The sequence below is a fragment of the Leptospira alstonii serovar Sichuan str. 79601 genome (assembly GCF_000347175.1).
Taxonomy (GTDB): Bacteria; Spirochaetota; Leptospiria; order Leptospirales; family Leptospiraceae; genus Leptospira; species Leptospira alstonii.
In genome coordinates, this window is sequence record NZ_ANIK01000053.1 from 1 (window position 1) to 42,460 (window position 42,460).

Annotated in this window: 46 protein-coding genes and 2 pseudogenes; 31 read left to right on the forward strand and 17 right to left on the reverse strand. The window is 43.1% G+C overall.

The window, feature by feature from the left end; translation table 11 throughout:
• The first annotated feature begins 568 nt into the window (after window positions 1–568).
• The gene (locus LEP1GSC194_RS11515) at window positions 569–1,651 is read left to right on the forward strand and encodes an LIC10774 family surface protein (protein ID WP_020773775.1); all 1,083 of its coding nucleotides are present in this window, start codon (window positions 569–571) and stop codon (window positions 1,649–1,651) included.
• 29 nt (window positions 1,652–1,680) lie between these two features.
• Here LEP1GSC194_RS11515 and LEP1GSC194_RS11520 read toward each other — a convergent pair whose 3' ends face one another.
• Window positions 1,681–2,421, reverse strand: a complete 741-nt coding sequence (locus tag LEP1GSC194_RS11520; protein WP_020773787.1) for an O-methyltransferase — start codon at window positions 2,419–2,421, stop codon at window positions 1,681–1,683.
• Window positions 2,418–3,602: an acyl-CoA dehydrogenase family protein gene (locus tag LEP1GSC194_RS11525; protein ID WP_020773767.1), complete on the reverse strand. Its 1,185-nt coding sequence runs from the start codon at window positions 3,600–3,602 to the stop codon at window positions 2,418–2,420. The genes LEP1GSC194_RS11520 and LEP1GSC194_RS11525 overlap by 4 nt, the downstream gene beginning before the upstream one ends.
• 79 nt (window positions 3,603–3,681) lie before the next feature.
• Between LEP1GSC194_RS11525 and LEP1GSC194_RS11530 the strand changes: the two genes are divergently transcribed.
• From LEP1GSC194_RS11530 to trpS, 6 genes are all read left to right on the forward strand, one after another.
• Window positions 3,682–4,062: an LIC10362 family protein gene (locus tag LEP1GSC194_RS11530; protein WP_020773772.1), complete on the forward strand. Its 381-nt coding sequence runs from the start codon at window positions 3,682–3,684 to the stop codon at window positions 4,060–4,062.
• A 90-nt stretch (window positions 4,063–4,152) separates the two neighbouring features.
• Window positions 4,153–4,914 (forward strand): electron transfer flavoprotein subunit beta/FixA family protein, encoded by a 762-nt coding sequence (locus tag LEP1GSC194_RS11535; RefSeq protein ID WP_020773769.1) that lies wholly within the window; start codon window positions 4,153–4,155, stop codon window positions 4,912–4,914.
• An 11-nt stretch (window positions 4,915–4,925) separates the two neighbouring features.
• Complete coding sequence (locus LEP1GSC194_RS11540) at window positions 4,926–5,885, forward strand: electron transfer flavoprotein subunit alpha/FixB family protein (protein WP_020773773.1); 960 nt, start codon at window positions 4,926–4,928, stop codon at window positions 5,883–5,885.
• A gap of 197 nt (window positions 5,886–6,082) precedes the next feature.
• On the forward strand, window positions 6,083–6,676 hold the full coding sequence (locus tag LEP1GSC194_RS11545; protein WP_020773774.1) for a LolA family protein: 594 nt from the start codon (window positions 6,083–6,085) through the stop codon (window positions 6,674–6,676).
• Window positions 6,677–6,682: 6 nt separating this feature from the next.
• Window positions 6,683–8,494 carry a hypothetical protein gene (locus LEP1GSC194_RS11550; RefSeq protein ID WP_020773770.1) on the forward strand — a complete coding sequence of 604 codons (1,812 nt, stop codon included), beginning with the start codon at window positions 6,683–6,685 and terminating at the stop codon, window positions 8,492–8,494.
• The gene (trpS, locus tag LEP1GSC194_RS11555) at window positions 8,491–9,459 is read left to right on the forward strand and encodes a tryptophan--tRNA ligase (protein WP_020773765.1); all 969 of its coding nucleotides are present in this window, start codon (window positions 8,491–8,493) and stop codon (window positions 9,457–9,459) included. The genes LEP1GSC194_RS11550 and trpS overlap by 4 nt, the downstream gene beginning before the upstream one ends.
• A 10-nt stretch (window positions 9,460–9,469) precedes the next feature.
• Here trpS and LEP1GSC194_RS11560 read toward each other — a convergent pair whose 3' ends face one another.
• Window positions 9,470–10,630, reverse strand: a complete 1,161-nt coding sequence (locus tag LEP1GSC194_RS11560) for an LptF/LptG family permease (protein ID WP_020773785.1) — start codon at window positions 10,628–10,630, stop codon at window positions 9,470–9,472.
• Window positions 10,631–10,841: 211 nt separating this feature from the next.
• On the opposite strand from LEP1GSC194_RS11560, the gene LEP1GSC194_RS11565 reads away from it, so the two are divergent.
• Window positions 10,842–11,315 (forward strand): HEAT repeat domain-containing protein, encoded by a 474-nt coding sequence (locus LEP1GSC194_RS11565; RefSeq protein WP_017808775.1) that lies wholly within the window; start codon window positions 10,842–10,844, stop codon window positions 11,313–11,315.
• 197 nt (window positions 11,316–11,512) lie between these two features.
• Here the strand turns inward: LEP1GSC194_RS11565 and LEP1GSC194_RS20865 are convergent, their stop codons facing one another.
• Window positions 11,513–11,926 carry a DUF1761 domain-containing protein gene (locus tag LEP1GSC194_RS20865; RefSeq protein WP_020773763.1) on the reverse strand — a complete coding sequence of 138 codons (414 nt, stop codon included), beginning with the start codon at window positions 11,924–11,926 and terminating at the stop codon, window positions 11,513–11,515.
• A gap of 357 nt (window positions 11,927–12,283) precedes the next feature.
• Between LEP1GSC194_RS20865 and LEP1GSC194_RS11575 the strand changes: the two genes are divergently transcribed.
• The gene (locus LEP1GSC194_RS11575) at window positions 12,284–12,829 is read left to right on the forward strand and encodes a YbhB/YbcL family Raf kinase inhibitor-like protein (protein ID WP_020773760.1); all 546 of its coding nucleotides are present in this window, start codon (window positions 12,284–12,286) and stop codon (window positions 12,827–12,829) included.
• Window positions 12,830–13,218: 389 nt separating this feature from the next.
• Entirely contained in the window at window positions 13,219–14,559 is a 1,341-nt protein-coding gene (locus tag LEP1GSC194_RS11580; RefSeq protein WP_020773757.1) for a PQQ-binding-like beta-propeller repeat protein, read from the forward strand.
• Between the two features lie 295 nt (window positions 14,560–14,854).
• On the opposite strand, the gene LEP1GSC194_RS11585 is transcribed toward LEP1GSC194_RS11580, so the two are convergent.
• Window positions 14,855–16,306 (reverse strand): SBBP repeat beta-propeller lipoprotein, LipL53 family, encoded by a 1,452-nt coding sequence (locus LEP1GSC194_RS11585; protein WP_020773786.1) that lies wholly within the window; start codon window positions 16,304–16,306, stop codon window positions 14,855–14,857.
• Window positions 16,307–16,483: 177 nt separating this feature from the next.
• Here LEP1GSC194_RS11585 and LEP1GSC194_RS11590 point away from each other — a divergent pair, with 177 nt between their 5' ends.
• From LEP1GSC194_RS11590 to LEP1GSC194_RS21400, 3 genes are all read left to right on the forward strand, one after another.
• The gene (locus LEP1GSC194_RS11590) at window positions 16,484–17,497 is read left to right on the forward strand and encodes a DUF2804 domain-containing protein (RefSeq protein ID WP_020773766.1); all 1,014 of its coding nucleotides are present in this window, start codon (window positions 16,484–16,486) and stop codon (window positions 17,495–17,497) included.
• The gene (locus LEP1GSC194_RS11595) at window positions 17,491–17,868 is read left to right on the forward strand and encodes a DUF952 domain-containing protein (RefSeq protein WP_020773781.1); all 378 of its coding nucleotides are present in this window, start codon (window positions 17,491–17,493) and stop codon (window positions 17,866–17,868) included. Before LEP1GSC194_RS11590 ends, LEP1GSC194_RS11595 begins: the two co-directional genes overlap by 7 nt.
• Window positions 17,869–17,962: 94 nt before the next feature.
• The gene (locus LEP1GSC194_RS21400) at window positions 17,963–18,532 is read left to right on the forward strand and encodes a DNA-3-methyladenine glycosylase I (RefSeq protein ID WP_081605089.1); all 570 of its coding nucleotides are present in this window, start codon (window positions 17,963–17,965) and stop codon (window positions 18,530–18,532) included.
• Here LEP1GSC194_RS21400 and LEP1GSC194_RS23450 read toward each other — a convergent pair.
• A pseudogene (locus LEP1GSC194_RS23450) lies at window positions 18,485–19,513 on the reverse strand (adenylate/guanylate cyclase domain-containing protein); the annotation flags it as partial. The gene LEP1GSC194_RS21400 and the pseudogene LEP1GSC194_RS23450 sit on opposite strands and share 48 nt — an antisense overlap.
• 879 nt (window positions 19,514–20,392) lie before the next feature.
• On the opposite strand from LEP1GSC194_RS23450, the gene LEP1GSC194_RS11605 reads away from it, so the two are divergent.
• Window positions 20,393–21,568, forward strand: coding sequence for a lipoprotein LipL36 (locus LEP1GSC194_RS11605; RefSeq protein ID WP_020773784.1), 1,176 nt, complete (start codon window positions 20,393–20,395; stop codon window positions 21,566–21,568).
• Window positions 21,569–21,679: 111 nt separating this feature from the next.
• On the opposite strand, the gene lsa25.6 is transcribed toward LEP1GSC194_RS11605, so the two are convergent.
• The 4 genes from lsa25.6 to LEP1GSC194_RS11625 form a co-directional block, all read right to left on the reverse strand.
• The gene (gene lsa25.6 / locus LEP1GSC194_RS11610; RefSeq protein ID WP_020773782.1) at window positions 21,680–22,399 is read right to left on the reverse strand and encodes an adhesin Lsa25.6; all 720 of its coding nucleotides are present in this window, start codon (window positions 22,397–22,399) and stop codon (window positions 21,680–21,682) included.
• A gap of 407 nt (window positions 22,400–22,806) precedes the next feature.
• On the reverse strand, window positions 22,807–23,538 hold the full coding sequence (locus LEP1GSC194_RS11615; RefSeq protein ID WP_020773759.1) for a PPK2 family polyphosphate kinase: 732 nt from the start codon (window positions 23,536–23,538) through the stop codon (window positions 22,807–22,809).
• An 18-nt stretch (window positions 23,539–23,556) separates the two neighbouring features.
• Window positions 23,557–24,243, reverse strand: coding sequence for a TetR/AcrR family transcriptional regulator (locus LEP1GSC194_RS11620; protein ID WP_020773764.1), 687 nt, complete (start codon window positions 24,241–24,243; stop codon window positions 23,557–23,559).
• Window positions 24,244–24,252: 9 nt separating this feature from the next.
• Window positions 24,253–25,080: an ankyrin repeat domain-containing protein gene (locus LEP1GSC194_RS11625; protein ID WP_020773761.1), complete on the reverse strand. Its 828-nt coding sequence runs from the start codon at window positions 25,078–25,080 to the stop codon at window positions 24,253–24,255.
• A 320-nt stretch (window positions 25,081–25,400) separates the two neighbouring features.
• On the opposite strand from LEP1GSC194_RS11625, the gene LEP1GSC194_RS11630 reads away from it, so the two are divergent.
• The 3 genes from LEP1GSC194_RS11630 to LEP1GSC194_RS11640 are packed head-to-tail and all read left to right on the forward strand — an operon-like array spanning window position 25,401 to window position 26,813.
• Window positions 25,401–25,751, forward strand: a complete 351-nt coding sequence (locus LEP1GSC194_RS11630; RefSeq protein ID WP_020773788.1) for a PadR family transcriptional regulator — start codon at window positions 25,401–25,403, stop codon at window positions 25,749–25,751.
• A 2-nt stretch (window positions 25,752–25,753) separates the two neighbouring features.
• Complete coding sequence (locus LEP1GSC194_RS11635; protein ID WP_020773762.1) at window positions 25,754–26,260, forward strand: hypothetical protein; 507 nt, start codon at window positions 25,754–25,756, stop codon at window positions 26,258–26,260.
• 7 nt (window positions 26,261–26,267) lie between these two features.
• Window positions 26,268–26,813, forward strand: coding sequence for a GyrI-like domain-containing protein (locus LEP1GSC194_RS11640; RefSeq protein WP_020773771.1), 546 nt, complete (start codon window positions 26,268–26,270; stop codon window positions 26,811–26,813).
• 67 nt (window positions 26,814–26,880) lie between these two features.
• On the opposite strand, the pseudogene LEP1GSC194_RS23600 reads toward LEP1GSC194_RS11640, so the two are convergent.
• A pseudogene (locus tag LEP1GSC194_RS23600) lies at window positions 26,881–27,098 on the reverse strand (transposase); the annotation flags it as partial.
• Window positions 27,099–27,254: 156 nt separating this feature from the next.
• On the opposite strand from LEP1GSC194_RS23600, the gene LEP1GSC194_RS11645 reads away from it, so the two are divergent.
• From LEP1GSC194_RS11645 to LEP1GSC194_RS11655, 3 genes are read left to right on the forward strand one after another with little or no spacing between them, the layout of a single operon-like run.
• Entirely contained in the window at window positions 27,255–28,175 is a 921-nt protein-coding gene (locus LEP1GSC194_RS11645; protein WP_020773778.1) for a tetratricopeptide repeat protein, read from the forward strand.
• Complete coding sequence (dprA, locus tag LEP1GSC194_RS11650; protein ID WP_020773783.1) at window positions 28,172–29,188, forward strand: DNA-processing protein DprA; 1,017 nt, start codon at window positions 28,172–28,174, stop codon at window positions 29,186–29,188. The genes LEP1GSC194_RS11645 and dprA overlap by 4 nt, the downstream gene beginning before the upstream one ends.
• Window positions 29,112–30,623 (forward strand): HTTM domain-containing protein, encoded by a 1,512-nt coding sequence (locus LEP1GSC194_RS11655; RefSeq protein WP_036042522.1) that lies wholly within the window; start codon window positions 29,112–29,114, stop codon window positions 30,621–30,623. Before dprA ends, LEP1GSC194_RS11655 begins: the two co-directional genes overlap by 77 nt.
• Window positions 30,624–30,850: 227 nt before the next feature.
• Here the strand turns inward: LEP1GSC194_RS11655 and ygiD are convergent, their stop codons facing one another.
• Entirely contained in the window at window positions 30,851–31,624 is a 774-nt protein-coding gene (gene ygiD, locus LEP1GSC194_RS11660; RefSeq protein ID WP_017809900.1) for a 4,5-DOPA-extradiol-dioxygenase, read from the reverse strand.
• Window positions 31,625–32,266: 642 nt separating this feature from the next.
• Between ygiD and LEP1GSC194_RS11665 the strand changes: the two genes are divergently transcribed.
• From LEP1GSC194_RS11665 to kdsB, 6 genes are read left to right on the forward strand one after another with little or no spacing between them, the layout of a single operon-like run.
• Window positions 32,267–33,367 (forward strand): glycosyltransferase, encoded by a 1,101-nt coding sequence (locus LEP1GSC194_RS11665; protein WP_020773789.1) that lies wholly within the window; start codon window positions 32,267–32,269, stop codon window positions 33,365–33,367.
• 4 nt (window positions 33,368–33,371) lie between these two features.
• Window positions 33,372–33,596, forward strand: a complete 225-nt coding sequence (locus LEP1GSC194_RS11670) for a flagellar FlbD family protein (protein WP_003001538.1) — start codon at window positions 33,372–33,374, stop codon at window positions 33,594–33,596.
• A gap of 6 nt (window positions 33,597–33,602) precedes the next feature.
• Entirely contained in the window at window positions 33,603–34,385 is a 783-nt protein-coding gene (locus LEP1GSC194_RS11675) for a motility protein A (RefSeq protein ID WP_017810132.1), read from the forward strand.
• 12 nt (window positions 34,386–34,397) lie between these two features.
• Window positions 34,398–35,225: a flagellar motor protein MotB gene (gene motB / locus LEP1GSC194_RS11680; protein ID WP_003001525.1), complete on the forward strand. Its 828-nt coding sequence runs from the start codon at window positions 34,398–34,400 to the stop codon at window positions 35,223–35,225.
• Between the two features lie 40 nt (window positions 35,226–35,265).
• On the forward strand, window positions 35,266–35,790 hold the full coding sequence (locus LEP1GSC194_RS11685) for a flagellar basal body-associated FliL family protein (RefSeq protein ID WP_017810130.1): 525 nt from the start codon (window positions 35,266–35,268) through the stop codon (window positions 35,788–35,790).
• Window positions 35,790–36,530, forward strand: a complete 741-nt coding sequence (kdsB, locus tag LEP1GSC194_RS11690) for a 3-deoxy-manno-octulosonate cytidylyltransferase (RefSeq protein WP_017810129.1) — start codon at window positions 35,790–35,792, stop codon at window positions 36,528–36,530. Before LEP1GSC194_RS11685 ends, kdsB begins: the two co-directional genes overlap by 1 nt.
• Here kdsB and LEP1GSC194_RS11695 read toward each other — a convergent pair.
• The 5 genes from LEP1GSC194_RS11695 to LEP1GSC194_RS11715 form a co-directional block, all read right to left on the reverse strand.
• Complete coding sequence (locus tag LEP1GSC194_RS11695; RefSeq protein WP_017810128.1) at window positions 36,523–36,861, reverse strand: STAS domain-containing protein; 339 nt, start codon at window positions 36,859–36,861, stop codon at window positions 36,523–36,525. The genes kdsB and LEP1GSC194_RS11695 overlap by 8 nt on opposite strands.
• A 50-nt stretch (window positions 36,862–36,911) precedes the next feature.
• A complete protein-coding gene (locus tag LEP1GSC194_RS11700) occupies window positions 36,912–37,118 on the reverse strand; it encodes a hypothetical protein (RefSeq protein ID WP_017810127.1) in 207 nt (68 codons plus the stop codon).
• Window positions 37,119–37,284: 166 nt separating this feature from the next.
• On the reverse strand, window positions 37,285–37,704 hold the full coding sequence (locus LEP1GSC194_RS11705) for a c-type cytochrome (RefSeq protein WP_017810125.1): 420 nt from the start codon (window positions 37,702–37,704) through the stop codon (window positions 37,285–37,287).
• 164 nt (window positions 37,705–37,868) lie between these two features.
• Window positions 37,869–38,231, reverse strand: a complete 363-nt coding sequence (locus LEP1GSC194_RS11710; protein WP_017810124.1) for a Zn-ribbon domain-containing OB-fold protein — start codon at window positions 38,229–38,231, stop codon at window positions 37,869–37,871.
• Between the two features lie 209 nt (window positions 38,232–38,440).
• Complete coding sequence (locus LEP1GSC194_RS11715) at window positions 38,441–39,208, reverse strand: beta-ketoacyl-ACP reductase (protein ID WP_017810123.1); 768 nt, start codon at window positions 39,206–39,208, stop codon at window positions 38,441–38,443.
• 161 nt (window positions 39,209–39,369) lie between these two features.
• On the opposite strand from LEP1GSC194_RS11715, the gene LEP1GSC194_RS11720 reads away from it, so the two are divergent.
• The 5 genes from LEP1GSC194_RS11720 to LEP1GSC194_RS11730 all read left to right on the forward strand — a co-directional run.
• Window positions 39,370–40,077 (forward strand): alpha/beta hydrolase, encoded by a 708-nt coding sequence (locus tag LEP1GSC194_RS11720; protein WP_017810122.1) that lies wholly within the window; start codon window positions 39,370–39,372, stop codon window positions 40,075–40,077.
• Complete coding sequence (locus LEP1GSC194_RS11725) at window positions 40,074–40,748, forward strand: hypothetical protein (RefSeq protein WP_017810121.1); 675 nt, start codon at window positions 40,074–40,076, stop codon at window positions 40,746–40,748. The genes LEP1GSC194_RS11720 and LEP1GSC194_RS11725 overlap by 4 nt, the downstream gene beginning before the upstream one ends.
• Window positions 40,749–41,054: 306 nt before the next feature.
• Complete coding sequence (locus LEP1GSC194_RS23605) at window positions 41,055–41,270, forward strand: transposase (RefSeq protein ID WP_408605333.1); 216 nt, start codon at window positions 41,055–41,057, stop codon at window positions 41,268–41,270.
• Complete coding sequence (locus tag LEP1GSC194_RS22665; RefSeq protein ID WP_020773780.1) at window positions 41,200–41,448, forward strand: hypothetical protein; 249 nt, start codon at window positions 41,200–41,202, stop codon at window positions 41,446–41,448. Before LEP1GSC194_RS23605 ends, LEP1GSC194_RS22665 begins: the two co-directional genes overlap by 71 nt.
• A gap of 688 nt (window positions 41,449–42,136) precedes the next feature.
• Window positions 42,137–42,460: DUF1561 family protein (locus LEP1GSC194_RS11730; RefSeq protein ID WP_020773777.1), on the forward strand; the 324-nt coding region annotated here is incomplete at its 3' end.

A 42,460-nucleotide genomic window follows, 5' to 3' on the forward strand; every position in this document is an offset into this window, starting at 1 on the left:
GCTCCCGATGTATAGATTATCCTGCGGTATCCAACCCGCGAATATCAGTCTGATCAATCGTCGCGAATGCTTTTCTCTAACGAGTTAAACTATTTGATGATAAAAATGCGAAAAAATATTTACGGCTCGGTTGGGTGCGCCATATCAGGAGTCTGTCCCAAAACCGGAAAGGGAATTTGCGGTAGTTCCCGCTTATTAGGGATCAGTGGATAGGAATCAGATGTCAGGATTAAAATTTTTCCGTTTTATCCATTATGGCACGGAAGAGATCTGGATTTCATCGTTCGTTTAAAAACGTGGTAGTTCCCGCATTTTACGGATTTGTAACTTGAATGCGATAGTCGTCGTTCAACCGAACGTTATCCTTTTCTTCGCATAATTATGTTATTACGAACCAAACGCCTCCGCCTGAAGTTTTAGAAATTCTTTTTTTGGATTTTGATTTCGCTAATATTTAATTTATCATCTATGTTAAATTTTTGAAATAAAAATGATTATATGGCTCGAAGCTTGACAAAATTTCTGCTTTGTTGTAGAGTTCCAAACTCTTGAAACAAGGAGAATGAAGATGAAACAATTTTTAAGTATTTTTTTCGTTGTGTTGACGTTAGTCGGCTGTGCGTCGGAAAACGGTGGAAACAACAACTCTTCCCAATTACTTTTGGGAATCGTCAATAACCAGCCGGTGACCCTTACTCACCAGGAACGGAACTCTTCGGAACTGGTGATTATTGATATACCTATACATTATGTGGATTCCATTTCCGGAAGCGACTCCAATGCGGGTACTAAATCCGCACCCTACCGCACGATCACAAAGGCGATTTTAGCCTCCAAAGCCGACGGCACGAAAGTGATTTATGTTGCGCCCGGAACTTACGACACGTCCGTGGGGGAAACGTTTCCCATTTATATTCCGGATGGAGTGAACGTATACGGAGATATCAACGGAAAGGGTTTAGTCGGAGGTTCTTCTTCCCTTTACGCGGGGCCGCCTGGAACCACGCCAAAAACAGGACCTACTTGGATCAAAGGAGGAGGATTCGATATTTATCACACTTCTTGGAATACCGCGCTTATCCCGAAAAACAATTCTCAAATTGCCGGATTTAAAATCACCAATCCGAACCCGATGAGCCCCGGCGGTTATTTTACAAGAGGGATTTCCATGCAAAACTTCGTATCCATAAAGATTAAGAATAATACGATCACTGAAATTCCCTCGGGAGCTGGTATCTATTACGAAAATTTTACCGTAACGACTGTTGGCAGCGATATTATCTCGGGAAATCAAATCACTTCTAACTATTGGGGAATCGCCGATTACGGCCTTAGAACTTCCGATACCAAAGTAGAGAACAATTTCATTTCTCAAAATTTCGTAGGTGTCGCCACTACAACGGGACTTGATTTAGGACAGGGATCGACCGGAAGCGTAGGAAACAATACCTTTTCCTGCAACACATACGAGGATGTAGAGATAGGAGGAGGTAGTCTTGCCAAAGATCAATACGCGATGAATAACTATTGGGATCACTTTGCGCCTACAATCTCTTTGACTCATAGCGACGGCTTGGATATAAGAAATTATAGCAATGCAACTCTCATTTACTACGCGGGCGGAGGTGTGGCTCCAAACGCTTGTAACTAAAAAAAATGATCCTTCCCTCGTTTTCGATATCAAACGAGGGAAGGATCGTTGACGGATTTTTGAAATCGATTACGATTACTTTTTCTCACCAAAGAAACTCCGTCCGCAATCGGAATCATGCTGATGTCTACGTTTGGATCGTTACGAACGAGTTCGTTGAATGTTCGAATCCCTACGGTGGAAGTTTCTTGGTGAGTCGAATCGGCCACACTTCCGTCCCAAAGAACGTTATCCGCAATCAAAAGCCCACCGGGTTTGAGAAGTTTTAAGATCAAAGGATAATAGTTGGGATAATTTTCCTTATCCGCGTCTAAAAAAACCAAATCGACAGAACCCGGTCCGCAACCAAACCCCGGCGCCCAATCCGGCGAAGATTTTGAATCTAAAAGTACTTGCAAGGTTTCTAATGCAGATCCGATCTTCAAACGGATCTTAGGTTCAAGGTCGTTTTCCTTCCAGTATTTACGCGCAATCCTGGTCCATTCCTCGCTGATATCACAACAAAGAATTTTTCCGTCCGACGGAAGAGCAGAGGCAAAACAAAGGGAAGAATATCCCGTAAATGTTCCGATCTCTAGGATTCTTTTGGCGCCGCTAAGTTTGGTGAGAATGTTGAGAAACTGCCCTTCTTCCGGGCTAATTTGCATATTGGCTTGAGCCAACTTGCCGGTCTCTTCCCTTAACCTTCGAAAAGAGTCCGGCTCTCTTACTGAATTCCGGAAGATGTATTCTTCCAGTTTTTCCGTAAGTTGAATGTTCTTTCGACTCAAGGAGTTCCTTCGTAGATCTTTTTCAAGTCGGCTACGATATTTTTCTGCATCGCCTCGTTGGTTCCTCCTCCGATGGAAAGAAGAATCGAATCTCTATGCAATCTTTCCACGGGATATTCTCTGCAATATCCGTAACCGCCCAGGGCTTGGATCGCATTCCGAGACACTCGTTCCGCCATCTGAGTCGCCACTAGTTTTGCGGAAGCGGCTCCGAGAGAATTTCTGCTTTCAGGATTGATTCCGCTCGCAACCTGATACACAAGCGCGCGCGCAGCCTGATAGTCCGCATAAGATTCCGCTAAGAGCCTTTGGATTTGTCCGAACTCGGCGAGTTTCTTTCCAAACGCTTCTCTATGACGAATCGTATAATCCGCCATGATATCCACACAACGTTTTGCGATTCCCAAAGACTGAGCCGCAAGAGTGACTCTTTCGATCTCCAAGTTTCTCATCATGTGGACTAGCGCCCCGTCTTCTTGTCCGATTAAATTCTCCGCCGGAACTTCACAATCTTCGAATATAAGCTGAGTCGTCGGGGACGAACGCATTCCCATCTTCTCTTCTTTTTTACCCACGCTAAAACCGGGAAAGGAACTCTCTACGAGAAAGGAGGTCGGCTTTTTAGAGTCCTTGCTCATTTTTGCATATACTAAGAATACGCTTCCCGTGTTTCCGTTCGTGATGTACTGCTTGGAACCGTTTAACACGTATTTGTCGCCTTTTTTCACGGCGAGGGTTCTCATTCCAAGAACGTCCGTTCCCGCTCCGGGTTCGGTCATTCCCATTCCGCCGATCCATTCTCCCGAAATCACTTTCGAAAGATACTTTGATCTTTGTACGGGACTGGAACTATGATAGAAATTATTTACGAACAACACTTCGTGCGCCAAATACGAGAGCATAAATCCCGGATCGTATGCGGACATTTCTTCGTGGATGATGACCGCGGCAACCGCGTCCATTCCCATTCCTCCGTCTTCTTCCGGAACCGTAACTCCGTAAAGTCCGAGTTCGGAACCGATTCTTCGAAAGAGCGCGAGGTTGAAGGTTTCGTGGTCGTCGTGTTCCTTCGCTTGTAGATCCATATTCTCTTTTGCAAATTTTGCGACGTTTTCCCTAAGCGCGAGGTGGTTCTCCGTCGGGTTGAATAAATCATTCGGTTTTTCAAGTACAGCTCTCATGTTGTCCTCTTCTCTAATATCCTCTTTCCCAAGACTAAAACAGCTCGACAGAGAATCTTTGTTTTCCAAAAACTATCTTATGATCTACGCTCTGATTTTGACAATCCTTTGTGGGCTTTTTTTCTTTCTATCTTACGGCTTATCTCAAAAATCGAATGCTCTTTTACAAAAAGATTCAAAAGGCGCGGATTCTTTTCCGAACCAATCTTCAAAAGAAAGTAAATTTACCGTTTTTAAACCGTCCGTTTTTCGTTTGAAGTTTCAGGACGCTCTTCATTCTCCTTTTCAAAAAGAATCCGTCTTTCTACTTCTGTCTCTTTGCACTTGGATGCTTTTACCCTTATTTTGGGGGCTGACTTTTTTTCTAAAGACGGACGCGAACGTTTTGATCGTAATCGGATTTATGGTTTGGACTTATTACTGGTTGAAATATCTTCTTTCGACCGATGAAACCGCTTAGATCGGACCTGTTTAAAAAAGTGGTTTGCACGACATAGACGCAAGATTTTTGTGTTTAACAGCACTAATTTTTTTTTGGAGTACCCATTTAATGAAAATCATCGTATTAGTGAAACAGGTACCTGACACCGAAACCAGTATTAAAGTAGGGGATAAATCCATCAACGAAGCCGGAGTCAAATGGATTATCTCTCCCTATGATGAATTTGCTATCGAAGAAGGGATCAGACTGCGTGAAAAACACAGCGGCGAAGTAATCGCCGTTTCGCTCGGACCGGACAGAGTCGTAGATGCTCTTAGAACCGCTTACGCTATGGGAGCCGATCGTGCGGTTCACATCAAAGTGGATAATTACGTTCCTTTCGACACAAACAATACTGCGGAACTGATCGCGAACTTTGCGAAAGCGGAGAACGCGGACGTAATCATCGGAGGAAGACAATCCATCGATACGGATTCTTCTCAAGTTGTGGTTCAAGTTGCGGAACTCCTCGGAATTCCTCACATCGCATTTGCCGTTAACCTTGAAATCAACGGAACCGCCGTAAAGGCCACAAAAGAAGTGGAAGGTGGAACTCAAACCGTTGAAACTTCCACTCCGGTCGCCCTTACCGCACAAAAAGGATTGAACGAACCTCGTTACCCTTCTCTCAAAGGAATTATGACCGCTAAGAAAAAGCCTGTGGAAACGAAATCCACCGCGGATCTCGGAAACCCTGCTAGCAAAATCGAAGTTGTAGGACTGGAACCTCCTCCGCCAAGAATTCCCGGTAGAAAACTGGAAGCCGCAGATGCGAATGCTTATGCAGCTCAACTCGTAAAAGCTCTCAGAGAAGAAGCTAAGGTTATATAAGGAGAACACCAGTGAGCAACGTATTAATTGTTGGCGAATTGAAAGACGGAGAACTAAAAAAAATCTCCAGGGAAATCACATCGGCAGGAAGAAAGATCGCCGATTCTATCGGGGGAAAAGTTATAGCCCTGTTGATCGGAAGCGGCGTTGAAAAACACGCTCCTGAATTGGCCGCCGTCGGAGCGGATTCCATCATCACCGTGAACTCCGGCGAATACAACGCCGAAACCTATTCCAATCAAGTTGCAGAAGTGATCAAGGCGCAAAACCCTGCGGTAGTCCTTCTTCCGCATACTTCTCAAGGAAAAGACTATTCTCCTCGTGTGGCCGTAAAGGTCGGAGCGGGAATCATCGCAGACGTAGTCGGATTTTCCGTGGACGGAGGAAAGGTCGTAGCGAAAAAACCGATTTATTCCGGAAAGGCTTACGCAAATTTTAAAGTTACAAGCGCGATTCAAGTTTTTACCGTTCGCCCGAACTCTCAAGAGATCACTCAAAAAGCGGGTGCGGGCGCTGTGGAAGCCGCTTCTCCGGCTGCTGGCGACGCAAAAGTAAAAATCGTTTCTACGGACTTGAGCGGCGGTTCTAAGGTTCAGTTGACGGAAGCTTCGATCATCGTATCCGGCGGTCGCGGTATCAAAGGACCTGAAAACTGGCCTATCTTGCAAGAACTTGCAGACACGCTCGGAGCGGCTCTCGGTGCATCTCGTGCGGCCGTGGACGCAGGTTGGATTTCTCACTCTCACCAAGTCGGACAAACCGGTAAAACCGTTTCTCCAAATTGTTACATCGCTTGCGGAATTTCCGGCGCGATTCAGCACTTAGCGGGTATGGGATCTTCCAAATATATCGTTGCGATCAACAAAGACGGAGACGCTCCGATCTTCAAGGTTGCAACTTACGGAATCGTAGGCGACCTGTTCGAGGTTGTTCCTGCGGTGACCGCCGAGTTCAAAAAAGTACTTGGATAATCAACCTGCGAAACGACCTATTTCGCGATCCGTAGAGAGCGAAATAAACCAAAAATAGCGGAGGGTAATTTTTGGTTATTCTCAGAATTGAGAATTTCGCGATCCGTAGAGAGCGAAATTGCATTAGAGGGAGTTGAGCATGAGTTTTTATTCAAAAAAGTACTTGGATAATCAACCTTCGCGCATAGTTTGAAACTATGGCATTTTTGAAAATCAGGAGAATCCTCCCGGGTGCCGCAGGGCTGATCTTAGTCTGCGGCATTTCTGTTTCAGGGGATCCTGGAAGAGACAGACTCGGCGCTCTCTTAGGAAGAATGGGTGAAATTTCCAGCCTAAGAGCGAGTGTAACAATCAACAACGAAATATCGGGAACACTTTCCTTTAAGAAACCGAACTATTTACACGTCAAATTTTCCGACGGCAGGGTCGTATCTTCCAACGGAAGATTTCTTTGGTTTTATTCTCCCGCAAGGGCGATTGTAGGAAAACAGGATCTGCGCGGAAGTTCCGGAGGAGTTTTCGGTTTGCTCGGCGGTTATGAAGAAGTAACCCAAGTCGGTGGATCGATCCGGCTCAAATCGCCCACCAAAGCATACGAAGAAATCGTAGTGACTATGAACTCGGATAACACTCCCAAATCTTTAAGAATGAAACGTAGAGGAAGCGCGGAATACACTTCGATCAGTTTTTCCGGCGTACAGACAAACGTGGGTCTTTCCGCTTCTTTGTTCAACTTTAGCGCTCCTTCCAGCGCACAGATCGTCGAAAATCCGCTAAACGAAAAGGAATAAACTCTCTTGCCTGGAAGTTCAAGGACCGACGCCCATAAGACATTCGCGGATCTCTATAGAAAACAGAGAAGCCCCGAACATCAGGAGCAGATCGACGAAGTCATTCAAAAATCGAACGATATCTTCATTCGTATCGATTTGATGAAAAAGGTCGACGAAGAGTTCGAGAAAAAGAGACAGGAAGAAAATAAAAAACCGGAAGAAGAAGATAGATCCAAAAAAAGTTCCGATAAAACTTCCGCTCCTACAAAACCCGCCGCAAAACCGGCTCGAAAATCCGAAGCCGGGATCGGATTTTTGGCGAACCTCTTCGGTGGAAATCCGGCGATCAATAAATTTGCAAGGGAATCGGGAACGATCGACGTAGGTTTTTTAGGAAGGAAACTGCAGGTTTCTCCCGGAGTTCATAACCTATTCAAATTTTTAAAAGAAGATCAGATCATCGCGACGATCCAGGCGCTTCGATTTTGCGAACAACAGGGTTGGAGATATTGGAAGCCACTCGTATATAACGTTGTTCTAAACTTCAACAAACTTCTAAACAGCATCATATCTTTGGATAGTTTATTTATCGACCAGATCTCTCCCGAAATTTTTTTGAATCGCGCGACTAAATTAGAACTTTATTATGCAAGACATTTGAGTCGGGGGGATTGTAAGGATATCGTTATGACGGAGGTTCCCGAACTTATCCGTAAGGACGAAAAGCTGGTTCCGAAAATGCCGCAGATTATGACGGGGCTTTCTTACGGTCTGAACCTCGAAGACGGAAAACCTAAAATGTCGGATTCGATCCGGGCCTTTCATATCGTCGCAACCAAACGAATGATCACTTGGGACGAAATCGTTCAGCAGCTCAATATTCCTCCGATCAATGAAACCAAATTCCAAGGTTCTCCCGATATCATCAAAGAAGTGGAAACTACGTTGCTTCGTCTTGCGGACGACATCCAGACGAGATTGAACCGCAAGGAGGAACTGCAAAACCTAAGGGAGAGATATTTTAAAATCGACGATAAGGGAAGGATGAATTTCGACTTCCTGAACCTGATCGTAGACGACTACTTTGAAAATCACGTTCCCGAAAACATGCAATCCGCATCGCTCAAATCCTCGTTTAAAGGAACGCCTCATAAACTGATGTATTTATTGCTGAGGGATTTCCAAGCTTCGTTCGCTTCGATTTTGGAGGGGACCGTAAAGGTAGGTTCTAAAAATCAGAGTAAAGACGTGATCATTATGCTTCCCGGTCTTTTTAAAAGCGATATCGAACAAATTAACAATCTGCTTCGTCTTTTGGATGCGTTCAACAAAAAGTATCCGAGTTTTCAATACAGTTTCGCAACTTACAACGAACATACGACTTCGACCGTGGGAGTGGAAGATCAGATCACTCAGAATCTTTTGAAGTTGCTCGGAGACGCCGCTGCCTTTATGGGAAAATTCGCGGAGAAGATCAATATACTTGTCGAAAACCATTTACTCGCAAAACAATACGAGGCTTCGGGCAAACTGAACGAAAGAGTTTTGATTTCCAAGGAGAAAGTGATCGAAGAAATCAAAATTCTTCATCGATTTATTCCTTACTGCGACTCGACGATCGTTTCGGGAAATCGATTGAACGGAAAGACTTTGGATTTTGCCTTTTTGGAAATGGCGAAACTTTTTTACAACTATGCCGTGATCTATAAAGATAAAACCACGATCACTAAGTTGACCTTGCATAAAAAAATAGATGCGGAACTCGGATCGTTGATGAAAGAATACGAAAGACTTGCCGGTAAATCCTACGATACAAAACGAACGGAGGAAACATGAGGATTCTCACAGGAGTCCAACCCTCCGGTAAACTTCACTTAGGAAATTTTTTCTCCGTCATTCGAAAACTCAAAGAATACCAAAGTTCAACCGACCTTTTTTGTTTCGTTGCGGATCTGCATTCTTTGACCACGTTCTCCTCGAAAGAAAAACAAAACGAGAACACCTTTAACGCAGTCTGCGATTTTTTAGCTCTGGGAATCGATCCGGATCAATGTACGTTTTGGCTTCAATCCTCCGTTCCGGAAGTAACGGAACTCGCTTGGTATCTGAGTCATTCAATTTCAGTCAATCAATTGAGTTTGGCGCACTCTTACAAGGATAAAGTGGCAAAGGGTTTTCATCCCGGCGGCGGGCTTTTCTTTTATCCGGTATTGATGGCGGCGGACATTTTAGGTTTTGATAGCGATCGGGTTCCCGTCGGTAAGGATCAAAAACAACATCTGGAATACGCGAGAGACATCGCATCGAGTTTTAATCGGGAAGTCGGCTCCGTATTCAAGATTCCCGAGCCCGAAATCGACGAAACGACCGCGTTGGTTCCAGGAACGGACGGACAGAAAATGTCCAAGTCTTACGGAAACACGATCAACTTTTTCGATTCCGAAAAAGAACTTAAGAAATCCATAATGTCTATTACGACCGACTCGGCGGGTATAGACGAAGCCAAGGATCCGTCCAAAAGTCATATTTATTCGATTCATTCCTTGTTTTTGGATACGAAGGGAAAGGAAACCCTCAAACGGAAGTTTTTAACTCCCGGAACCGGATACGGAGATCTTAAGAAACAACTTTTGCAGGATACATTGGATTACTTCGCGCCTTATCGTAAAGAACGGGAAAAAATCGGCGCCGACAAATCCTACGCGGAACAAGCCTTGAAAAAGGGAAAAGAAAAAGCCCAAAAGACGATCTCCGACGTTCTCGATCGGGTTCGTAAGGAACTGGGAATCTACCGGTTTTAAAAATAACGACTTAAAGATTCATACGACGAAACATCCAGAAACACAATCCCAAAAACAAACCGGGTGTAATCCAAACTCCGACGAATGGCGGTATTACTCCGTTCTCTCCCAAGGATTTACCGGCTGAATTGAATATATAATAAATCAAAACCACTCCGATTGTGATTCCGAGAGACGCGACTCCCGCGGTCTTTTTCGTAAAATAACCGGCAATCGTTCCGATCAACGTTACGATGATCGTCATCATAGGCAACGCAAAGACGGAATGTTTTTCGGTGAGAACGTCTCCGTAAGAAAGTCCTTTTTGAATTCTTCTTTTTTCCTCTTCTTTCAACTGGAAGAGATTCATCTCTTCCACCGAACCCGCAGGAACCTTAAAGTAGGCGGGATCTTCCGGAAGTTCGTATTCTTTTTCGACAAAGGATTCCTGCGAACTGAGTTTTAGGTCGTTGTCGAAATGCCATTCTTCCACCGTTTTCATCTTCCAGAGTTTGGTTTCGTAGTTGTACTTCGCCTTTAAGGAGGAAATTACGGTTTCCGGAGATCCGTCCGGCCGAAGTCGAATGTAATTGAATCCGCCGTTGATCTCGTCCTTGTCCGGATCGTAAAAATACAAATAATAAAATCCTTCTTTTCCTTTTACGTGAAATTGATACACGCTGTTGGCGAGAGTTCCCATTCCTTCGGTGAGAGTATCGTGTTCTATCTTGGCGAGTTTGTTGACCGGTCTTACGATGAGCTCCGTCGCGAAGAGCATCACGATCCACATTAGGATTCCGAATAAGATGAGCGGCGCCACGATTCTAAAAAAGGAAACTCCCGCAGCCATCATCGATACGAGTTCTTTGTTCACTGAAAACTGACCGACCGTAAAACAGATCGAAAACATCAGAGACATCGAAACGACGGTAGTCGATATAATCTTGGGAAGACTGTAGACTAAAAAAAGAGCCACATGATATCTAGGAGCTTTTGTAGTCGTAAAATTTCGCATGTTGTCGTTTACGAGAGAAAGGAGCATGATTCCGGTCAGAAGTATAACGGTTCCGATAAAGATCTTGAAGAATTCTCCGAATAGATATTTATCCAAAATTCTCGGTGGAATCAGTTCCTTTTTCCATTTGCGGAAAAAGGATTTGAGAGAATGAGGCCGGAAAGAAATTGCAGACATATTTTTCTTTTTAGAAACCTAGGGCCATTCTGACCGGGTTTCTGCAAATGGCAACACCTTCGCGATCTCTCGCAGCTCGTTTACCGGTCTGTTTCTAAAGAATCGTTTTCAAAACGATCCTATCGAAAAACTCCGGCAAAGATATCGACGGCAATTTTAGATTGACGATTCCGTTTCATCGCGTGATTCTTCCGAGGGAAAGGAGTCACTCATGAAATTTCGTTCTCTTACCATTCTTGCGCTCGTTGTTTCTTTTACATCCGGCGCGCTTCTTGCGGAAAAATCCACCGAAGAACATATCAAAGCTCTTTCTTCCGGTTCCGATTCCGAAAAATACGAGTCCGCAATCGCTCTTGGAAAGAATAAGGAAAAGTCCGCAATTCCGGAGCTGATCCATCTTCTCAACCGTAATAACGAACCTAAAGTCGCGACGGCTGCTGCGATCGCTTTAGGAAAAATTGCGGAACCCGGTGATGCGACGATCGCTCTGAAAAACAAAATCATCTCCTCCGAAAACGGAGATATCGTTTATGCTTCTTTGGCTTCTCTTTTGAATATCACCACAAAAAGCGAAAAGCTGGAAGATTCCACAAAAGAAGCTTTCGAATACGCGGATAAGAATCGCAGGGGAGACGAGTTCGTTGCCGACTTTTTGGATCTGATCAAAAAGAAGTTAAAACTTTAATTATCCGCTCCGTAGTTGTTTTGTTTCTGCGGAAATCGGATCTGTCATCCGGAAACGATTTTCCGCAGAAAATAAAAGAATCAAAAAATCTTCAAACCTCGTATCGATCCGTTTATTCTGTTTTAAACCGAAGATAAAAAGTCGAATCCCTCGCTTCTTACGATTCCCCGACATAAAAACCAAAAGCGAGATACACGTTAACCGATTCCGAGAACACAACCTCCGATGATGAAACTCAACAAAGTATTGCCGGCATTCAAGGCGATAAATCGGAATGATTTTCCCTTGGGCTCCCATAAATTTCTTGAAACATCGTCAAGGACCAAAAAGAAAAACGCGAGAATTCCGCCGATCAAAGCGGATGTTCCCGTGGATCGATAATCCATTTTCCCTAAGATCCAATCCAAAGCCGAAAACTGGACGAAGGAAATTGCAATGGCCGCAAAATAGACAAACCCCGCGTGACCTTTATTCAAATCCTTCTCCTGAACGTCCTGAAGTTTCATCCACAACTTACCCAATGTGGTGTACCAGATCATACCCACGATAAAGGAAGCGACCGTTGCCAAAACCACGGGTAAAGGACGAATTCCATAAAATTCTATAAACATAAATCACTCCTAAAAAATTAAAAAAATCACTCTAAACCGAAACAACTTTTTGTCCGTTCGAATTATTTCAATTTTCTTTTTTCCAAATTCGTTTGCATCGCATCAAAGATGCAGGTTCTTAAATAGCGAATTTTGAATCATTCCACGTTCAATATTTCGACCGGTATTTTCAAGGGTTTCCGATCCGGAATATCGAATCCGAAAGCTTACGTTTTTTTCATATTCAAAATCCTTCAACTTCCCCGAAATCGTAAAAAATCCTTACGATTCCGGAGTTTTTTTTAAAAAAACTATCCTTGCATCCTCTTGATTTTTATCGGACTATGAATTCCACATTTCCATAGGAGAAATTTGTTCATGAAAATCAAAGGTTTTGTATGCGTGTTTTTGCTCAGTGTTACTTTACTTCAAGCGGAATCGTTTGAATTGAAAAGCCCCGAACTGACATCGGGTAAACTGATCGCCAACGAACAAGTGTTTAACGGTTTCGGATGTTCCGGTGGCAACGTTTCTCCCTCGTTATCTTGGACCGGCCTTCCGAAAGACACCAAAAGTATCGCGTTGACGGTTTACGATCCGGACGCTCCGACCGGAAGCGGTTGGTGGCATTGGGTGGTTTTTAATCTTCCGGCAACCACAACTTCTCTTCCTGCAAACGCCGGAAACTTGGAAAAAAATCTTCTTCCTAAAGAAGCGATTCAAAGTAGAACCGACTTCGGCGCTTCCGGTTACGGCGGTCCTTGCCCTCCTCAAGGCCACAAACCGCATCGTTATTACTTTACCGTTTATGCGCTCAAGGATAAGATTCCTGCGGATCAGAATTCTTCCGGAGCTTTGATCGGTTTTTACATCAATCAACTTAAAATCGGTGAAGCTAAGATTTTAGCAAAATACGGCAGATAAAAATTACGACAACGAAATTCGCTCGGCCGCGCCCGCGTATCACGATTTGTAAAGAGCGATCGGATCGTTCTTGCACGGGCCGGGCTCTCCGAGAACTCAGTGCCTCTCCCTATGGGTCGAGTCACGGTGATCAAGTTATTGCAAAGAATTGTAAGGAACCGTAAATTCAATTTTTATAAAGCAATAACTTGACCCCGCATCGATCCCTCGCGGGTCGAATCACAGAATCCAGAGGTCGTATGGAATCGGAAGTAAGTCGGAAATTCGTTTTTTTCATATCCACGGATGCGAGCGAAGAAAGTTTTCCGAAACCCGTTTTGATCTCGCTCTAAATATTCTTTACAATTCGTCAATCCTCCCGAAACTTTCTTTTTCACAAGGAACCGTTAATGAAACGCATATTCGTTTTTCTCATTCTTCTGATTTGCGGTAGCTCCGTTTTTGCGCAAAATAATTCCCTTTGGCAGACGATTTTCGGAGGAGAGCAATACAACGGATTAAAACCGAACGAATGTCCCGAAGAACTTCCTTCGGGGGTCGTTTCTTTGAAGGATGAAAGTTACGTCGTAGTCGGTTCTTCGAACGATTGCGCGAAACAAGATACGAACGCCAAAGTCGAACAAAAGAAATACGGCGCGGCTTGGTCCGCGAAGATCGATTCTTCCGGAAATCCGGTTTGGTGGAAATATCTTTTTACGAGTAAACCCGTGGACATGGGAGGTTATACGATCAACGTTCACAACCACGATAGCATTCGAGGGGAAAATCTTCTCGCCGTTCAAGACGGAGGTTTTATCGCCGCGGGTTCGATCGGAAGCGGAACTTACAATCGAAAGATCGTCTTTTCGAAGTATGACGGACAAGGCGAACTCGTAGCCGATCGGATCATAGAAGCGAAAGAGATTTGCGACGACTTTTGCGGATTTGAAGACCCGCATCTATTTCACATTCAAGAACTCTCCAATGAAAAATTCAGAGGACTCGTTTCGGTTTCTCATAGGTTGGAAACGACCGAAAAACAAGGTAACACTACGATTATCGTCGACGGAATTAAGACCGGATTCTTTTACACGCTTTTTGGTAAGGACGGTTCCGTTAAAAGTTCAAAGTATATTCCGGATTTGGAATTTGCTCCGAGCGCAACCGTCGCTTACGAAGAAGGGATCATTTTTGCGGTAAGCACGGATAACGTGTCCGGAAAAGAATTTCAAAGGGATTTAATCGTTCATCGGTATGATTCAGACGGAAAACAACTCTGGAAAAAAAGATTAGGAACTCCTAACGCGGAGGATTTGGCGGTCTCTATCCTTAAACTTTCCGACGGGAATTTACTTTTGTCCGGGGGAATTTCCGGGCCGAACAACCAAGCGGTTTGGCTTTTGAAATTTTCTCCGAAGGGCGAGACGATCTGGGAAACCAAACAACGATTAGGCGGTCATAATTTTATGGGCCCGATCATCCAATCCCCGGATCTGGGATTTTTCGGAGTTCTTTCCGACGGAGAAGGTCCGATGACTGTCGTTAAGTTCGATTCCAACGGAAAAAAAATCTGGGAAAAGAAACATTCACAAAGACTTTATATGGCGCGTAAAATCCTAAAGAACGACAAAGGTTACGTGATCCTTTCTTACACGAAGAAAAAACCGGCTCAGTACATCGACGCGCTTCTGCTTCAAATGGATTGGGATGGAAACCTTTCCAAGGAAGCTTTGAGGAAAAATTTTCCTTAGAGAAAATTCCGAAACTTCGGGAATGAGTTTGTTCTAATTTTCATCAAAGACATTTCGATCCAACTCTAAATTCGATTTGAATGGAGTTGTTGAAAAAAATTTTAGATCACATTTTGTTTCATTAGAACGGACAATCCCGTGCGGTTTGATATTATGAATTGTTGAAAAATTAATTTTCATCCGTTTCCGTTTCATTGAAATGGACGATGGAAGCAGTTTTGTTAATCTGAGCTATGGAATTTTTCAACAACTCCAATAAACAAAGTGTGAGAGTTCCTAAAAAATCATACTAGCGTTATCTGAATTTCAGAAGGAATAGGTCGGGAAGTCCGGCCGGTTGAATTTCGTTTAGACTAGTATTGGTCAATCCAGCCCAATAAAAATTTCCTTGAGGGTCTTGTCGGATTCCGGTTCCCAACGTGCTTCCCATTTGTCGGGCCCATTCCCTATTTCCAAAAGAATCGTATTTGGTTAAAAAGGCGTCCTCGAATCCGATCGAATTCTCGCTTCCGTCCATTACGTTACCGTCGGTCCTACCGGTCGCATAAACGTTTCCTAACGCATCGGTTGTGATCGCGGTGATTTTAGTATTTCTACGACCGTCGATCGGACCCAGTTGTCGGATCCATTGTCTAACACCGGAAGAATCGTATTTAACTAAGGTTCCGCGAGAACTCGTTCCGCTTGCTCCTCCTGGATCGAAATTTGCGTTGCTCTTACCGCCGACAAAAAGGTTTCCGAACGTATCCAAAGTTACGGAGGTTCCTTCCGTAGTGTTTAATGCATTACCAAGTTGTGCGAAGAATTGTTTTCTTCCGGCTCTATTGTATTTAAGAATGAACAGGTCTTCGTTTCCCGCACCCGGAGTCGTATCGTTTTCAAAGTTTGCGTTTCCGGAACCGGTCACAAATACATCGCCCGTATCGTGTGCAACCACGACTCCCTCCGGAAAGATTTCGGCGCCGGGAATTGAAATCTGTATTCTCCAACGCTCGGTTCCGAACTCGTCGATCTTGAAAAGAAATCCGTTTCTACCCGGAGTTAGGCCACCGAAAGGTCCGTTCGACATTCCGACGATATAAGAAGTTCCGTTCGGATCTACGAAAATCTTTTCGGGAGAAACGGAATATCTTTCCCCTATAGGCCCCGTTTGTCTTCTCCAGACTTCTCTTCCGTTAGGATCGAATTTAATCACGAATAGGTCTCTTCCGCTCCTAAGCTCCTGTGCAAAATTACCCGTTGTGTTGCCGGCTATGTAGACGTTTCCTATCTCGTCCACTCCAACATCCACAACACTCAAATTTACGCCCGGGACTCCGACTTGTTTCGTCCAGATTACATTCTTTCGAGAATCGTATTTTCCGAGAATGATATCCCGGACTCCGATGGGATCCTCGTTATAAACTCCGCCGTCGGTACTTCCTGCGAGGTAGATAAATCCGTTCGTATCGATCGCGAGCCTTGAATCCACAGTATTTGCGTTAGGCGCTCCTACCAACAAAGTCCAACCTAACGCGTCGACATTTTCGTTAAAGGCGTCTAAGTTTTCAGGAAATACGTTTTCCACTAAGGCATTTTCGTTTTCGTCCAAGGTCTCCGAGTTTTCACGATAAGCGGAACCGACGTTACCTTGAAGTATGGTTATCCACCAGTAGTTGTTCGTTTTGGGATCGGAGATGTTGAACAATCCTCGTATGGGTGAGCAAGCCTGAAGGAATATGAAAAGAAGAATACAAAAACGAACCATGATGTTTTTCCTAACTTAGTATCTTTTTCGACTCAAAGGATCGGAGATAATATGAAAAGAAATTTTCGGAGGAATAGGTTGTTTCATCCTATCCGAAAGACGACAACAAAGATGAAAGAAAGAAGTCGACTTCATAAGTGATATCCGTGCTGATAACTTAAAAAGAGTGTTCTTAAGATGAACTTAGAGACTGAAATTAGACAAGAAACGAATCTTTGCGACAAAGCCGGAAATCTCAACGTAAACGCTGTGGGCTGGTCCAAAAAACCGTTACACAGATGTAACCTAAGCGGACACTACTTGAGAAAGAAAAAATGGAATTACTGGTGTATTTACGACGAAAATTTTTTGATATCCTTTACGATCTCGGATGTGGATTACGCGGGAGTCGTTTTTGTTTATTGGCTCGATCGAAAAACTGGAAATTTCGAAGAGGGAACGGTTCTCACACCTTTTGGATCGGGAGTCAGCCTCGGCCAACTCGTGGGAAGCAACGCGACGTATGTGGGTAAGAGTGCGCGTCTTCAATTTTTCAGAGAGGAAGAAGGATATCGTCTTTCGGTAAACATCTCGCTCAAAAATAAAATTCCGGTTCAAGCGGAGATCGCGGTTCCGGTTCCCGAAAACTGGGAAACGTTAAACGTAGTCGTTCCTTGGTCCAAAAGAAGATTTCAGTTCACCGAAAAATTGTTCGGCGTCGGGGCGAGGGGAATCGTACGTTACGGGGCGATGGAATATAAATTCGAACTCGAATCTTCCTTTGCATGTATGGATTACGGAAGAGGTATCTGGCCGTATTCCACAAAATGGAATTGGGCTTCTATGGTGGCGCATAACGCAGGCGATACGATCGGGATGAATTTGGGCGCCGGATGGACGGATGAGACCGGAACGACAGAAAACGCGATCTTAATCAACGGGAGAATTTATAAAATACCTTCCGACGCGGTTTTTGAAGTCGATCGGGAGAATTGGATGAAACCTTGGCGTCTTTATACGAAAGATTCTCAAGCGATCGATTTTCGGTTCGTACCGGAGTATCATAGAAAGGCCGCGACAAATACGGGAATTCTCGCGTCAACCGTTCATCAGATGATCGGAAAGTTTTCGGGAGTGATCCGACTCGGAAAGAACGAATATAAAATAACCGACGGCCGGGGTTGGGCGGAAGATCATATCGCAAGATGGTAACTCCGTTCAAAGATCTCATCTATAACCTCGCGGCCAAAAAAGACTACGAAGAAGCTTTGAAACAAGGATTCTATATTACGGATTCTTTAAGTTCCGAGGGATTTATTCACAGCTCCAAGAAGAATCAAGTGGAAGACACGGCAAACCGAATTTTTTTCGGTCGAAAAGATTTGGTTCTGCTGATTGTGAACGTGAGTCGATTGAAATCTCCTTTGAAGTACGAGGCTTCCGCATCTGTTCGGTTTTCCAAAGAAGACGGAAGAAATATATTTCCGCATATTTACGGTCCTTTGAACGTGGATGCGATTGAAGAAGTTCTTGAGATTTTACCCGGCAAAGACGGAAGATTTGATTTTTCATTTTTGGATTGAACTCAAGTCAAATGTTTGCTATGGCTCAAGAAATGAAACAGCGAGAGAAAAGTTTTTGGACCGTTTTTCCGATTTTAACTGAATCGTTAAGAAAATGAAAAACGCAAAGAATCTAAAACGTTGCGCTTGGGTTACCGATGATCCGGGTTATAAGGAATATCACGACAAAGAATGGGGAAATCCCGTTCACGACGATCGAATCCTTTTTGAATTTTTGGTATTAGAGGGAGCGCAGGCCGGACTTTCTTGGATAACGATTCTTAAAAAAAGGGAAAATTTTAGAAAGGCATTCGATCATTTCGACGTAAATAAGGTCGCAGCCTACAAAGAAAAAAAGGTTCAATCCCTTTTAAAAGACGAAGGAATCATTCGCAACGAATTGAAAATCAGATCCGCCGTCAAAAATGCACAAGAAATTTTGAATATTCAAAAAGAATACGGTTCTTTCGATCGTTATATCTGGGGTTTTGTGAATCATAAAACGATTTATAATTCCTGGAAGACGACCAAAGAGGCGCCGAATACAAGTCCCGAATATGATCGTAAAATCCAAACGATTTTTGGAACCGATTGCGCCTTGAACGACTTCTCCGTAGTGAAGACCGATACCGGATTCCAGAGAGGGAAAATCGGAAAGGGCCCATTTTTGATTGAGAGAAAGTAATTCACTTTGCATTTCGAGAGCGGTTTTTACGGCTGCATCGGCCGGACGTTCCACGTTTAAGAGACCGTCGAACACGGCCATGATTGCGTCACCGATAAACTTATCGATGGTCCCTCCGTTTCTCGTGATACAATCGGCCATTCGATCGAAGTATTCGTTCAACTGAAGGACCAATCTTTCCGGATCGGACTTTTCGCATAACGAAGTGAAGGATCTGAGATCCGAAAATAAAACGAGGACTTGTTTTTTGTCCGTTCGATCGGTGACACCTTCTCTTAAAAGTTTTTCCTTTACTTCTTCCGAAACGAATTGGCCGAAGAGTCTGGATATATTTGATTTTTCTTTTTCCCTTTCCAAAACCTCCGATAAAAGGCGTTTCGTATTTCTAACCAACACGCCGACGACGATTCCGGAGAAAACCATCATCATCGATTTGAACCAATAGATAGGAGGATCGGTTAAGTCGTGCCATTGTAAAAGATCCGAGGAATGGATTTCAAAAATCCCTTTTTGAGAGACGAAATACACAACAAGATATTGAAAACCGCAATAAGCGCCGGATAACGTGGATAACTTTTCGTTCATCGCAAAACCGGAAAGTATAACCATAAAAAAATAAAGATACGAAGCGGGGCCGGTAACATACGTCGCGGCGCCTAACGGTAAATAGATTTCCGCGAGAGCGTAAAGAATTCCGGGGATCGTAGAATAAAACAGAATGATAAGGTAAATCTTAATTCCCTTAGCCAGTCTGAACTTTGCGAGAAGATAAAAGAAAAACGAGAACGTCCCGCCGATCAAGGTCCAAAGGATCGGAACCTGCATTTGAGAAACGAGTCCGAGCTCCTGCATCAAAACGAGTGCGATAGCGGAAGCGATTCCCATGACGGAAGAATAAAAGCTGACTTTTTTGAGAGTGGAATTGATTTCTGATTCCAAGTAGCGGGAGTAGATTTCTTTTTCGTGAATGTTAGAGGTCATAACGTGGCGATTAGAGAAAAACGAACTGAAAAATCCAAGAATTTTTAGTTCGCTTTTGAATTTTACGGCTTACTGCTCCCTACATAATAGAGTACCAAAAATTTTAAAACGAGTCCCGTTTTTAAGGCAAAATTTCGGACGCTGTTTTATGTAGTTCTTGAGCGGCCTTTTAAATCACTAACGGACTAAAAGCTTGTCCCAAAACCTCGAAGTAAATTTGCAAGTGTTCCCACAGATTCTGTTCCTTGGCGGTTATTAGGCTTTTGTACGATTTTCCCGTCGTTTAAAAACGTAGTAGTTCCCACGTTTTAGATGTCAGCGTATTAGGGATCAGTGGATAGGAATCAGATGTCAGGGTTAAAATTTTTTCGATTTTATCCATAACGGTATGAAAAAGATCCGAGTTTTACCGTTCGGCGGAAAACGCAGGAGTTCCCGCGATAGCTGATGGGAGAGGATTGGTTCAAAAAACCGAAAACGAATCTCGATCCTTAAAAATCAGTTCATCCAATCTAAAAATTAATCCTGTTACCAATTGAGCGGCCTTCGAGTCTGTACACTTAATAACGGATTTGCATTGACTCAGCGATGTGAACGTGCGTTTACAAAATCCAAGGCTCCATTCTTTAAAATTAAGGACAAAAACCGGTCCATATACCCAAAAAGCATTAGTTCCAAATAAAAATACTCTCATATTATATTTTGAATTAAAAAATATTAAAATTTAATGATTTAAAGGTTACTAATTTTCATAAAAATAATAGACCCGAAAATTCCACTTTTTCGTATTAGATTTGACCGAATTTCCACTCTCAAAGAATATTATACACCAGAAAGTGATTCAGGAATCACTTAAAAATCACAAGAGGTTCTTTCTTTATGAGAAGAAACATAATGAAGATTGCCGCTGTAGCCGCTTTAACGGTTGCACTGTCGGCTTGTAAAAAAAGCGAAGACGATGATGACACGATTACACTAGCCCTATTGTATTTGGTGGATCAAACCAGCGGAAATTGTGTTACCATTGCTAAGGATGATAACGCGCATGCTGGTGGAGGAGCCGGAGATGGCAAACCTACTTATACGGCAACGGGAACTACGAAACCGAAAGGAGCTTGTTCAGGCAATTTCAATGTAGTTGCAATTGTAAATAATCCGGAAGCAGTCGTAAATTCGGTCAAAGCAGGATATCAGGCGGCTAAGGATAAAGCGGATACAGCTGGTACCAATTGTAGTACAGGTGCAACCCAAACCAGTGCTAACCTTCAAGCTTCTATTGATGCTGCAACAGTACTCAAAGTGGAACAATCTCTTGCTGCAGTTCCGGCTGGTGGAAACAACTGTTTGCGTAACGGCACAGGTTGGGATCTGAATCCTTTGGGATTAGGTGCAAGTTTTGTGAGTGTAGATCCTAACCCTGAATATTTTGGAAAAACAGTTTATGCATGTTCTTCCGAACAAGCAAAAGAGAAATTACTTGCAGGATTAAGCATAAATACTTACTCAACAATTGCTGGATCGGTAGCGACTGATATGGCCACCAATCTTACATTCAGACAAAAATCCGCCGCAGTTCCTGCAAGTAATTTCAAATGGACAACGGAGGCTGCTACTGCAGGGCGTTTACTCAGTGTGACGGAATTGACAACTTCCGCTAAATCTGGGGCAGCCTTGGTTGCATTTCAAACAGCTCTGATCCGAAATGTTACTTTATTTTTCGGAGGCAATGCTGCTGGTGCGACAACTGCTCGTGCTTGTGCTAAGGATATTTTAAGTAAAGAAAGCGAAGAGGCTCAGAAGATCGCTGCTTCACTCAACGTTTTTATGGGAGCATTTGCAGGAAACATCCTTGTTGGTGGGGTCAATCCAATTAACGATGTTGGTTCAATTATCACTACAGCGCAAGCTGAGGCCGTAAAAGAGGTACTTTTTACTGATCTTACTTGTAAATATGGTGATTTTGATGAAGAAAACGCAGGTAACAAAACTACGGTTGGAACCGAAGCAAACGTAAAAAACATAGGAACTTGTCCTACGACTTATCCTAAATACTAATTCTTTTTTAGAATTTGTGTAAAATGGGAAAGGCCGCACTTTTTAAGTGCGGTCTTTTTTTTGGTAAGCAGTGAATTGGGATCGTATTAGAAATCAGAAAAGTTTTTTCGGTTAGGGCTTGTCCGTTGTTGGTTTTAAATCTACGGGAAATAAGCTTTTTTGGATCAATGCTTGGTAACGAGGGTTGACGATTTGTTTCGGGTTGAAAACCCAGGAAGCGCTCGTTGACATCGGACTGAAATCCTTTTCGGAGATCCGTTTTCCCTTTTGAAGTTTTGCGAAATTTTCCAACATACGATCTTGATTTGTAAGCAGATGATCCGGTTTTCCGTCATCGTCTAAGTCCAATTCCATACGAGTTTCCGGAAAAATCCATAAACTGGGTTTCCCCTTGCCGTAAAGATCCACTTCCACATAAGCTACGATCCGCATCGTTTGTCCGGGAACGGCAGAAGCATTGTAATACACCATCGACTCCCAACGACCGTCCTCATCCAAATCACTTTGTTCGATTAACTTTCTATTGCCCGGCCCATACCAAGTTCGACTATGATTTCCTTTTCGGATGAGTTCCTCAAAAAGGACAAGACTCGCTTTTGGATCCTTATCGTCGCCGCGGACCCAAGTCCAAAGATCCGTTTTGCCGTCCAGATCCGAATCGGTTCGAACCATCACGAGCAGTTTTTCGGGTTGAAGAACGAAAGCGGTTTGGTTCTTCTTGTCTTTGTCGATTACGCCTAAATCGCTTATTTTGATCCTATCGTCTTTGCAAGAAGATAAAACGAGTAGGACGATTACTAAATTCAAATTTTTGATTATACTGAATTTCATTTTGAACTCCTCTCACCAGCCTAAATAATCAAATCATTCAAACAAGTAGAATACCGGACTATGCAGGTTTTACAAAACCCCAAGTTACTTGAGGAAAATAGATGGATACGAACCAGGGCTAAATTCCAGATAAAATAAAGATCTCGAACTTACAATTGATAAGCGAAATACTACTGATCCCCTAGGATCCCTGTCAATCCGTGCAGTAAAAAAATAAAATAATGCGAGTTCGGCATAACCAATGCGAAAGCGATTATATGTTGCGACCTATCGAACGACCCATAGGGAGTGAGATTGAGTTCATCAGAGAGCGATCAATCTGCCACCGGCCTTCTTGACTCCGTCGAATCAAGAATATCACACTTCGAGCTGTCTTACGTCCAAGAATCATACTAATCTTGGGAGCCTCAGTCGTTTTTAGAGGAAACGATTTTTTCCAATTCTTTACAGAGAATTTTTGCGACTTGATAGTTGCGGAACCATTTCTTATCCGCCGGAATCAGATTCCATTCTTTGGATTGGTTTTTATCGTTCAAAATCATCTCATAAGCGGATTGATAATCGTCCCAACGATCTTGGGTCGTTTGATCAGACGGATCGTATTTCCAATTTTTATCAGGATCGGAAAGCCTTTCCCGAATTCTTTCCCGTTGTTCTTCTTTGGAAATGTGCAGAAAAAATTTTAAAATGACGGTTTCGTTTTCCCTGGAAAGATGTTTCTCGAAGTCTCGGATCGATTCCATTCTCTCTTCGAATCTTTTATCAGAAAGAGTTCCTTGAATTTTCGGCATCAATACGTCTTCGTAATGAGAACGATTGTGAATGTGGATCATACCTTTCGGAGGAACGTGTTTATGAATTCTCCAAAGGAAATCGAATTGCGTTTCTTCGGAATTTGGTTTTGTCCAGGATTTAACGCTGCAACCCTGGGGATTGATTCCCGCAAAAACGTGTTTGATCGTTCCGTCCTTACCCGCGGTGTCCACTCCCTGTAAAAGAATCAGAATAGAATGTTTTTTCCGGGCAAATAATTTATCCTGAAGGTCGGAAATATTCCGAACGTATTCCTCCGTTTTCTGAATCGCCTCCTCTTTGATTTTATCCTTCGGAGGAAGAGTGTCTATTTCTTTGAGAAGCATATTATGATTTCCTTATGGTTATTTTTTGAATAGATCGATCATGGATAAAGCCGACTTACGAACGGATCGAAAAATGGGCAACGAAGAAAGTTTTAGAAGTTGGAATATGAGATCCAGTCCCTTATCGATTAAAAGTTCGGTTTTCCTTTTATGGGCGGATTGGTCGAAAAGCCAAACGTAAATGATTCCGAGTTGAAAAAGCCAAAATAAAAAAGGAAGATCCTGTTTTAGATCGGACGAAAAGGAATTTTTCGAATCGGAAATTGCGTCCCTAAAAAGAGAAATCGCGTCTTCCCGGATTTGTCGTGTTTCCTTGCTAAACGGAGAAAGAGGATGGTTCGGATCCCCTCCGTTTCGTGAAAGGACGTGTAAAAATTTTTCGTAGCCCCTAAATTGCCAGAGTTTAAATCGAACGATATTTTTCACTCTCGCTTTGAGGTCGGAATCGGTTTTACAAAATTCAATATTCTGAATATTCGCTTCTTCTTGAGTTGTTCCGTAAAACTCTAAAACTATTTCTTCCTTCGTTTTAAAGTGATAATAAGAGGCTCCTACCGCGAGCCCGGCCTTTTTGGCGATGGTTCGCATCGTAGTTTTGTCATAACCTTCCTTTTGAAACAATAAAATTGCGGTTTTAAAAAGAAGAGACCTGGTCTGTTGCGATTTCCCGGTCTCTTTTTGTGTCGTGATTTTTTTCCGAATCATATCGGGGTTTTAAGCTTCTCCGAAAGTATTGGAGATTTTTTTTCTAAATTTTGCAAACAAAAATAGATTGAAAAAATGCATCGCACCTAAGATCAGAAGTACGATTCCGACCTTTCTGGTCAAAACTTCGATACATTCAGCCAGATCTAATGGTTTTTGACTGGAGGTCAAGGAAAGGCTTATGTAGCCGATATTGATCAGATAAAATCCTACGATCAGAAGATGATTCACGGAATCCGCGAGTTTCTCTTCTCCACTGAACATCTTTACGAGAAAAATTCTTCCGTTGTTAAAAAGCGTTCTTGCGACCCAGATTGTCATTAGAATGCTGATGATCAAATATCCGAAATAAAGACCGATCGTGTAGGGACCGGAACTCATTTTGGAATGTTCAATACCCTGGGCCGCCAAAAAAGAAACGACCGCTGTGTTTTTATAGCGTGAAGCGACGTCTAACGCGTTTTCACCGTTTCGATTCAGGTAATCCGAATAAGGATATCGGGAATAATACAGTTCCATAATTCTGCTGTCCGGAATTTGAGCGGCAAAATGGATCGGATAATCTCCTGCATTATCGGGGGCCGGATCCGTTGCCGATTCGTTCATCTTGGATAAGATAAATCTCAACATATCCGTGTTTCCGCTTTCAATCGCAAAAAAGACTACGCTTCTGCCTCGGCTGTCTTTTTGATCCAGTAACTCCGGTTCCAAAGAAAGAATCTTTTCTGCCTGTATCAGATCGCCTTTGCGTATTTTCTCGAAGAAATTGGTTTGAGAATCGGCGGAGGCCGAAACAGTGATTCCAAACAATACCGTCCAAAAAACAATACGTTTCATACTTAACTCCAAAATTTGAACATGTTCAAATTTTAAATCGAACGTTCTTTTGGCAATCACAAAAATGAACGTGTTCAAATTTATGATTGTATTGTTATAACAAAAAAGACGGCTCCGACTTTCATTGCGTTCTTCGAAGCGTAAAATCTTCAAATCTATCCCCTATTCACTCGAAGCGTGGGAACCTGTCGTATCGATGTTAAAGGAGAAATTCAAGTGAGGGAGACTTACAAAAATGAGAGTACTGAAAGGAATTCTGAGAATGGACCGCTCTTCCGAAAAATGCTTGAGTCCGAATTAGATATATCCATTATGGATATATGGCGACCAAAGAAGAATCCGTTGAAACAAAAGGAATTACTCCCGCAATGTTTCATATTCTTCTTTCCTTGGCGGAAGGACCGCAACACGGATATGGAATCGGAAAGTCGATAGAAGTTTTATCGGCTGGAAACTTTCGTCTCGGACCGGGGACATTGTATAGAACCTTGGAATCGATTCGCGGTTTCGGTTGGATTCGATATTCAAAGAAAAAAGCGCTTGAAAACGACGATCCGAGAAGACTCTATTATGAGATTACTTCCGATGGAAAAGAGGTACTCGTTTACGAACTCAAAAAATTGGATACGACTTTGAAAAGAGCGAAGAAATTGAATCTTTTGGGAAATTGAAAATGTTTTTTCGGTGTTTCCAAATTTGTATTCAAATCGCGTATCCGCGTTCTTTTTCTAAAAGAATGAAAGACGCTCTTCAGGTTCATCTGGAGGATTCTTATCGGGACGGGTCTTTTCGAATATTCCATTTATTTGATGTTATAGTTTCAGGTTTTAGGGAAAGGATTTCGAACGAGTTGAGATCGTTTCTACTTTTATGGGAACACGATCGCAGTTGTGCTCTCGGACTTACGTTGCTCGTTCCGTGGGATTTATTTTTAACCCTGATCTTTGCAAGTTTGTTCGTAAGAGGGGCGGGTTGGTTGAAATTTTTTCACAATTTTCCCTACGAAAGGAATGATTCCGCTGAATTCTTTCTTCCCTTTTTATTGTTTCTCGCGGGAATTTTACTTGTCCAAGATCTATTTCTCCTAAAAAAGAAACGATCCGTTTTTAAAAGATACTCTTTCATGTTCTATATAAATATGAGTCTGGTGGTTCTCTTCTTTCTAATTTTAATTCTTTGAGGAGCTTATGAAAATTTTCGCACTGAGTGTTTTAGTTTTAGGTTTGTTGTCTATAGCCTTCTTATTTTATATGGGTGCGTTCGATCGGGTTCGGATTCAAGAGGAAATGAAAGGACCTTTTTACGTTCTTTCTCACGAAAGAATCGGCGATTATAGAAACGTAGGCCTTACGTTTGAGGCGCTTCAAAAGGAATTGCCCGAAAAGGGGATTCGAGATTTTAAATTATTTTCCATTTATTTGGATAATCCGAACGAGGTTCCGAAAGAAAAGTTACGATGCGAAGTCGGCGCGGTTTTTGCCGAGCCTTTATCGAAAATTCCGGAAGGACTTTCCCTGGATCTTAAGACAAGAACCATTCCTTCCCGGAAATATATCTTCGCAGAATTTCCTCTCAAAAACTTTCTTTCCATCTTTCTCGGAATCTACAAGGTTTATCCGAAACTTTTCAGAGCCTGCGAAGAAAGAGGTTGCGATTTAAAAGGAAGAGCGTCCATGGAAATTTACGAACCTCTCACGGAACACAAGACGACGTATCTTCTTCCTTTGGATTGAAAGTTCCTACGAAAACGAAAAGAGAGTCCTTACTTTTTTAAACGTAAGTCGCACTCTTTTCGGGGGTTACGACCAAGCGGGGATATGAAGCGATCATGATATCATTATCTAAGGATCTATTCTGCCATTCCATCACCGTTTCCATGACGAAATCGGTTACTTGAGAGATCAAATCCGCTGAAAATTCGACTTGATAGATTTCTTCGAGTTGGTTAGAAATTTAGCGGGTCGTCATTCCACGTAATACATCGAGATGATCTTTTCATCGGAGCCCGTAAAGCGAGTCATAATTGTGGGTTGGTGCAAAAAAGCGGGAAAAACTCCGCGTTCCCCTTTTTTTTTTCTAGAAAATTCAATCCGCAGTTTCTATTTCCAAAACCGCTATCCATTAGGGGAGGCCGATACTCATTCCAAAAGGTCGATTCTTTCCGAGGAAATCGTATGATTCAAAACAGCGTGGTCGTTACTTTACTAAGTTCCGTTTTTTGGAAACGGATTCTCTTTTTATCCTTCGCCGTCTTAGTTTTTATTTCCTGTGAAAGATCCAAAAATTTCGGATTTCAGAATCGGGGGGACCGACCGCCGACCGTGGAAGATTTGGAGGCGTGGAAAGAAAGACTTGCGATGGAAGAAGCGGAGATCATCGAGTTGGAAAAGAAAATTTCTTCGATGGCTCAAAAGACAAGATCCGCGGGCGCTCTGAGTTGGAAAATCGCCCAGGGTTATATGAAAATCGGCGATTACGATATGGGAGTCAAATTTTACAACCGAGCGCTGAAAGAGAACAACGAAGGGAAAAAAGTGGAGATCGTAGGGGCGGAGCTTCATTTTTTCGAACCCGCCATTCCTTATTTTGAAAAGGCTCTCCTTTTAAAACCGATCGATCAACAACTCTTATTTGAAACCGCTCTCGCTTATGCGAATGCATCCAAAGACAGGGGTTGGGAGACAACACGAAGACGGATCGCGATCGATCTTTTCACGCATCTGGCCATTCAAGATCCCCGCGATTCACGATTTCCGTTTCAGCTCGCGCTCATCTATTTCGATTCCTCCATGCCGGATTCTTCCTGGGAAGGGGTGTCGGCCGGTTTTCACGACCAGGATAAGGCCCTCGTTATTCTGGATGATATTATAAAAAAAGAATATAAGAACGTTCCGGCGCGTTTTGCCAAAGCGAACTTCCTGTATCGCCTCGGTAAAGTGGAGGATTCCAAGGAAGAATATCTTAAGGTTAAAAAAACGATCGAAGAATTGAACGCCGCCGGTCTCGTTCGCGGCGGACTGGAAAAAAACGATTCGTATCAAAACGTGCTTCAAAACCTGAAAAAAATCGAAGAGAGTTCCTCGAAGTCGGAATGAATCCTCTCGTTCTCGTAGACTCCAAGATTTCCAAATTCTGTTTACAAAATAGAATATTCGAAAAACTGAATTCTTGGGAGAATTTGAGCGGATACTTGAAAGGCGCCCTTCCCGCCTCCGTTTTGGAGAAGGCCTTGTATACGTCGGGGAAAATGTCTAAGGATTTGAAAAAGACCGGGTTTTCGACGCTTTCCTTTTACGATCCTGAATATCCCCCTCTTTTAAAGGAGATCTACTACCCTCCATTCGTTTTATTTTATAAAGGAGATTTGAATATTCTCAATCTATCATTTGCGGCGGTCGTAGGCACGAGGGATCCTTCCCCGGTTTCCAAGTTTGCGGCCGAATTGTTTCCTTCTTATCTGAAGAAGAACGGTTTTTCGGGAATCGTTTCGGGCCTTGCCAAAGGAATCGACGCAGTGAGTATGAACGCCGCTCTCGACGAAGAGTTAGCCGTCATCGGAGTTATGGGGACCGGACCGGAAACCGAATATCCTTTCGAAAACAAAAATCTCTATCAAAGAATGAAATCCTCGAAACGAACTTTGATTTTGACGGAATACCCGCCCGGTCAAAAAATTTTGAAATACACGTTTCCAAAACGAAATCGGATCGTGACCGGAATCTGCGATTCCGTTTTTATCGTAGAAGCTCCTGAAAAATCCGGAGCGATTTCTTCCGCTTACAACGCGTTGGAACAAAACCGGAAAATTTTCATCTTTTCCGATCCTAGTCAGACGAGAAATCGAGGCGGAGAAATTTTGATCCAAGAAGGCGCGGAAACTTTAAATCTGAACGACATTTCTTTTGGGATGCGGGAAGTGTTTCACGTAAACGATCTTTTACCCGATTCTCAATCGAAAATTCCGGGAATGCTTGCAGAACTTTCTCGGAAACGCTTTTCTGGCGAGTGGAAACCGATCGGTTCCGGTTACTATGCGAGAAAAACTTATTTCCAACCTCTTCTTCCGGGTTTCGAATCCGGTCCCCGCTTGGTCCCTCGGATTTTATAGAATCGTACTCGGTATTCTCCTTTTTATATTAGCATTTCGTTATTTTGCGAACGGATGGGTTTCCAGATATTTCTTGGATCCGGTTTTTCATTTTAAATTTTACGGTTTTTCTTGGGTCGGAGTTCTTCCCGCTTGGATTTTAGTTCCTCTTTTTGTTTCCCTTCTTTTTTTTGCGATCTTTATCTCTTTGGGGATTTTTTACAGAATTTCCGTTCTTTGTTTTTTTCTGATCTTTACGTATATAAATCTTCTCGAAGTCGCGGTTTATCTCAATCACTACTATCTTATCTGCCTGCTTCTTTTTCTTTTGATCTGGATTCCGGCCGATAGGGCCTTGAATATATTTCATATTTTTAGAATATTCAAAAACAGATCGATTCAGGACATCGAACCTATTGCAGAATGGAATCTTTATATCCTCAGATTTCAGATAGGAGTTGTTTATTTTTTCGGGGGGCTCGGCAAGCTGGCGCCGGATTGGCTTTACGACGCGCGACCGATTCGAATTTGGCTTCTCAGAAATTCGGATATTCCGATTTTCGGCCCGACTCTTTCCATGTCGGCTACGGGATATTTTTTCAGCTACGCGGGTCTGATTTTCGATCTTGCGATTCCGTTTCTGTTGTTGAGCCGTCAAACGAGAGCATTCGGATATTCTTTAGTTCTAATATTCCATTTTTTGACTTGGAAACTGTTTCCGATCGGTATGTTTCCTTGGGTGATGATTTTGAACGCCACTTTATTTTTTTCTCCGACCTGGCCGGTAGATCTGTTTCGATTTCTGAAATCCAAAAGGATGCTTCCGGATCGGGAGAATATTTTTCATTTCTTATGGACCCGATTCCCGATTCATTTTCGAAAATCCGTTTTCTCCTTTATCGAATCCTTTTTGGCGTTTTTAGAATCGAAGTCTCGGATATCGGAAGACCTTCTTGTTTTCAAAGTAGGAGCGCTTAGAAAGAAGTTCGGTTTTCTTTTATCCGATCGCGCACTTCGTTACTTCTGGATATTTTACGTTCTTGTTCAGTGTTTATTTCCCCTCAGACATTTTTTGTATCCCGGAAATCGTCTTTGGACGGAACAAGGTTTTCGCTTTTCCTGGCAAATCATGTTGGTTCAAAAAAACGGAATCGCTTCGTTTCGGGTGGTAAATCAACAAACCGGGGAAACGAACGTAGTCCTTCCGGAATCTCATCTCAACGAAATTCAAAGAATTATGATGAGTTATCAACCGGATCTGATTCTTCAGTTCGCTCATTGGATCGGCAAAAAAGAAAAGGAAAGGACCGGTCAGGAAGTTTCGGTGTATGCGGACGTAACTGTTTCATTAAACGGAAGAAAGAGTCAGGTTCTGATCGATCCGGAAAGGGATCTTATGAAGGTTTCCGATTCTTTAGCCAATAAGGAATGGATTCTTTCCGGAGATGAAGATTGATTTTGAACGTGAGTTCGATGTAACTAATGCGAAAGAGATCTATGCATTGTGTTGCGACCCTAGGAGCAACATTGAGTTCAATGCTGCGATGTAATATGCAATAAATGGAATATTTATATTTACGATATTACTTCATGTTGCTTTGCAGTATTGAAGCGGAGAGCCCGATCCGGCCTGTCCGTGGCAGCCGGATTCGCCCGGATTGTCTTACGTCGAACTCGCGTTTCTTAAACCGAAGTGAAGGATCTCATCGATACGGTTCGGTTTTGAAAACTATGATGAATGAACTTCACTTTCTCTTCGGGTTTCATCGCGCCTAAGACGTAAAAGATCGGTTCCAAATGTTCCGTGCTGGGCGCGGCGAGTTTTGCGATGTCTCCTTTTTTTTGAAAGTCGATAATCGCCTTGTCGTTCCTCGACTCCAACGCTTGTCGCACGAACTCGTCGAACTCGATCGCCCAATCCGCGGGTGTCGCATTACTATCGTAAAAGTCCGCTTTGTGCAGATTGTGAACGATGTTTCCGCTTCCGACGATCAAGGTTCCTTCTTCTCGAAGAGGTTGTAATTGTTTTCCGATCTCGTATTGTTTTTCGGGAGTCAAGTTCGCGTCTATACTCAACTGAACCGTGGGAAGATTCGCTTTCCGGAAAAGGAAATGCAACACTCCCCAACTTCCGTGATCCAGTCCCCATTCTTTTGTCGCCCATACATCCACGTTCTTAACCGATGTTTGAATTCGTTTTGCAAGTTCCGGAGATCCGGGGGGGCAGTATTTCAATTCGTATAATTCCTGCGGGAATCCGTAAAAATCATAAATCTGTTCCGGAGGATCGGAGACGGTCACATACGTTCCTCTCGTTTTCCAATGCGCGGAAACGACGAGTATATTCTTCACCGCCTGAAGTGTGGAACTCCATTCCTCCAGATTTCGAGTGAAATCCGACGGAGTTACGAGGTTCATCGGAGAACCGTGTCCAATAAATAAAACCGGATTTGTCATAGGAATCGATATTGAAGTTTCCTTGTTGAATTTTATATTCCTTTTTTAACGTGGATTCGCGGATAAACTTTTGTTTCCGAAAAAAATAAAATGTGGAGTTCCCGCGTTTCAAGTGGTGAGGAGTTAGTAGGTTAGGACTTTACACAATAAAACGCAGGTGTTCCGACAAGAATCATATTTTTTACTTGCAAAAAGTATGATTTTTTGATAGAGAAACGCCTCCCGAGTCTTTCTACCAATTTCGCGACCCATAGGGAGCGAAATAGAGTTTAACCCTTCGCGACCTGAAACGCGATCCTTAGTGAGCGTTTTCACTGAGTTCAGATAGTGATCACTTGAAATAGGTGCCTCATTCTCTATGGGTCATTCGGCAGGGAGCGAGATAGCCGCCGGGAAGCGGCGGCTTCTTTGCGAAGTAAAGAAAGGGACAGGTTCTTATCTTGAGATCCAAGTAACTTGTGGGGTTGGCTATGGCTCTTTATGAATCGCTCGGTTAGGTCCGAGAAGCGAAAGCGCCCAAAATTGCGGGAACTACTACGTTTTCGATTGTTTCCAGCTCGAACCCGGCTTCGAGATTTTGTATGAAAACAAAACTTCTCTTCTTCCGCAAGGGAGATCCTCAAATCTGCCGAAGATAACTGTATGAAAGTTGCAATCATACACGATTGGTTGAACGGGATGCGCGGGGGAGAATTGGTTCTGGATTCTCTCCTAAAAATTTATCCCTCCGCCGATCTCTTCACTCTATTTTACACACCCGGAAAGTTGAACCCACGCATCGAACAAAGAAAAATCACGACCGCGTTTACGAACAATCTTCCGTTCAAGGAATCCAAGTATCGCTGGTATCTTCCCTTGTTTCCGACGGCGATCGAGTCGTTGGATTTGAAAGGATACGAACTTGTGATTTCTTCTTCCCATTGTGTGGCTAAAGGTGTCATAACGCATCCGGATTCGATTCATTTCAGTTATGTGCATTCTCCGATGCGTTACGTTTGGGATTTGTATTACGATTATTTTCCCTCTCGTAAGGGGTTGAAATTTTTTGCGTTCGAGACGATTGCAAATTACCTCAGAACCTGGGACGTCGCTTCCGCGTCCAGAGTGGATTCTTTTTGGTCCAACTCGGAATTCGTCGCTCGAAGAATCCAAAAATTCTATCGCAGAGAAGCGAAGGTAATTTTTCCTCCTTGTCTGCCTGAAAAATGGAAAGTCGTTTCAGAATCCAAAGACGATTTTTATCTCATCGTCTCCGCGTTTGCTCCTTACAAAAGAATCGATCTCGCGATCGAAACGTTTCGGAAGAACGGAAAACGACTCGTGCTCATCGGAGGAGGGCAGGAGTTTAAGAAGCTCGTTTCCGACCTTCCAAAAAACGTAGAAGTGCTTCCTCATCTCAAACGAGAAGAGGTCTTGGAATATTACAAAAAAGCAAAAGCGTTTATCTTTCCCGGAATGGAAGATTTCGGAATCGCTCCCGTGGAAGCTCAGGCTCATTCTACTCCCGTGATCGCCTTCGGAAAAGGAGGCGCACTGGAGACCGTCGTGTCCGGTAAGACGGGAGTTTTTTTTCCGGAACAAACCGTAGAATCTTTGCAGGCTGCGATCGATCGATCCGATCGGATTTCCTGGAAAACTTCCGAATTTCAGAAGAACGTAAATCGGTTTACGGAGGAAAAATTCATTATCGAAATCAGGAAGCAGGTCGAGAATAGAATCGGGACTCCAAGGAAAAAGGGATAGTCGTTTGATTCTACTTCACAGGTTGAAAGGGGACGAGTTCGTACTCAACGCTTCTCATATCGAGAGCCTTGAAGCGAATCCGGATACGACGATCACACTTTCCAACGATAGAAAGTTTGTGGTAAGGGAATCCGTCCCCGAAGTGATCGAAAAAATTATAGAATATAAAAAACGTATTCTTGTATTTCCTCTGGGATCTTCTCCGGATCAGTTCAAAAGGGTGGAATAAAATATCATGGATTTTGGAACAGTAGTTGGTTTAGGTGCGGCGTGCGTCCTGATGATTTTCGGGATTATCTCCGCGGGTTTAACTCCGTTGGACCTTTTCGACGTTCCTTCGATTTTGATTACCTTTGGCGGTGCGACCGCGGGAACGATTATGGCGGTACCTTGGGAATCCACACTCGCCGTTGGAAAAGTAACTCAAAAAGTTTTTAGAACCGAAAAACACGATCTCATAGAATTGATCAAAACGTTAGTCTCCTTTTCGGAGAAGGCGAGGAGAGAAGGTCTTCTCGCACTCGAAGACGACGTAAACGAACTTCCGGACGAATTCTTACGCAAAGGAATCACTCTCGTCGTGGACGGAACGGATCCCGAACTCGTTCGAAACATTATGGAAACGGAAATGGGGAACATCGCTTCCCGTCACAATAACGGTAAGGCTTGGTGGGAAAACTGGGGCGCCTTGGCTCCCGCATTCGGAATGATCGGAACATTGATCGGACTCGTTCAGATGTTGAAGAACCTCGGTTCCGGGGATCCTTCCGCGATCGGAACGGGGATGGCTGCGGCATTGATTACGACTTTGTACGGATCCATGGGCGCGAACATGTTCGCGATTCCCGTTATGAAAAAACTCATGCGTAAGTCCGAAGACGAACTTACCATCAAACAGATTATGATCGAAGGAACACTATCGATTCAATCCGGGGACAACCCGAGGATCGTAAAAGATAAGTTATCTTCGTTCCTTCCTCCTTCGGAAAGAGACGTACTCAAAGACGACAGCGAGTAAGTTCGGTTCACTATGGCAAAAGCAAAATGTCCGGAATGTATTCAGAATATCCCCGAGTATATGCTCACCTACGGGGATATGGTGACGTTGCTTCTCTGCTTCTTTATCATGCTTTATACCACCGGTAAAACGAACGCGATCGAGATGCAGATCATTCTTTCCGCGTTTAAAACCACGACCGGATTTTTCGACGGAGGTCAGACTCTTTCCAAAGGGAAACTTGAGGAAATGGGAATGAACATAGAAAGTCTTCCTTCACAGACGACCGGAAAGGCTCTTTCCAAATCTAAAAAACTTGCCACCGAGCTTTTTAAACCCGAAGTGGAAGCGGGAAAGGTAAAGATTACCGAAGATGAAAGAGGTCTTATCATCTCTCTTGTCAGCGCGGATTATTTCAATCCGGGTTCCGCGATTCTTACGGACTCGATTAAGGTCGCTCTCAGAAAGGCGAGTTCGCTGATCAAAGAATTGGATCGTTTTGTTCGTGTGGAAGGACATTGCGACGCGAACGCGGTCAACCCCGGAGTCGCGCCGGGAAAAGAAGAAAGGGCTTATATCAACAACTGGGATTTAGCGGGTGCAAGAGCGATTAACGCGACGGATTATATCATCAACGTGGAAAAACTGGATCCGTCCTGGTTTCAAGCGGTGAGTTTCGGAGCGTTTCGGCCTTTGGTGGTCGAATATGCGGGAACTCCCGAAGCGAAAGCATACAATCGAAGAATCGATATCGTAGTGATGACCGATAAATCGACTAAAAGAAGTCCATACGAAACGAATTTCGGACTTCCCAATACGAAAATTCCCGGCTCCGAGTCGAGTGTACCCGGCAAAGAGTGATCGGAAGAACGACTAACGTCAAAATTCAGGAGGCGAACCCATGGGTGATGCGGAAATAGACGAGGAAGAAGGCGGGCTCCCCGCCGCCGAAGGCGGCGGTGGTACATCGCCGATTATCAAATGGCTTTTGTATGTGGCGGGAGCCATTTTCGGAATTATCATCGTCGCGATCATTGCGATGGTGGTCGCAAAACAAACTGCGACGAGTACGTTCACACAAATGAAGGACGTGGCTTTGGTAAAACCTCCTCCACCTTTAGCGAACTATAATTTCACGGAAGAATTTCGGATCAACACTTCGGACAAGGGAGAGGCTCACTTCGTAAAGATGAAACTCGCTTTCGGGATCGCAAAGGAAGATCAAACCTTATCCGCCGAACTTGCGGAAAGAAACGCGCAGATGCGCGACTTGATCAACCTGATCGTGGGAAGAAAGTCCAAGGACGAACTCATCAACATCGAAGACCAGTTGGATCTAAGGGAAGAGATCAAGGCGCAAGTGAATCATATTCTCACCGAAGGCAAAATCCAGGAAGTTTACTTCACCGAGTTTATCGTCAACTGATGAGAAAAATTCTCGGGGTCATTCCGGCGCGTTATGCGAGCTCTCGGTTTCCGGGAAAACCGCTCGCTACGATCGGCGATAAAACGATGATCGAGTGGACGTATCGGAACGCTTTCCGCTCGACCACCTTATCCGAGTTAGTCGTGGCTACGGACGATACGAGAATCCACGAAGTCGTTTTAGGTTTCGGAGGAAAGAGCGTGATGACGAGCGCGGATCATCCTTCCGGAACCGATCGGATCATAGAGATTGCAAATCAATTTCCTGAATATTCCGTAATTGTAAATATCCAAGGCGACGAACCTGGAATCGAACCCGAACTCATCGACGGGGTGGCGAGTCTCAAGGCTTCTCATCCGGAATGGACGATGAGTACTGCGGCGGTCCCTCTATTAGATTTTTCTCATGGAACCGATCCCAATCGAGTCAAAGTCATCCTAGATCGGAACGGAAAGGCAATTTACTTTTCGAGATCCTTAATTCCGAGCCAGTTTAAAACGACGGTTCCTTTATATCGTCATTTGGGAATTTACGGATACGACAGGGATTTTCTTTTAAAATACAATTCTCTGCCTAAAAGTAATTTGGAAGAATCGGAATCCTTGGAACAGCTCAGAGCGATCGAAGCGGGCTACGGGATTGGGGTTTATTTGGCAAAGGAAGCCGGGTTATCGGTGGATACTCCCGCCGATTTGGAGATTGTGATCGATGATTTTAAAAAACGGAAATGGATTACTTAAGAGCTTCCTGAAGAGTGTCGTGAATCAGAACGAAGTCCGTTAATCCGACAATGTCCATCACCTTTCTGAAATGTTCGTTCAGACCCGCGAATTCGATTTTTCTTTTTGCCTCGGAAGCTTTCGTGATCAAGCTGATGAGAGTCGCAATCCCCGCCGAATTGATATAGGTAGTGCCCTGAAAGTTCAGAATTACACGATCCCGTTTTTCCTGGGGAATGGATTCGTATTTTCCTACGATTTCCTCGTCTGCTTCCGAAGTAATTTCCCCTTCGATATGGATAATCGGAACGGAAACGGCAAGATCTATAAAAATTTTGAAGTCGTCGGACATAAAGAATCTTACAACTAAAAAACGCTAAATTCCATGAAAGTCAATCGAATTTAAGCATAATTTCCGAGTTCGGCCGGAGACAATTGGTCGAATTGTCGTCCGCATTTTTTGCAATAGAATTTAACCGCTTTCGGTTTGGATGAAATTCCGAAAAGAATCAAAAAGATACCGAGTTTGGTATAAGTTTTTTCTTCTCGAGTATTGGGAGATGTTCTGCTGATTCCGCAGTCTGCACCGCAGGGATTGTTTGAATTCACAAGAATAAATTGCGTTCAGGGGTTAAAAAATGCCAGTCGAAAAAACGAAAACGGATCGGAAAACGAAAGTCTTCCGACCCGAAAAGAATCTTAGAAATTCGTCCTAAAACCTTTTTTTTTCTTCCCTACATGGTACCGATTCTGAAAGTTTTAGGACATAAGCTTCTTAGTTTTGAGAGAGGTGAACTACATATTTTGCGAGTAGTTTCAGATTCTCATCCCCTAAGAATTTATACGCAACCATCGGGCTTTTCGGAATTCCGTTGTTGAGAGTTTTCAAAATTCCCGCCTCCGTATTTCCGTTTTTCCACTGCGCGGCGGGAGCCTTGTAGTTACGCGGTTTCGGATTGAGACTGGCCGCAGCGGCTCCGTCTCCCGATCCTTTTTCACCATGACAGGAAGCGCAGTTTTGATTAAAGATTTCCTGTCCTTTCTGAAGTTCGGGGCTGAGAGTCGAAGCGGTTTCCGTTACAACAGGAGCGGAAGTCGTTTCAGTCGGCTTTTCGGACTTATCTCCGCAGTTCCAAAAAAGAACCAAAGAGGTAAGAGCGATCACGATGGATAGAATCATATTTTTGGAGTTCATCGAAAATCACCTCTATTTGTGCAAGCCAGCTTATCTTAAGAGGAAAATTCAAGATAGAATTTTTTGTCAGGCAATTGTCACAGAACCTGATTTTTCCATAACGTTACCCACAAGTTAAGAAGGTTTTTGGAATAAGAAGGATCAAAAACACACGTTTCAAGTGGTTATGGCTGTACCGGGTTGAAAATAAATCCAGTTCCTAATTCATCCCTTTGGAATCGAACGGGAAGATCGATTTTAACGGATTCCGTTATCGGAATGCCGGAAACTTCGCCTTCTAAGATTCCCATCGTTTTGATTCCTTCTTCCAACTCGACGACCGCCAAAACGTAAGGCGCCCTTTTTGCAAGATGACCGAAACCTACGTGAACCACGGTGTAAGTATAAATTTTACCTTTACCTGAAAATTGGATTTCGGATGTTTTGGAACTTCCGCATTGAGCACAAGAGATCGAAGGTTCCGTCGTCTGAAAACCGCAGGAATCGCATTTTTTTCCTTTCAGAATTTCTAATATAGCTTCGGACATCTTTAAACCCTCTGAAGATCAGAGTTATTGAAAAATTAATTCTCCATCTGTTTCCGTTTCATTGAAATGGATGATTGAAGCAGTTTTGTTAATCTCCACTATGGAATTTTTCAACAACTCTAATATGAATACAAGTACCGAGAACAAAACGATTCAACGATTGAAGAGATTTCGATTTTCTAGTTTTGTCTCCACAATCGTTTTCTAAATCACATTCCGATTGCGGCGCCGCCGTCCACTCTCAAGTAGGTTCCCGTAATATAGTTGGATTGATCGCTTAAGAAAAACTTCACTGCGTTTGCGATCTCTTGTTGTGTTCCCGGTCTTCGGAGAGGAATGAACATCGGATCGGTCAATTTCTTTTGAACGTCTTCCGGCAACGAAGCTGTCATGTCGGTTTGAACGTAACCGGGACAAACCGCGTTTACGAGAACGTTTCTTCCTGAAAATTCTCTTGCAGAAACTTTTGTAAGAGCGATCACTCCCGCTTTGGAAGCGGAGTAGTTTGCCTGTCCCGGTTGTCCGGTAAGTCCGGAAACCGAAGAGATATTTACGATTCTTCCAGACTCCGCTTTGAGAAGAAGTTTGGACGCGTACTTCGTCATAAGAAATACGCCTTTGAGGTTTACGTCCATAACGAAGTCGAATTCTTGTTCGGTCATTCTCATCAAAAGATTATCCTTAAGAACTCCCGCGTTGTTTACGAGAAAGTCGAGTTTTCCGAATTTTTCCTTAACACCTGCAATGACCGCTTCGCAATCTTCCGGTTTCGTGACGTTGCAGGAAAGTCCTAAAGTTTTTACGCCGAATTCTTTGGCGATGTCCGCCGCCGCTTGTTCGATATGTTCCTTGTTTAAGTCGACTACGACTATGTCGCCTCCTTCTTTTGCGATTGTATTTGCGATTGCTCTTCCGAGACCGCGGGGAGACGCCGCTCCGGTAACGAGCGCTACTTTTCCTTCGAACTGTTTAGACATGATTTCCCTCGTGTCGAGTTTCTAATTGGCTTTCCATTTCGGTAGGAGAAATAGAATTGCCAAGTAAAAACTTTCTCTCGAATTTTCTTTACCTTTCTAAATCTAAAATATAGATTCGTTTCGATGAACATTCTTTCGTTTCATTTTTGGAGAACTTAAACATGCAATCTTCTTACAATCGTCCCTTGGAAATGGTCGGGCCGATCGAAGCCGTTCACATTCCCGGTAACCCGGAAGCTTATACGGTGATTTTATTTCACGGTTACGGAGCGAACGCATACGATCTTTCGCCGCTCAGCGCTTACTTGGATCTTCCCGATGGAACCAATTGGTTGTTCCCGAACGGAGTTTTGGAGATCCCCGTCATGCCGGGTTACAACGGAAGGGCTTGGTTTCCGATCGATATGGAAGCTTTGCAAAAAGCGATGATGACGGGAGGTTATCGGGATTTTTCGGATCGTTATCCCGCGGGTTTGGAAAGCGCGAGAGAAAAAGCGGTGGAGATGATTCGAAGTTTGGGAGTTTCGATGGACAAGATCGTCTTGGGCGGTTTCAGCCAAGGCGCGATGCTTGCGACGGACATCGCTCTTCATTCCGAAATAGCGCCCGCAGGTCTTATCATTTTATCGGGAACTCTCATCAGTGAAACGGATTGGAAAAGATTGGCGGATAAAAAGAAAGATTATAAATTCTTTCAGAGTCACGGTAGAATGGATCCGGTCCTCGGATATCCCGCCGCAAAAAAACTCGAACAACTTTTGATCGGAGCCGGATGGAAAGGGGAAATGATCGCTTTTCCTGGCGGTCATGAAATTCCCGAAGTTGTACTTAGGGGGATGAACCTGTATCTTAGGAACATTACCGGATGACGAAACTCATAGAGAAATACATCGCTTTAAAAAACAAATATCGGAATTACGATACTAAAGAAGCTCTGAAAAGGATGCAGGCTTTCCGAATATCTCTAAAGGAATTGGGAGAAAAAGGTTTTCATACCGGAGTGGAAATCTTGGGTTCGATCAACTTCGGAATCGTGGAAACCGCTTCCGATATCGATTGTATTCTTCTTCATTTTTGCGATCTTCATAAGGAAGTGGAATGTCCCGAATACTGTCCCAACTTTCTCTACGAAACCGAAGAAATCACGGCTTCACTTCGCAAACGCCTGAACGACGAGAATTTAAAAGTCGAGTTCTTGGATTGTATCAATCTAAGAATGGTGGAGAAGGCGATGGAACAAAAGGAAAATCTCAAAGACAGCGATCTTCTCAAGCGATTGATGTTTTATAGAACGATCGGAAGGCCGGTCAATCGTCCCTTGTTCATCCCTTATTGTGAAAAACTTGAGGAGAACGAAGAATTCATTCGGGAAATTCTAGACTGGGGTTCCGAAGCTTTGGAGGATTATCTCAGAACTTCCACGCATAGATTTTCGTTCAGCAAGTACAACGAAAGAATCGAAAGCTCCGGTCTTCAACTGCCGCCCGGACTCAAGGAAGAATTAAAAAGTTACTTTGACGAGGTTCCGGAAAACGGTTAATACGTTCGTAAAAAACACGTTAGGCGAAATTAACAAAATCGATCAAATGAAATAGTTATAGGGGACCTCTAAAGATCCTGATAGGAATTAGCGCTCATCTGAGATAGCTATCTAAAGAGAATGAATCATATTAGAGTTGTTGAAAAATTAATTCTCCGTTTCCGTCCGTTTGCATTGAAATGGACGATTAAAGCAGTTTTGTTAATCTGAACTATGGAATTTTTCAACAACTCTATTGAACTATTTGAATTACGGAATCGTAACGAGACGGAAAAAGGCGCACCGACCTCTTTACGATTCGGTCTAATGTTCAAAATTATCATACTATTACAAAAATTATATAATCTTTCGGATCACCAAGCGGAGTATCAGATAAACGATCAATTTTCGTTTCAGAGATTATACGATAACGAGCGCCAATGCTCACGATTCTCAAGTCCGTATCAAATTGATGGAAACGATACGAAGAGACGAACCGATCTTCGGCGATTCCTCATATCCGATTCCAACCGTTTTGCTTGAGGGAAAACAGAAAGGTCTTACCGTTCTTTTTTGTGTAAAAGGAAAAAGGAACCAACCACTTTCCGAAGATTTAAAATTCATTAATAAACATTTACAGCGCGTCCAAAAACTCCTTTTTATAGTATCAAAAAGACCAAGCTGCAAGGCAGGTTCTTATCCAAAGTTCGTTCGAGAGTGAAATATATCTTTGCAAACATTAAATCCTTCGGAGAAAAAACGATGTCGAGGCATTAAGGCAAATTCCCGCGTAAAGGCAGCGCTTTAGATATTCTATTGTATAAGCCCTACGTGAATATTATTAATTTATAAATTAATAATATATATATTCTAACCGTATAAAAGTTTTCCGAATGAAAAATGAAGGCCGAAGATCTCAGTTAATCATAGCTATATAATAAAGTGCCTAATATTCTGCGTTCAAACAGTGTTTTGCGATAAAAATTACCGATACTCGATTTTATAGGGATCAGTAATACTTAAGTAAAACATAATAAATAATACGGATTTTAAAAAATACGGATCATAATTCAAATACAATTCATATATATGTTTAGAATAAGCGGACTATCATTTGTATTCATTAGAATATCGTAAACAGTGAAAGGTTTGGTTTTCATTAAAAGAACAAACGGGAAGATAAAAGATGAAAATGATGAAAATAAATTCAAAGATTCCAACGGGTTTCTTTTTAATAAGAACTTTAGAAAATCCATATACAAATCGAGGAAACTAAAGCGTCTCGCTTCTATTGGCGCTCGAGGAAACTCAACGTCTCGCTTCTATTGGCGCTCGACGGGGTTATGAATGGAATCGTTTATCGTAAGGTTACGTTTTAATTTCTCAAAAAAAGTAGGGGGTAAAAAAAAATGGGTCGTTGGATAGTTCTGTTAGTATTTTTGTCGGTTTCGGTGGGAGTCGGTTTCACTTACGGGGTAAGCCCCGCAATTATCGATCTTTTATCGAAGGTTAGTCCCAGTTCGATCGTTCAAAAGCCTACCGATAAACCGAAAGACAAACCGATCAAGGTCGTTGTACACGACGGAGGAAAGTTTTGTTACGCTCCTACTTTTAGCGGCGGTGAAAGTTATATTCAACTTCGGCAGTGTTGGGAACGAGGAGTGACTAACGCAAGGTACGATGTGTTTCAAAGAATTTCTTATTACATTGAGGACACATGGTTATGCGTTACC

Coding starts and splice junctions, on each gene's coding strand:
- LEP1GSC194_RS11515 (WP_020773775.1), top strand. CDS start 569: ATGAAACAATTTTTAAGTATTTTTTTCGTTGTGTTGACGTTAGTCGGC.
- LEP1GSC194_RS11525 (WP_020773767.1), bottom strand. CDS start 3,602: ATGAGAGCTGTACTTGAAAAACCGAATGATTTATTCAACCCGACGGAG.
- LEP1GSC194_RS11530 (WP_020773772.1), top strand. CDS start 3,682: ATGATCTACGCTCTGATTTTGACAATCCTTTGTGGGCTTTTTTTCTTT.
- LEP1GSC194_RS11535 (WP_020773769.1), top strand. CDS start 4,153: ATGAAAATCATCGTATTAGTGAAACAGGTACCTGACACCGAAACCAGT.
- LEP1GSC194_RS11545 (WP_020773774.1), top strand. CDS start 6,083: ATGGCATTTTTGAAAATCAGGAGAATCCTCCCGGGTGCCGCAGGGCTG.
- trpS (WP_020773765.1), top strand. CDS start 8,491: ATGAGGATTCTCACAGGAGTCCAACCCTCCGGTAAACTTCACTTAGGA.
- LEP1GSC194_RS11560 (WP_020773785.1), bottom strand. CDS start 10,630: ATGTCTGCAATTTCTTTCCGGCCTCATTCTCTCAAATCCTTTTTCCGC.
- LEP1GSC194_RS11565 (WP_017808775.1), top strand. CDS start 10,842: ATGAAATTTCGTTCTCTTACCATTCTTGCGCTCGTTGTTTCTTTTACA.
- LEP1GSC194_RS20865 (WP_020773763.1), bottom strand. CDS start 11,926: ATGTTTATAGAATTTTATGGAATTCGTCCTTTACCCGTGGTTTTGGCA.
- LEP1GSC194_RS11575 (WP_020773760.1), top strand. CDS start 12,284: ATGAAAATCAAAGGTTTTGTATGCGTGTTTTTGCTCAGTGTTACTTTA.
- LEP1GSC194_RS11580 (WP_020773757.1), top strand. CDS start 13,219: ATGAAACGCATATTCGTTTTTCTCATTCTTCTGATTTGCGGTAGCTCC.
- LEP1GSC194_RS11585 (WP_020773786.1), bottom strand. CDS start 16,306: ATGGTTCGTTTTTGTATTCTTCTTTTCATATTCCTTCAGGCTTGCTCA.
- LEP1GSC194_RS11590 (WP_020773766.1), top strand. CDS start 16,484: ATGAACTTAGAGACTGAAATTAGACAAGAAACGAATCTTTGCGACAAA.
- LEP1GSC194_RS11595 (WP_020773781.1), top strand. CDS start 17,491: ATGGTAACTCCGTTCAAAGATCTCATCTATAACCTCGCGGCCAAAAAA.
- LEP1GSC194_RS21400 (WP_081605089.1), top strand. CDS start 17,963: ATGAAAAACGCAAAGAATCTAAAACGTTGCGCTTGGGTTACCGATGAT.
- LEP1GSC194_RS11605 (WP_020773784.1), top strand. CDS start 20,393: ATGAGAAGAAACATAATGAAGATTGCCGCTGTAGCCGCTTTAACGGTT.
- lsa25.6 (WP_020773782.1), bottom strand. CDS start 22,399: ATGAAATTCAGTATAATCAAAAATTTGAATTTAGTAATCGTCCTACTC.
- LEP1GSC194_RS11615 (WP_020773759.1), bottom strand. CDS start 23,538: ATGCTTCTCAAAGAAATAGACACTCTTCCTCCGAAGGATAAAATCAAA.
- LEP1GSC194_RS11620 (WP_020773764.1), bottom strand. CDS start 24,243: ATGATTCGGAAAAAAATCACGACACAAAAAGAGACCGGGAAATCGCAA.
- LEP1GSC194_RS11625 (WP_020773761.1), bottom strand. CDS start 25,080: ATGAAACGTATTGTTTTTTGGACGGTATTGTTTGGAATCACTGTTTCG.
- LEP1GSC194_RS11630 (WP_020773788.1), top strand. CDS start 25,401: ATGGCGACCAAAGAAGAATCCGTTGAAACAAAAGGAATTACTCCCGCA.
- LEP1GSC194_RS11635 (WP_020773762.1), top strand. CDS start 25,754: ATGTTTTTTCGGTGTTTCCAAATTTGTATTCAAATCGCGTATCCGCGT.
- LEP1GSC194_RS11640 (WP_020773771.1), top strand. CDS start 26,268: ATGAAAATTTTCGCACTGAGTGTTTTAGTTTTAGGTTTGTTGTCTATA.
- LEP1GSC194_RS11645 (WP_020773778.1), top strand. CDS start 27,255: ATGATTCAAAACAGCGTGGTCGTTACTTTACTAAGTTCCGTTTTTTGG.
- dprA (WP_020773783.1), top strand. CDS start 28,172: ATGAATCCTCTCGTTCTCGTAGACTCCAAGATTTCCAAATTCTGTTTA.
- LEP1GSC194_RS11655 (WP_036042522.1), top strand. CDS start 29,112: ATGCGAGAAAAACTTATTTCCAACCTCTTCTTCCGGGTTTCGAATCCG.
- ygiD (WP_017809900.1), bottom strand. CDS start 31,624: ATGACAAATCCGGTTTTATTTATTGGACACGGTTCTCCGATGAACCTC.
- LEP1GSC194_RS11665 (WP_020773789.1), top strand. CDS start 32,267: ATGAAAGTTGCAATCATACACGATTGGTTGAACGGGATGCGCGGGGGA.
- LEP1GSC194_RS11675 (WP_017810132.1), top strand. CDS start 33,603: ATGGATTTTGGAACAGTAGTTGGTTTAGGTGCGGCGTGCGTCCTGATG.
- motB (WP_003001525.1), top strand. CDS start 34,398: ATGGCAAAAGCAAAATGTCCGGAATGTATTCAGAATATCCCCGAGTAT.
- LEP1GSC194_RS11685 (WP_017810130.1), top strand. CDS start 35,266: ATGGGTGATGCGGAAATAGACGAGGAAGAAGGCGGGCTCCCCGCCGCC.
- kdsB (WP_017810129.1), top strand. CDS start 35,790: ATGAGAAAAATTCTCGGGGTCATTCCGGCGCGTTATGCGAGCTCTCGG.
- LEP1GSC194_RS11695 (WP_017810128.1), bottom strand. CDS start 36,861: ATGTCCGACGACTTCAAAATTTTTATAGATCTTGCCGTTTCCGTTCCG.
- LEP1GSC194_RS11705 (WP_017810125.1), bottom strand. CDS start 37,704: ATGAACTCCAAAAATATGATTCTATCCATCGTGATCGCTCTTACCTCT.
- LEP1GSC194_RS11710 (WP_017810124.1), bottom strand. CDS start 38,231: ATGTCCGAAGCTATATTAGAAATTCTGAAAGGAAAAAAATGCGATTCC.
- LEP1GSC194_RS11715 (WP_017810123.1), bottom strand. CDS start 39,208: ATGTCTAAACAGTTCGAAGGAAAAGTAGCGCTCGTTACCGGAGCGGCG.
- LEP1GSC194_RS11720 (WP_017810122.1), top strand. CDS start 39,370: ATGCAATCTTCTTACAATCGTCCCTTGGAAATGGTCGGGCCGATCGAA.
- LEP1GSC194_RS11725 (WP_017810121.1), top strand. CDS start 40,074: ATGACGAAACTCATAGAGAAATACATCGCTTTAAAAAACAAATATCGG.
- LEP1GSC194_RS23605 (WP_408605333.1), top strand. CDS start 41,055: ATGTTCAAAATTATCATACTATTACAAAAATTATATAATCTTTCGGAT.
- LEP1GSC194_RS22665 (WP_020773780.1), top strand. CDS start 41,200: ATGGAAACGATACGAAGAGACGAACCGATCTTCGGCGATTCCTCATAT.